General features: G+C 61.5%; 50 protein-coding genes and 1 tRNA gene (2 of these 51 cut by a window edge). 22 read left to right on the forward strand and 29 right to left on the reverse strand.

Features of this window, described 5'->3' with window-relative positions:
- On the forward strand, window positions 1-610 hold the 3' portion of the coding sequence (locus ACMGF9_RS23210; RefSeq protein ID WP_015376219.1) for a LysR family transcriptional regulator. It extends 293 nt beyond the left edge of the window; only the last 610 of its 903 coding nucleotides appear in the window; the start codon falls outside the window, past its left edge; it ends in the stop codon at window positions 608-610.
- Between the two features lie 121 nt (window positions 611-731).
- On the opposite strand, the gene ACMGF9_RS23215 is transcribed toward ACMGF9_RS23210, so the two are convergent.
- The 5 genes from ACMGF9_RS23215 to ACMGF9_RS23235 all read right to left on the reverse strand — a co-directional run bounded on the left by ACMGF9_RS23215 (window position 732) and on the right by ACMGF9_RS23235 (window position 5418).
- The gene (locus ACMGF9_RS23215; RefSeq protein WP_172575049.1) at window positions 732-1643 is read right to left on the reverse strand and encodes a sce7725 family protein; all 912 of its coding nucleotides are present in this window, start codon (window positions 1641-1643) and stop codon (window positions 732-734) included.
- Window positions 1625-2491: a sce7726 family protein gene (locus tag ACMGF9_RS23220; protein ID WP_172575181.1), complete on the reverse strand. Its 867-nt coding sequence runs from the start codon at window positions 2489-2491 to the stop codon at window positions 1625-1627. The genes ACMGF9_RS23215 and ACMGF9_RS23220 overlap by 19 nt, the downstream gene beginning before the upstream one ends.
- 115 nt (window positions 2492-2606) lie before the next feature.
- Window positions 2607-2701 (reverse strand) — tRNA-Sec (locus ACMGF9_RS23225).
- A 98-nt stretch (window positions 2702-2799) separates the two neighbouring features.
- Window positions 2800-4143: an esterase-like activity of phytase family protein gene (locus tag ACMGF9_RS23230; RefSeq protein ID WP_021504137.1), complete on the reverse strand. Its 1344-nt coding sequence runs from the start codon at window positions 4141-4143 to the stop codon at window positions 2800-2802.
- 75 nt (window positions 4144-4218) lie between these two features.
- A complete protein-coding gene (locus ACMGF9_RS23235; RefSeq protein WP_031299770.1) occupies window positions 4219-5418 on the reverse strand; it encodes a cyanate transporter in 1200 nt (399 codons plus the stop codon).
- A 126-nt stretch (window positions 5419-5544) separates the two neighbouring features.
- On the opposite strand from ACMGF9_RS23235, the gene ACMGF9_RS23240 reads away from it, so the two are divergent.
- Window positions 5545-6399 (forward strand): LysR family transcriptional regulator, encoded by an 855-nt coding sequence (locus tag ACMGF9_RS23240; RefSeq protein WP_031299771.1) that lies wholly within the window; start codon window positions 5545-5547, stop codon window positions 6397-6399.
- Between the two features lie 6 nt (window positions 6400-6405).
- Here ACMGF9_RS23240 and ACMGF9_RS23245 read toward each other — a convergent pair whose 3' ends face one another.
- Together ACMGF9_RS23245 and ACMGF9_RS23250 are read right to left on the reverse strand one after the other, a co-directional pair.
- The gene (locus tag ACMGF9_RS23245) at window positions 6406-6846 is read right to left on the reverse strand and encodes a hypothetical protein (protein ID WP_021504140.1); all 441 of its coding nucleotides are present in this window, start codon (window positions 6844-6846) and stop codon (window positions 6406-6408) included.
- A complete protein-coding gene (locus ACMGF9_RS23250) occupies window positions 6797-7417 on the reverse strand; it encodes a nucleotidyltransferase domain-containing protein (protein ID WP_021504141.1) in 621 nt (206 codons plus the stop codon). Before ACMGF9_RS23250 ends, ACMGF9_RS23245 begins: the two co-directional genes overlap by 50 nt.
- Before the next feature lie 207 nt (window positions 7418-7624).
- Between ACMGF9_RS23250 and ACMGF9_RS23255 the strand changes: the two genes are divergently transcribed.
- From ACMGF9_RS23255 to ACMGF9_RS23265, 3 genes are all read left to right on the forward strand, one after another.
- Window positions 7625-9013: an amidohydrolase family protein gene (locus ACMGF9_RS23255; protein ID WP_088381119.1), complete on the forward strand. Its 1389-nt coding sequence runs from the start codon at window positions 7625-7627 to the stop codon at window positions 9011-9013.
- Between the two features lie 100 nt (window positions 9014-9113).
- Window positions 9114-9665: an isochorismatase family protein gene (locus tag ACMGF9_RS23260; RefSeq protein WP_004934049.1), complete on the forward strand. Its 552-nt coding sequence runs from the start codon at window positions 9114-9116 to the stop codon at window positions 9663-9665.
- 2 nt (window positions 9666-9667) lie between these two features.
- On the forward strand, window positions 9668-10591 hold the full coding sequence (locus ACMGF9_RS23265; RefSeq protein ID WP_021504143.1) for a GlxA family transcriptional regulator: 924 nt from the start codon (window positions 9668-9670) through the stop codon (window positions 10589-10591).
- Here ACMGF9_RS23265 and ACMGF9_RS23270 read toward each other — a convergent pair.
- On the reverse strand, window positions 10586-11578 hold the full coding sequence (locus tag ACMGF9_RS23270; RefSeq protein WP_099981664.1) for an acyltransferase: 993 nt from the start codon (window positions 11576-11578) through the stop codon (window positions 10586-10588). The genes ACMGF9_RS23265 and ACMGF9_RS23270 overlap by 6 nt on opposite strands.
- Window positions 11579-11795: 217 nt before the next feature.
- Here ACMGF9_RS23270 and ACMGF9_RS23275 point away from each other — a divergent pair, with 217 nt between their 5' ends.
- On the forward strand, window positions 11796-13043 hold the full coding sequence (locus ACMGF9_RS23275) for an MFS transporter (RefSeq protein ID WP_004934040.1): 1248 nt from the start codon (window positions 11796-11798) through the stop codon (window positions 13041-13043).
- A 53-nt stretch (window positions 13044-13096) separates the two neighbouring features.
- Here the strand turns inward: ACMGF9_RS23275 and ACMGF9_RS23280 are convergent, their stop codons facing one another.
- Window positions 13097-13723 (reverse strand): LysE family translocator, encoded by a 627-nt coding sequence (locus ACMGF9_RS23280; RefSeq protein ID WP_015376177.1) that lies wholly within the window; start codon window positions 13721-13723, stop codon window positions 13097-13099.
- Window positions 13724-13844: 121 nt separating this feature from the next.
- Between ACMGF9_RS23280 and ACMGF9_RS23285 the strand changes: the two genes are divergently transcribed.
- Window positions 13845-14756 (forward strand): LysR family transcriptional regulator, encoded by a 912-nt coding sequence (locus tag ACMGF9_RS23285; RefSeq protein ID WP_015376176.1) that lies wholly within the window; start codon window positions 13845-13847, stop codon window positions 14754-14756.
- Here the strand turns inward: ACMGF9_RS23285 and selB are convergent.
- From selB to fdnG, 8 genes are all read right to left on the reverse strand, one after another.
- Complete coding sequence (gene selB, locus ACMGF9_RS23290) at window positions 14746-16602, reverse strand: selenocysteine-specific translation elongation factor (protein WP_118892604.1); 1857 nt, start codon at window positions 16600-16602, stop codon at window positions 14746-14748. The genes ACMGF9_RS23285 and selB overlap by 11 nt on opposite strands.
- The gene (gene selA / locus ACMGF9_RS23295) at window positions 16599-17993 is read right to left on the reverse strand and encodes an L-seryl-tRNA(Sec) selenium transferase (protein WP_118892605.1); all 1395 of its coding nucleotides are present in this window, start codon (window positions 17991-17993) and stop codon (window positions 16599-16601) included. The genes selB and selA overlap by 4 nt, the downstream gene beginning before the upstream one ends.
- A 69-nt stretch (window positions 17994-18062) precedes the next feature.
- Window positions 18063-18668 (reverse strand): glutathione S-transferase, encoded by a 606-nt coding sequence (locus tag ACMGF9_RS23300; RefSeq protein ID WP_044030191.1) that lies wholly within the window; start codon window positions 18666-18668, stop codon window positions 18063-18065.
- A 35-nt stretch (window positions 18669-18703) separates the two neighbouring features.
- Window positions 18704-19354, reverse strand: a complete 651-nt coding sequence (locus ACMGF9_RS23305) for a DcrB-related protein (RefSeq protein WP_004934023.1) — start codon at window positions 19352-19354, stop codon at window positions 18704-18706.
- A gap of 114 nt (window positions 19355-19468) precedes the next feature.
- Window positions 19469-20398 carry a formate dehydrogenase accessory protein FdhE gene (gene fdhE / locus ACMGF9_RS23310; protein WP_004934019.1) on the reverse strand — a complete coding sequence of 310 codons (930 nt, stop codon included), beginning with the start codon at window positions 20396-20398 and terminating at the stop codon, window positions 19469-19471.
- Window positions 20398-21033: a formate dehydrogenase cytochrome b556 subunit gene (gene fdoI / locus ACMGF9_RS23315; protein WP_004934017.1), complete on the reverse strand. Its 636-nt coding sequence runs from the start codon at window positions 21031-21033 to the stop codon at window positions 20398-20400. Before fdoI ends, fdhE begins: the two co-directional genes overlap by 1 nt.
- A complete protein-coding gene (fdxH, locus tag ACMGF9_RS23320; protein WP_004934014.1) occupies window positions 21030-21932 on the reverse strand; it encodes a formate dehydrogenase subunit beta in 903 nt (300 codons plus the stop codon). Before fdxH ends, fdoI begins: the two co-directional genes overlap by 4 nt.
- A gap of 12 nt (window positions 21933-21944) precedes the next feature.
- Window positions 21945-24992: a formate dehydrogenase-N subunit alpha gene (gene fdnG, locus ACMGF9_RS23325; RefSeq protein ID WP_118892606.1), complete on the reverse strand. Its 3048-nt coding sequence runs from the start codon at window positions 24990-24992 to the stop codon at window positions 21945-21947.
- Window positions 24993-25408: 416 nt separating this feature from the next.
- On the opposite strand from fdnG, the gene sodA reads away from it, so the two are divergent.
- Complete coding sequence (gene sodA, locus ACMGF9_RS23330) at window positions 25409-26029, forward strand: superoxide dismutase [Mn] (RefSeq protein WP_004934003.1); 621 nt, start codon at window positions 25409-25411, stop codon at window positions 26027-26029.
- A 125-nt stretch (window positions 26030-26154) separates the two neighbouring features.
- A complete protein-coding gene (locus tag ACMGF9_RS23335; protein WP_380692289.1) occupies window positions 26155-28083 on the forward strand; it encodes a methyl-accepting chemotaxis protein in 1929 nt (642 codons plus the stop codon).
- Between the two features lie 32 nt (window positions 28084-28115).
- Here the strand turns inward: ACMGF9_RS23335 and ACMGF9_RS23340 are convergent, their stop codons facing one another.
- Window positions 28116-28730 carry a histidine phosphatase family protein gene (locus ACMGF9_RS23340; RefSeq protein WP_031299772.1) on the reverse strand — a complete coding sequence of 205 codons (615 nt, stop codon included), beginning with the start codon at window positions 28728-28730 and terminating at the stop codon, window positions 28116-28118.
- A 131-nt stretch (window positions 28731-28861) separates the two neighbouring features.
- On the opposite strand from ACMGF9_RS23340, the gene yiiM reads away from it, so the two are divergent.
- Entirely contained in the window at window positions 28862-29533 is a 672-nt protein-coding gene (yiiM, locus tag ACMGF9_RS23345) for a 6-hydroxyaminopurine reductase (protein ID WP_088381113.1), read from the forward strand.
- Between the two features lie 100 nt (window positions 29534-29633).
- Window positions 29634-30413 (forward strand): class I SAM-dependent methyltransferase, encoded by a 780-nt coding sequence (locus tag ACMGF9_RS23350; RefSeq protein ID WP_021504151.1) that lies wholly within the window; start codon window positions 29634-29636, stop codon window positions 30411-30413.
- A gap of 10 nt (window positions 30414-30423) precedes the next feature.
- Here ACMGF9_RS23350 and ACMGF9_RS23355 read toward each other — a convergent pair whose 3' ends face one another.
- Window positions 30424-30786 carry a YibL family ribosome-associated protein gene (locus ACMGF9_RS23355; RefSeq protein WP_063918266.1) on the reverse strand — a complete coding sequence of 121 codons (363 nt, stop codon included), beginning with the start codon at window positions 30784-30786 and terminating at the stop codon, window positions 30424-30426.
- Between the two features lie 73 nt (window positions 30787-30859).
- Entirely contained in the window at window positions 30860-32326 is a 1467-nt protein-coding gene (locus ACMGF9_RS23360; protein WP_033652304.1) for a PLP-dependent aminotransferase family protein, read from the reverse strand.
- 142 nt (window positions 32327-32468) lie between these two features.
- Here ACMGF9_RS23360 and ACMGF9_RS23365 point away from each other — a divergent pair, with 142 nt between their 5' ends.
- Complete coding sequence (locus tag ACMGF9_RS23365) at window positions 32469-33077, forward strand: LysE family translocator (protein ID WP_015376165.1); 609 nt, start codon at window positions 32469-32471, stop codon at window positions 33075-33077.
- Here ACMGF9_RS23365 and ACMGF9_RS23370 read toward each other — a convergent pair.
- From ACMGF9_RS23370 to ACMGF9_RS23400, 7 genes are all read right to left on the reverse strand, one after another.
- Window positions 33074-33625, reverse strand: a complete 552-nt coding sequence (locus tag ACMGF9_RS23370; protein WP_016929575.1) for an MltR family transcriptional regulator — start codon at window positions 33623-33625, stop codon at window positions 33074-33076. The genes ACMGF9_RS23365 and ACMGF9_RS23370 overlap by 4 nt on opposite strands.
- 94 nt (window positions 33626-33719) lie before the next feature.
- Window positions 33720-34865, reverse strand: a complete 1146-nt coding sequence (locus tag ACMGF9_RS23375) for a mannitol-1-phosphate 5-dehydrogenase (RefSeq protein ID WP_021504154.1) — start codon at window positions 34863-34865, stop codon at window positions 33720-33722.
- A 58-nt stretch (window positions 34866-34923) separates the two neighbouring features.
- On the reverse strand, window positions 34924-36837 hold the full coding sequence (locus ACMGF9_RS23380; RefSeq protein WP_015376163.1) for a PTS mannitol transporter subunit IICBA: 1914 nt from the start codon (window positions 36835-36837) through the stop codon (window positions 34924-34926).
- 542 nt (window positions 36838-37379) lie between these two features.
- Window positions 37380-38099 (reverse strand): DUF3053 domain-containing protein, encoded by a 720-nt coding sequence (locus tag ACMGF9_RS23385; RefSeq protein ID WP_015376162.1) that lies wholly within the window; start codon window positions 38097-38099, stop codon window positions 37380-37382.
- Between the two features lie 331 nt (window positions 38100-38430).
- The gene (glyS, locus tag ACMGF9_RS23390; protein ID WP_004933969.1) at window positions 38431-40500 is read right to left on the reverse strand and encodes a glycine--tRNA ligase subunit beta; all 2070 of its coding nucleotides are present in this window, start codon (window positions 40498-40500) and stop codon (window positions 38431-38433) included.
- Between the two features lie 9 nt (window positions 40501-40509).
- A complete protein-coding gene (gene glyQ / locus ACMGF9_RS23395; RefSeq protein ID WP_004933966.1) occupies window positions 40510-41427 on the reverse strand; it encodes a glycine--tRNA ligase subunit alpha in 918 nt (305 codons plus the stop codon).
- A gap of 766 nt (window positions 41428-42193) precedes the next feature.
- Window positions 42194-44182, reverse strand: a complete 1989-nt coding sequence (locus tag ACMGF9_RS23400; RefSeq protein ID WP_031299773.1) for an autotransporter domain-containing esterase — start codon at window positions 44180-44182, stop codon at window positions 42194-42196.
- 196 nt (window positions 44183-44378) lie between these two features.
- Here ACMGF9_RS23400 and ACMGF9_RS23405 point away from each other — a divergent pair, with 196 nt between their 5' ends.
- The 8 genes from ACMGF9_RS23405 to ghrB all read left to right on the forward strand — a co-directional run bounded on the left by ACMGF9_RS23405 (window position 44379) and on the right by ghrB (window position 51804).
- Window positions 44379-44945, forward strand: coding sequence for a DNA-3-methyladenine glycosylase I (locus ACMGF9_RS23405; protein WP_004933960.1), 567 nt, complete (start codon window positions 44379-44381; stop codon window positions 44943-44945).
- Complete coding sequence (locus ACMGF9_RS23410) at window positions 44942-45394, forward strand: N-acetyltransferase (RefSeq protein WP_015376160.1); 453 nt, start codon at window positions 44942-44944, stop codon at window positions 45392-45394. The genes ACMGF9_RS23405 and ACMGF9_RS23410 overlap by 4 nt, the downstream gene beginning before the upstream one ends.
- Before the next feature lie 247 nt (window positions 45395-45641).
- Window positions 45642-46304 carry an OmpA family lipoprotein gene (locus ACMGF9_RS23415; RefSeq protein WP_004933954.1) on the forward strand — a complete coding sequence of 221 codons (663 nt, stop codon included), beginning with the start codon at window positions 45642-45644 and terminating at the stop codon, window positions 46302-46304.
- A 124-nt stretch (window positions 46305-46428) separates the two neighbouring features.
- Window positions 46429-47463, forward strand: a complete 1035-nt coding sequence (locus ACMGF9_RS23420; RefSeq protein ID WP_015376159.1) for a LacI family DNA-binding transcriptional regulator — start codon at window positions 46429-46431, stop codon at window positions 47461-47463.
- A gap of 165 nt (window positions 47464-47628) precedes the next feature.
- Window positions 47629-48381 (forward strand): sugar phosphate isomerase/epimerase family protein, encoded by a 753-nt coding sequence (locus tag ACMGF9_RS23425; RefSeq protein WP_021504157.1) that lies wholly within the window; start codon window positions 47629-47631, stop codon window positions 48379-48381.
- A 7-nt stretch (window positions 48382-48388) separates the two neighbouring features.
- Window positions 48389-49354: a sugar kinase gene (locus tag ACMGF9_RS23430; protein WP_033645233.1), complete on the forward strand. Its 966-nt coding sequence runs from the start codon at window positions 48389-48391 to the stop codon at window positions 49352-49354.
- A gap of 130 nt (window positions 49355-49484) precedes the next feature.
- Entirely contained in the window at window positions 49485-50753 is a 1269-nt protein-coding gene (locus ACMGF9_RS23435) for an MFS transporter (protein ID WP_004933942.1), read from the forward strand.
- 73 nt (window positions 50754-50826) lie between these two features.
- Window positions 50827-51804 (forward strand): glyoxylate/hydroxypyruvate reductase GhrB, encoded by a 978-nt coding sequence (gene ghrB, locus ACMGF9_RS23440; RefSeq protein ID WP_033631399.1) that lies wholly within the window; start codon window positions 50827-50829, stop codon window positions 51802-51804.
- 1 nt (window position 51805) lies between these two features.
- On the opposite strand, the gene ACMGF9_RS23445 is transcribed toward ghrB, so the two are convergent.
- Complete coding sequence (locus ACMGF9_RS23445; RefSeq protein ID WP_015376155.1) at window positions 51806-51958, reverse strand: hypothetical protein; 153 nt, start codon at window positions 51956-51958, stop codon at window positions 51806-51808.
- Between the two features lie 195 nt (window positions 51959-52153).
- Here ACMGF9_RS23445 and ACMGF9_RS23450 point away from each other — a divergent pair, with 195 nt between their 5' ends.
- Window positions 52154-54217 (forward strand): alpha-amylase, encoded by a 2064-nt coding sequence (locus ACMGF9_RS23450; RefSeq protein ID WP_414160457.1) that lies wholly within the window; start codon window positions 52154-52156, stop codon window positions 54215-54217.
- A gap of 135 nt (window positions 54218-54352) precedes the next feature.
- Window positions 54353-55606 (forward strand): valine--pyruvate transaminase, encoded by a 1254-nt coding sequence (locus ACMGF9_RS23455; protein ID WP_015376153.1) that lies wholly within the window; start codon window positions 54353-54355, stop codon window positions 55604-55606.
- A 39-nt stretch (window positions 55607-55645) separates the two neighbouring features.
- Here the strand turns inward: ACMGF9_RS23455 and ACMGF9_RS23460 are convergent, their stop codons facing one another.
- Window positions 55646-57059: the 3' portion of a putative transporter gene (locus ACMGF9_RS23460; RefSeq protein ID WP_380692284.1), read on the reverse strand. The gene runs 245 nt beyond the window's last position; 1414 of the gene's 1659 nt are visible here — the last part of the coding sequence; its start codon lies off the right edge, out of view; the stop codon is at window positions 55646-55648.

Below are 57059 nucleotides of genomic sequence, written 5' to 3' on the forward strand. Positions count from 1 at the left end.
CACCATTCGCGCCAACGACATTTTTATCGGCGCGCTGGCGGGCGGCTTGCTGGAGACGCTGCGGGACATGGCGCCGTTAAGCGGCCTGAAGTTTATCGCTGAAAGCGACGGCGAGGATGACGCGCTGCGCAGCGGCAAGGTGGATCTGGTGATCGGTTCCTCGCGCGACTGGCACCCGGAAATCAAGACGCAGAGCCTGTTCACCAGCACCTTTCAGGCGCTGGTGCGCCCTGGGCACCCAATCATCGGCCGGGTAACGCCCGAAACCCTGACTCATTACCCGCATATCAGCGTCTCCCGCCGTGGGCGCTCGCAGGGGCCGATCGACGACGCGCTGCGCGATCTCGGCCTGCAGCGCAACGTCGCCCTGACCCTGCCGGGCTTCCATTCGGCGATGATGCTGACCATGAAATCGGACTTTATCCTGCCGCTGCCGCGCCACGTACTGCAGGGGGTGAGCAACATCCACCTGCCGTTGGCGGAGATCGAGCTGCCGCTCGAGCTGGAGTCGGTGTTTATCGTGCAGGCCTGGCACCCGCGCCTGGATCGCGATCCGGCGCATCGCTGGCTGCGGCAGACCATCAAGCAGTTCTTTTTGCAGAGGGAGTGAGGGGGTTGTTTTGTCTGCTATGGGTAATAATAGGAATCAGAGATGGCGGTTAATTTATTATAATATAAATAGCCTAGTCAATATTAACCGCCTAATATACTTGAGCTATATGCATGAAAAATTAGACTGCTATGAAGTTACAGATAGTTTCAATGTGATGCTGCATTGAAAATTGCTTAACTTGGCCCAGTCCCGGATAATGTCTACGCACGTACAATGACTTAAACCCTTGCAACCCAGACGTGTCATCAAAGAAACCAGGGAAAGATTTATCATGCGATATTAATTTCTCCAAGGCTTGTTGAAATTTTCCAGATGGATTTGAGGGTGTCCCATCATCAATTGATGAAAAATGCTTGATAGACATTGCATCAAACTCTTCACCATCTAAATAACTTGCATGGATAGTTACTACATATGCAGGACCACCAGATTCGGCGTAATCAGAACCAGCAATATTAAAATCACCAAAACCAATTACCGACTTATCAATATTCGCATACCTGACATGTAAATCAGAAAAATATGAGTTAGACGGGTAATCTGCGTTTCTCTTCTTCTTTTTAAAAGGATCATCCATTAACACCACATTGGATAATTTTTTAAGAACAACGATGGGAGATCCCTCCGGGATGATATTAATCACAAAATCTTTTAAGCGAGAAATGAAATCTCGACTCACTCCCCCCTCAGAATATGAAGCTTTCGCCCCCTTGATTATGCCACTCAATCTATCGAACTCGTGAATATTATCTATGTACTTAATGCATGGTATAAATGAAACACCTTTCAATCCATTTAACTCATTAATAAATTTATCTGCTTTACCTTTAAGCTCACTAATCTCGGAATTCACTATTACTATTGGTTGAATATTTTTTTCATTCAGGGCCTTAATGGTTTTTTCGAGCTGTTTTATATTCTCTCGTACTGGTTCAATTATCGGTTTAAAAAGATTATTAGGAACAATATTTGATAGTTCTCTTAGCGCAGTTAGTTCGTACTGCTTACCTCTCAATAAAGGGAAGTACATATATCATCCTTTTCAATATAGCTTGATAGTATTTTGGTCAAAGATCTCTGGCGAGACTGGGTTATACTATAGCTAATTGCCGATGATTTTAGTGATCTAGGTAGCGTATCTATAAAGCTAAAGTCATTAGCTCTATGCTCTTTTAGCGTCTCTCTAAAATGCCCTCTTAACGCGCAGGAACTTGCTCTTTCAAATATATCCAAACAGAACGAATAGACATCCATATTCGGCAAATCAATAGGTTCCCCTGAGATCTTTTCCGCCATAGATTTAAACTCAGCAATTCGCATCGAGCTAATCATTAGTTTTGGATTAATTTCAGATTCAATAATCAATGCTGGCTTTACTTCTTCTAATTTATTTTTTTGCGTAAGCTCCATTACACCAACTACCTCAGGGATAATGGCCTTTACTTTCTCAACATGAGACTTTGCTGAAACAACATAAACTTTATCAAACAAACAAATATATGCCTCAAGTTGCTCAGGTAATCTTTTTAAGTTATCAAGTTCTGTTTTTATTTCATAACAGGTGGACAACCCATTCAATATCACGCAGTCAGCTTTATTTGCTCCAACACGAAACTCAGAAAGCATCACTGCTTTGTTTCTTTTATGTTTTTTCAAAAACACTTCGTTAGCTATAATGTTTTTGAAAAAATATTCAGACTTATATTCATTTGAAAGTTTTTTGAAAGCAATATCAAAAAAATCTGATATTTTTATAGGGAATAATTTAGGAGGCAAAGATGCTGCCGCTAACTGATGAAGCAAGGAAAAATCACCATCCGCAACCGCATTTATAGTTTGGCTAGTGAATAGTTGTCCAACATTCTTGTGATTAATCATATTCAAAAAATCGCACTTTCGCGCCTTAAGTCTAAAAATCAGCAATTGTAGGTACTAAGGTTAGCGTAATTTACTTGGTTATCTCAACATTAATAATGAACCAAAAATGTAAGATTGGCGGAAGATCACAGGAGTCGAACCTGCCCAGGACCGCTGGCGGCCCCAACCGGATTTGAAGTCCGGCCGCCCCACCGGGGACGAGGATCTTCCTTGGAGAAGAGAAGAAGCAAGGCGCTGATTATAGCGCAGTTTGTTCGCTGCGCTAAGCGGGAAATGGCGGCCGCCGGCGATTCGGCGGCCGGGGAGAGCTACTTCAGGAAATCCTTCACGTCCAACAGGATGAACTCGTTGTCATCCGCCATATTGGGCTGGCGGCTTGAGGAGAACGGGAAGTTGTTGTCGTTGCCGACGATGATGTGGTTGGCGTCCACCACGTCCACGTTCTCGATGGTGAAGAACGGGAAGGTCAGCACGCCGTCGTTCAGCGGCTTGCGCGCCAGCTTGTTCGGATCCTGAATGTTCATCAGGTCGATATAACCCAGTTTCTCGACCGGTTTGCCGACGTTGGCGTCCGAGAAAGCGATTTTATACACTCGCTTGAACTTGGCTACCTGGCTGAAGCAGTTGTCGGTTGGCGCACCGGCGGCGCAGGCTTTGTCCGGCGTGCCTTCGCCGTTGTCGCGCTCGATCACCAGCCCGTGGGTGGCGTCGATCATGTTGAAGTCGCCGATGGCGTTCTGGTTGTCTTCCAGCACGTACTGCCAGCTGCGGCCGGTCCAGGCCTGCCGTTTCACGTCAAACTCCAGCACCCGCAGGTAGCGTTTGCCGCCGACGTTCTCGAACTGCTCGCCGTCCCACAACGCCCCTTCCAGCAGCGGATACAGCTTGCTGCCGTCCGGCGAGGCGGCCATGCCTTCAAAGCCCTTGGAACGCGCCACCTGGAAGTTTTGCTTGCCGTCCGGCGCGCCCGGCAGGGTCAGCGTCGGGTTGTCCGGCGATTTCACTACTTTGCCATCCACCTGGGTGTCGAACACCGCCAGCACTTTGCCGTTCAGGTCGGCCTTGATCAGGTAAGGCCCAAATTCTTCGCCGATCCACAAGGCATCGTCGGCAAACTGGAAGCTTTCCGGATCGAAATCGCTGCCGGTCAGATAGCGCTGCTCGGTGCTCTCGTTGATGATGTGGAACGGCACCTTTTTATCCGGATCGTGCAGGAACACTGTCTTCAGCGGCGCAACCGTGCCGTCTTTGAAATCGATCTTGTAGTGGTTGAGGTACAGCATAGCGTCCGGGGAGTTGGCCTTGCTGCCGAAACCGTTGTCGGTCAGCACCCAGTAGGTGCCGTCGGGCATGTGTTTGATGCCGGAGTGGCCCTGCAGCGGCTGGCCGTTGATCGGCAGGCCGATCCCGGTCAGGCGGTCGGCCGATTTGCCCGCCACGCTGCCCAGCTCGGTGACGCGTTTGCCGCTGGTGTATTTGCCGCTCTGTTGCAGATCGCTCGGTGCATCTTTCGGCGTGGAAACGGCGGATTTTACCGGCAGCAGCGCATGCCCGGCCAGCGTCGCCTGCACCGGCTGCGCCTCGGCCCACAGGTTGGCGCTCAGCGCCATGCAGCCGACCAGCAGCGCCAGCCGGGTTTTGGTGTTGTGCATGTCATTGTCCCTTTTCGTTGTTATCGCCCAGAAGTAAAAGCAACGTCACTATAGGGAGCGGCAATGACAGAAATATTATTCGGCGAACGCCCGCCGGTAGCTGTGCGGGTGGAAGCGCCAGGTAATGGCGATCAGCACTACCACCAGCAGCGCGTGGATCTGCCAGTCCAGCACGAAGCCGCCGCTGTAGTCGCGCAGCAGGCCGGAGAGGTAGGGCGTCACGCCCGCCAGCAGGAAGCCGACGCCCTGCATAAAGGCCACCAGCCGCCCTGCCGCCGCCGGCTGGTGCAGGTGATCGAGCGCCAGCACCAGGCACAGCGGGAACGCGCCGCCCAGCCCCAGCCCGGAAACCAACACCCACAGCCACGGCAGCGTTTGCGGCAGGTAAATCAGGCCGATAAAGCCGATCAGTTGCATCATCAAGGCCAGCAGCAGCAGCGGCCGCCGGTCATGATTGCGCGCCAGCGCCGGCAGCAGCAGCGCGCCCATCACCTGGCCGAAGGTCATCAGCGCCAGCAGCGAACCGCTGGCCTGCGGCTGCCAGCCGAGCTGCATGTAATACGGCGGCAGCCAGGCGATCAGGCTGGTATAGCCGCCGTTGATCAGGCCGAAATAGGCGCCGAGCAGCCAGGCGCGCCGGTTGCGCAGCAGGCTTGGGCCGCGGTGTTCTCCCGCCGCGCCCAGGCGAGACAGCCCGCGGCTGACCGGCCACCAGGCCAATAGCGCCACCAGGGCCGGCAACGCCCACCAGGCCAGCGCGCTGTGCCAGTCATGCCCCGCGCTCATCAGCCATGGGGTGATCGCCGCACCCAGCCCGCCGCCGCCCATCAGCGCCGCCGACCACAGCCCGGCCACCAGCGCCATGCTTTTAAGGAAGTGATGCTTGATGATGCCGGGCATCACCGCCTGGATCACCCCGATGCCGAGCCCGCCCAGCACCGCGCTCATCAGCAGTTGCACGCTGCCGGGGGCCAGTTCGCGCCAAAGCGCGCCCAGCCCGATCGCCAGCAGGCTCAACGCCACGGCGCTGCGTTCGCTGAACAGTCGGTTGATGGCGCCGCCCGCCAGCGCCATCAGCCCCATCATCAGCACCGGCAGCGTGGTCAGCAGCGCCGCGCCGCCAAAACTCAGCCCGGTGGCCTGGCGCAACGTCGGCAGCAACGGGCCGATCGAGGTCAACAGCGGCCGCATGTTCAGGCCGATCAACACCAGCGCCAGCAACAAAGGATTGAGCCAGCGACGTGGAGAAGGTGAATTAACAGAATGATTTAACACGGTATATTCCTGGTACTGCGAAATGAAGAGTGCGGCGTCACAGCGCGATCGCCGCAGCGTTGCGTTACTGTAGGCAACGCCGCTAGTATTGGGAAATTAAATAATAAAATAGCCAACAGTGGGAAAATGAATCGCTACCCGATGTTCAATCCGCAGCTGCTGCTCAGCTTCGTCGCCGTGTGCGACAGCAACAGCTTCACCCGCGCCGCAGAGCGGGTGTTCTTGTCGCAGTCCACCGTCAGCCAGCAGGTGCGCCGGCTGGAAGAGATGCTGGGCAAGCCGCTGTTTGAACGCTCCTCGCATCAGGTGCTGCTGACCGAAGAAGGCGTCAAGTTGTTGAGCTACGCGCGCCGCATCATCGCGCTGAATGAAGAAGCCCACGACGCGCTGACCGGCATCTGGCGCGACGGCGTGCTGCGGATCGGTATGCCGGAAGATTTCGCCGTGCCCACCACCGAGCTGCTGGCGGAATTCAGCCGCGAGCACCCGCACCTGCGGCTGGACGTCGCCAGCGGCCTGAGCGCCGATCTGCACAGCGCCTACGCGCGTGAAGAGCTGGATCTGATCCTGGTGAAGCAGCGCCGCCGGCAACCGCCGCGCGCCGCGCGGCCGGAACCGCTGCTGTGGCTGGACAGCCTGGCCTTCCCGGCCATCGAGCAATCACCGGTGCCGCTGGCGGTGTTTCCACTGAACGGCCTGTACCGCGACGAGCTGTGCCAGGCGCTCGACAACCTCGGCAAACGCTGGCGCATCGGCTACAGCAGCGCCAGCCTGGCGGCGTTAACCGCCGCCTCCGCTGCCGGGCTGGGCGTCACCCTGCTGCCGGCCGGCTGCCGTCTGCCCGCGCATCGGGTGCTGGGCGAAGCCGAAGGATTGCCGCCGATAGACAGCTTCGAACTGGCGCTCTACTACCGCGACGGCGCCCCCGCCGCCACGCTGGCGCTGGCCCAGCGGCTGGCGGTGTTTTGCGGGTTGAAGTGAGATCGCTTACGCCACTATCGGCGGGTATTCACGCTGCAGCCAGTCGATAATCCGTACCCACAGCGCTTTGGTCTGCTCAAGGCAAGCCTGTACCGCCGCGTCCGTCACCAAATCGCCGGAGTAATCCGCCACATTGCGCTGTTTTCGCAATGCATCCAGGCAGATCATTGCCTCGCGCGGCAACCCTACGGTGAGCGGCAACGTTTGGATCACGGTCTGGTGATGACCGGGTTTGCTGGTCAGCGTACGGTACCCCTTGGCTTGTAAAGCGGCATTAGCCATTTGCATGATCACCTTATATGCCGTGTCGAAACGGCTCTCATTGCTGAGCTGAGTGATATCCGCATCGCGTCGGTTGCGCGCGGCGGCGGCCAGCAATTTTTTAATCGCCCCTGCGTCAGGCGTTATCACCTCCAGTCCCAGCCCGACCAGATTGTCCAGCGTCATCCTTGTCTCCCGCAATCCAAAGTTGGGGTTTCTGCATAATGTCCTGTATAAACGCGGAGTTCTCGGCCAAAGCCGCCCGCCACTCTTCCGGCGAGTACAGTTTGGGGTTAATTTCCCGACCCAGCGTTTCCTGCAGCGGGTAAACCGCCTGAATCACCTCCGCAAAAGACAGTTTGCCGACAATCAGAACATCGATATCACTGGCCGCCGTCGCTTTGCCACTGGCGACAGAACCAAAAATAAAAGCGCGTTCAATAGCTTCGCCAAACGCTGCCAATGTCTGCCTTAAGCACTCCGCCGGCCCGCAAACCTTGCGGAAAATAGCCGCCAGCTCTGGGAAAATCAGGCAATCAGCGTTGGCCTGATAGCAAATTTGGTTGCCCTGCCGCTGCCTGAGCAAAATGCCCCCCTCAGCCAGCCTGCTCAACTCTTTATGTAAAGTCCCGGCCTGAGTTGCGGTACGCCGCGCAATTTCCCGCACGTGAAACGCTCGCCCGGGCTCAATAAACAGCAGGCTTAGCACTTTTCTACGGTATTCGCTGAACAGCAGCTCGAGCATCGGTTCGTGCATCACGCTAACCTCAATGTAGCTTTAATGACTACAAATGTAGCCATTAAAGCTACGAAAGAGCAAGCCAGGAAAATCCTTGCCCCGGCGCACGCCGGTCATTACCAAATCGAATAGTCACCAGTGGCAAATGTCGCTGCCAACCGGCCGCTTCCTCTCCTAAATTGGGGGATGTTTTCACTCCCTCACCTCTGGATTAAGGAACCGAACGTGGAAAACCCTCAACAACCGGGCCGCAGAGCCTTCCTCAGCCAAACCGGCAAACTCACCACCGCCTGCGCGGTGATCGGCCTGACCGGTGGCGTGGCACAGGCCGCGTCTCCTGGCGGCGAGCAGTGTGCGCCAACGCCGATGACCCTGACCGATCGCCACTACTGCCTGAGCGAGGTGCGGCTGGAAAACGGCTTTGAATACGACGGCGACACGGTGATCGGCACCCGCACCGCGCTGTACACGCTTGAGATCAAAGACGGCAAGATCGCCGCCATTCACGCCGCCAACGCCGCGTTGCCCGCCGGCGTGCCCCGCTATCAGGCGCAGGGCCGGCTGCTGCTGCCGGCGTTTCGCGATATGCACATCCACCTGGATAAAACCTTCTACAGCGGCCCGTGGCAGGCGCCGCGCCCGCGCCAGGGCAAAACCATCATGGACATGATCGCGCTGGAGCAGACGCTGATCCCGAAACTGCTGCCCACCTCGCAGCAGCGGGCGGAAAATCTGATCGCCCTGCTGCAGTCCAAAGGCAGCACCGTGGCGCGCAGCCACTGCAATATCGATCCGGTCAGCGGCCTGAAAAGCCTGGAGCACCTGCAGCGCGCGCTGGAAAACCACCGGGCGGACTTCAGCTGTGAAATCGTCGCCTTCCCGCAGCACGGCCTGCTGCACTCCAAAGTCGATGCGCTGATGCGCGAAGCGATGCAGATGGGCGTGCAGTACGTCGGCGGGCTCGATCCGACCAACGTCGACGGCGCGATGGAGAAATCGCTGGACGCCATGTTCCAGATCGCCCTCGATACCGGCAAAGGCGTGGATATCCACCTGCATGAAACCAGCCCGGCCGGGGTCGCCGCCATCAACTACATGATCGCCACCGTGGAGAAAAACCCGGCGCTGCGCGGCAAGGTCACCATCAGCCACGCTTTCGCCCTGACCACGCTGACGCCGGGCGAACTGGCGGAAACCGCCACCCGGCTGGCGGCGCAGCAGATCACCATCGCCTCCACGGTGCCGATCGGCAGCCTGATGATGCCGCTGCCGCAGCTCAGCGAGAAAGGGGTATTCGTGATGACCGGCACCGACAGCGTGATCGACCACTGGTCGCCGTTCGGCACCGGCGACATCCTGGAAAAGGCCAACCTGTACGCCCAGCTGTACCGCGGATCCGACGAGTATCACCTGTCGCGCGCCATGGCCATCGCCACCGGCGGCGTGCTGCCGCTGGACGATAAGGGCCAGCGCGCCTGGCCGAAAGCCGGCGATGCCGCCGAGTTCGTGCTGGTCAACGCCAGCTGTTCCGCCGAGGCGGTCGCCCGCCTGCCGGCGCGCAGCGCCACCTTCCATCAGGGGCGCCTGGTGGCTGGCCAGGTGAGCAAAGCCTAAGGTCGGTCCGCTGTTGTCATCATGATGGCCGTTTTTGGCCTTCTGCCAGAGTAATGAGCGGCGCAATATGGTCGCTACACACACTGGCGGAGGGCCGAAAATGTCACAGAGCGCGTTATTGATCATCGATGTCCAGCAATCATTCCAGCACCGTCCATTCTGGCAGGAGGACGATCTGCCGGCGTTTCAACAGGCGCTGACCCGTCTGATCGCGGGCTGTCAGCAACGCGGCGCGGCGCTGGTCGACGTGCTGCACGTCTCGCCGCAGGGGCCGTTCTCGCTGGCTTCAGGCCACGTGCAGCGCCTGCCGTTCCTCACCCACCAGGCGGATATCACCGTGCATAAGCATGTACACAATGCGCTGACCGAATCCGGCCTCGACGCCTGGCTGCGCGAGCGGGATATCAACCACCTGATCATCTCCGGCATCCGCACCGAACAGTGCTGTGAAACCACCACCCGGGTGGCGTCCGATCTCGGTTATCGGGTGACCTTCGTCACCGAGGCGACGCTGACCTTCCCGATGCGCCATCCCGACGGTGAAGTCTTTACCCCCGCGCAGCTGAAGCGGCATACTGAAACCGTACTGGTCGATCGTTTCGCCCGCATCGCCAGCGTGGATGAGGCGCTGGCGCAACTCGCACAGGAGTAACCATGCCGCAGGCCGTCTATTTTCTGCTGTTGCCCAACGTGCTGTCGCTCGACGTCAGCGGCCCGGCGGAAACCCTGCGCCTCGCCGGGTCGTTCAGCCTGCGTTACCTCAGCCCGGCGCCGCAGGTCGTCTGCTCCATCGGCATGACGCTGAGCGGCCTGCAGCCGTTGCCCGAACGCCTGGAAGACGGCGCCATTCTGGTGCTGCCGGGCGTCGGCGATTCGCAGCGCTATTTCGCCGGTGAAGAGGCCGAGCAGGCCCGCCGCTGGCTGGCGACGCTGCGGCCCGATCTGCAGCAGCAGCGCATCACCCTGGTGTGCATCTGTTCCGGCGCGCTGCTGGCGGCGCAGGCCGGGCTGCTCGACGGCTATCAGTGCACCACCCACCACGACGTCATCGAACGCATCCGCCTGCAGGCGCCGGCGGCGCAGGTGAAAGAGAACCGCATCTTCGTCGAAGACCGCGGCGTCTACACCAGCGCGGGCATCACCACCGGCATCGATTTGGCGCTGCATCTGGTCCACCGCCACTGCGGCTCCGGCCGGGCGCGCGACGTCGCACGCGACATGGTGGTTTATTTCCGCCGCGCCGGCGACGATCCGCAACTGTCGCCCTGGCTGCGTTACCGCAACCACCTGCACCCGGCGGTGCACCGCGCGCAGGACGTGATGGCCGCCGAGCCGGAAGCCGACTGGTCGGTGCCGCAGGTGGCGGAGAAGGCGCACGTCAGCAGCCGCCATCTGGCGCGGCTGTTTCGCAGCCACGTCGGCATCAGCGTACGGGAATATCATGAGCAGCTGCGGTTGGCGGTGGCGCAACAGCGCCTGCAGCAAGGGTATGGGTTGGAGAAGGCCGCGCTGGCGGCCGGTTTTTCTTCCGGGCGGCAGCTGCGCCGCGCCCAGCAGCGCCAGCGCTCGCCGCTATGACACCAGCCGGCGGGTATCCAGCCGCTGCAGGCCGACAGACAGCAGCAGGCTGAGCCCCAGCGCCACGCCGAACACCCAGAAGATATCCAGCAGCGGGTGGCCGGTGAAATCCAGGTGCCGGCTGCGCATCACGTTAACGATCAGGGCGTGAAAACCGTAAATCGCCAGCGAATGGCGGGAAAATACGCTCAGCCAGCCGATCGGCTGCGGCAAACAGTGTTTCACCCACACCAACAGCGCCACCGCCGCCATAAACACCAGCGGGCCGCTGTAGATGTAGTAAGTATCGGCGAAGTTGCCGTTGATGAACAGCTGATGCTTGGTGCCGCGCGCTATCAGCGCCACGCACAGCGCAAATCCAAACGCCGCCAACCAGCCCACGGCGCGCCCGCGCGCCTCCATCATGCCAATCGCCCGCCCGGCCAACGCATACAGTAGGTAGTAGAAGGTATCGCCGTAGATATACAGGTTAACCGGCAGCAGGTGCGCGTTGCCGAAGGCCAGCTTGTCGGTATTCGGGTTGGCGATCGCCGCCAACACCACCAACGCGGCGGCCAGGTAGCGACGCGACACCGGTTTAACGCTGATCAGCGGCGACAGCAGGTAAATCACCGCGATGGCGTAGAAAAACCACAGGTGGTAAAACACCGGCTTTTGCAGGATGCCGCGCAGCGACGGCCAGAAACCGATCTTGGTGAAGGCCGCGATATAGATCAGCGCGATGGCGCTGTAGAACAGAATGCAGCAGATGATGCGGGTGAAATGCCGCCGGCCGGCGCTCTTTTCGCCGAAGAACAGGTAGCCGGAAATCATAAAGAACAGCGGCACCGACACGCGCGACAGTGAGTTCAGTACGTTGGCGATGTCCCAGTTGTGCAACCCTATCGCCGCGCCGTTGGTGACGTAATACGTGGTGGCGTGGATCATCACCACCATCATGCACGCCATCGCCCGCAGGTTGTCTATCCAGCCGATTTTCTCGCTCAAACGCTCGCCCGATCTTGTGTCATATTGATATGTTAAGAAGAGGTTATCGGGCACGGCGTTCGGCGACAACCCAAAAGCGAAATATCAGAATGCACTTAAACAACACCTTATGATTGCGAAGGTGAACAATTGGCGGCAAAATAGCCGCCACAACTCGCTCAGTTTGCGCTTCCCGCCCTGGCAGTTCCTTTTTCTCTTTTACTATCAGTACAATAATATGAAAACGACATTACCACCTGCGGCACGTTTGGGCCGGCAGGCGCTTTTATTCCCTCTTTGTCTGGTGCTGTTCGAGTTCGCCACCTATATCGGCAACGATATGATTCAGCCGGGCATGCTGGCCGTCGTGGCGGATTTCAACGCCGGCGAAGAGTGGGTGCCCACCTCAATGACCGCCTATCTGGCCGGCGGCATTTTCCTGCAGTGGCTGCTCGGGCCGCTGTCGGATCGTCGCGGCCGTCGCCCGGTGATGCTGGCCGGGGTGGCGTTCTTCATCGTCTCCTGCCTGGCGATCCTGCTGGTAACCACCATCGAGCAGTTTATCGCCATGCGTTTCCTGCAGGGCATCGGCCTGTGCTTTATCGGCGCGGTCGGCTACGCCACCATCCAGGAGTCGTTCGAGGAGGCGGTGTGCATCAAAATCACCGCCCTGATGGCTAACGTGGCGCTGATCGCCCCGCTGCTCGGGCCGCTGGCCGGTGCGGCGTTGATCCACGTCGCGCCGTGGCAGAGCATGTTTGTGCTGTTTGCGGCGCTGGCGGCCATCGCCTTCTACGGCCTGTGGAAAGCGATGCCGGAAACCGCCACGCTGCAGGGCGAGGCGTTTTCCGCCGCCAACCTGTGGCGCGACTACCGCCAGGTGCTGGGCAACCGCCGCTTCCTGTGCGGCGCCCTGGCGATCGGTTTCGCCAGCCTGCCGCTGCTGGCCTGGATCGCCCAGTCGCCGGTGATCCTGATCAGCGGCGAGTCGCTGTCGACGCTGGACTACGGCCTGCTGCAGATCCCGGTGTTCGGCGCGCTGATCCTCGGCAACCTGACGCTGGCGCGCCTGACCGGCAAGAACAGCGTGGAGCGCCTGATCAAGCTGGGCGCGGGCCCGATGCTGCTAGGGCTGCTGATCGCCGCGCTGGCGACCCAGTTCTCCAGCCACGCCTACCTGTGGATGACCGCCGGCCTGAGTCTGTACGCCTTCGGCATTGGCCTGGCCAACGCCGGGCTGTACCGCCTGACGCTGTTCTCCAGCAACGTCAGCAAGGGCACAGTGTCGGCCACTATGGGCATGCTGAGCATGATGGTATTCACCGTCGGCATCGAGCTGGCCAAGGTCGCCTACGTCTGGGGCGGCAGCGGGCTGTTCAACCTGTTCAACCTCATCAGCGGCCTGTGCTGGCTGACGCTGGTGGCGCTGTTCCTCGGCAAACGCCGCAACGGCGACCCCACGCCGCAGCCGAACGGCGCGGCGTAAACGCGACGATAAAACGCCGGTCCGGTTTCCCGACCGGCGTTTTTTATGCGGCTTCAGCCGAGCAACCCCCACAGTGCATACCCCGTTCCCACCACCGCCACCGCCAACAACAGCAACGCCGACAGGACAGAGATCGCCCGCCGCGCGCGCTGCAGCGCCGTTCCCGACAGCAGGGTGATATAGGTCAGCAAAATGGCGAAGTCCGCCAGCACCCACAGCGCGGTCAGCAGCGTCAGGCTGGCGCCGATCGAGGGGGTGACGGCGATGAACTGCGGGAAAAAGGCGACGAAGAAGATAATGTCTTTGGGGTTGGCGATGCCCACCAGAAAACCGTTCAGGATCGCCGAGCGTTTTTGCGGCGGCGCAACGGGCTGCGCATCGGGGGCTCGCGCGGATAAATCCTCATACAGCGAGACGATCGCCATACGGCCAATAAACAGGCAACCCAGCAGGCCTATCCACTGCAGCAAGCGCATATCCACGGCGAACAGCCCGGTGATAATCAGCGCGGCGACGCCGATCAGCAACAAGGAGGCTCCGTTGCTGCCCAGCGCGGTCAACAGCGCACGCCGGGCGCCAAAGCGCGCCGCGGTGTTGGCCACCATCACCACCACCGGCCCCGGCGTGGCGATCAGCAACAAAATGGCGGCGAAATACGCCGCCAGCAACGACAGGTTCATCTTTATTTCACTCACATTCAGTCAGTTGGCGTCGCGCCATTATCATGCCGCCGCCCCCGCCTTGAAAAAGGAGTAATCCTGTCGTTTACTGTGAATCAGACTCATTATTAGAGACGCCGCGATGGCCAGTTCCCTTCCGCCGCTTTACGCCCTGCGCGCCTTCGAAAGCGCCGCCCGCACCGGCTCGTTCACGCTGGCCGCCGAGGAGCTGCATCTCACCCCGAGCGCGGTCAGCAAGCACATCAAAACGCTGGAGCAGCACTTCGGCTGCCGGCTGTTCCAGCGCAACGGCCCGCGTATCGAGGTCACGCCGCAGGGGAAAATCTTCGCCGCCGAGCTGCAGCAAGGGTTTGGCCGCATCGAGCAAGCCTGCGAGCTGTTCAGAAGCCACCGCGATCTGCTGCGGCTGAAGGCGCCCTCCACCCTGACCCTGCGCTGGCTGCTGGACTGCCTGAGCCGGTTCCGGCAAACGGCGCAGGCGTTCGAGGTGCAGGCAGCCAGCGTCTGGATGGACATCGACAGCGTGGATTTTTTCAGCGAACCCTACGACTGCGCCATCCTGCTCGGCAACGGCCATTTTGGCGCCAATACCGCCGCCGCCAAGCTGTTCGACGAATGGCTGATCCCGATTTGCGCCCCCGCGCTGCTCGCCGACGGGCAGCGGGATCTCGCCGCCTGCCCGCTGATCCACCCGTCGCCCGATCGGCGCGACTGGCGGCGCTGGCTGCAGAAAAGCGGCATCGCGGCCCCGATCGATCTCATGCGCGGCCAGGTATTTGATTCGCTGGAACAGGGCAACGCGGCGGCCATTGCCGGGCACGGCGTCTCGATCGGCGATCTGGCGCTGAGCCTGCGGACGATTGAGGAGGGATTATTGGTGCTGCCTTGTGACGTCGCCGTGCGCACCGGCGACGGTTACTATCTGGTATGGCCGGAAGAATCGGCAAAACGGCCGCTGATCGAACGTTTACAGGCGTTTCTCACCGCCCAAACGCCCGACGTCAGCCGGGCCGCCGTCAGGTTTATCGGGTAGGGGACTCGCTACCGAACAACCCGCCGTCGCGCAGCAGATGCTCGTTGCCCTTGCGGCGGGTAAAGCCGCTGCGATCGAAGAACTCCAACACCTGGATCGCCAGCTTGCGCCCGACGCCGAGCCGATCGCGGAAATCGGCGGCGTTGGCGCCCCCGCGCTCCGCATCCAGCTCGCGGATCAGCGCCGCGAACTGATCGATGCGTCGGCTGAGGTAGTAGCGATCCACCACCACCGCCGTCACATGGCCCAGCTGGGCCGCCTTGCGCAGCAGCGCGCGCACCCGGCTCTCCTCTTCGCCCAGCTCGCTCGCCAGATCGCGCACCCACCACGGCTCGTCGCCGAACAGCGGTTCGATGCGCGCCCACAGCGGCGCCTCTTCGGCGCTGAACGCCAGGCCATGTTCCGGCAGGTGCAGCCAGCCGCGCGTATTGCGCAGCGCGCCGGCCCGCTGCAGCCGATCGATCATCATAAACACCAGCGTTTCCGGCTGCTGAGGCAGGGCCATGCGCCGCAGGCGGGCGCGCCCTAAGCCCAGCTGATCGGCGTGCTGTTGGTGGTACTCCGCCAGCACCTGCAGCAGGCGGCTTTCCGCCTGTTGCACCTGATCCTGCGCCAGCGCCCGGTCACCGACGATCAGCAGATCGCGGTTCGCCAACAGCTCGTCCAGGCCATCGTCCGTCAATTGACGCGCCCAGGCGAACGCTGCCAGTGACAGCGCGCCGTGCGGCAATTCAAGCGCCAGCGCCTGCGCATCGTCCTGCGCCAGCGCCAGGGCCTGCAGCCATGCCAGATAGTCCGGCTGACGCTTGCCGCGCTTGGGCGCATTCAGCCTGAGCACCCGAGCCGCGCCCAGCGTTTGCCGCGCGCCGATATCGCGCAGCACCAGCCGATCGTTCTGCGCCAACCACAGCGGACGATCGAGGATCAGTTCCGCCAGCCCGTCGTTCAGCAACGAAATGCGCCCGGTGATGTGGCTGGCGGCATGGTGCAGATGCAGCGGCTGCCAATGGCGGATCGGCCGATCCGTCTCCAGCGCCACCAGAATGCGTTCCGCCGCTTCGTGCGGACGCTGCGCCAGCAGCCAATCGCCGCGCGCGACCCGCTCTTTATCGACATCGCCGCTGATGTTAAGCGCAATGCGCTGCCCGGCCTGCGCCTGCTCCACGGTCTGATTCTGGGCATGCAGGCCGCGCACCCGCACCGGCGCGTCGGCGCCGGTCAGCCACAGCGTATCCCCCACCTTCACCCGGCCGCCGAGCGCGGTGCCGGTCACCACCAGCCCCGCACCTTTGACGCTGAACGCGCGGTCTACCGCCAGGCGAAAACGGCGCGTCAGCGCATGTTCAGCGGGCGACAACGCCAGCAAATGCGCGCGCAGCGCCTCGACGCCCTCGCCCGCCACCGCCGCGGTCACGAACAACGGCGCATCGGGCCAGCCCTGGCCCGCCAGCTCGTCGCGCACCTGACCGCGCACCTCATCGATACGCGCCGCGTCCACCCGGTCGGCCTTGGTCAGCGCCACCGTCAGCGCCGGGCGCCCGCTCAGGCGCAGGATCGCCAGATGCTCGCGGGTTTGCGCCATCACGCCGTCGTCGCAGGCCACCACCAGCAACGCATGATCGATGCCACCGACGCCCGCCAGCATGTTGGCGAGGAATTTCTCGTGGCCGGGCACGTCGATAAAGCCCAGCACCCGGCCGTCCGGCTGCGGCCAGTAGGCGTAACCCAGATCGATGGTCATGCCGCGGCGCTTTTCTTCCGGCAGGCGATCCGCGTTGATCCCGGAGATCGCCTGTAGCAGGGTGGTTTTGCCATGATCGACATGGCCGGCGGTGGCGATGATCATGATGCGCTCAGCGCTGCGATCAGCGCCCCCTCCTGTTCCAGACAGCGCAGATCCAGCCACAGCCGGCCGTCGCCGAGGCGGCCGATCACCGGCTGCGGCAGACGGCGCCAGCGTTCGGCCAGCGCTTCCAGCGTGGCACCGCGGCCGTCGCGCGGCGTGAAGGTCAGGGCATAGCTGGGCAGGCGATCCACCGGCAGCGAACCGCTGCCGATCTGCGACCAGCACGGTTCGGCGCGCAGGTCGAAATCGGCGGTGAACCGTGACGTCAGCGCCGTCAGCAGCCGCTCGGCCGCCTGTTGCATCTCCTGCTGCGGGCGAGTCAACAGCCGCAGCGTCGGCAGCTGCTCAGCCAGTTTTTCCGGCTGCAGATAGAGCCGCAGCGTGGCCTCCAGAGCCGCCAGCGTCAGCTTGCCGACGCGCAGCGCGCGCTTGAGCGGGTGCTGCTGCAGGCGCGCGATCAGCGCCTTTTTGCCGACGATGATGCCGGCCTGCGGGCCACCCAGCAGCTTATCGCCGGAGAATGTCACCAGATCGACGCCGGCGGCCAGCAGCCGCTGCGGCATCGGCTCGGCGGGCAGGCCGTACTGCGCCATATCGATCAGCGAGCCGCTGCCCAGATCGGTGGCGGTCGGCACGCCCTGTTCGGCCCCGAGCTGCGCCAGTTCGGCCTCGTCGACCGCCGCGGTAAAGCCCTGAATGCTGTAGTTGCTGGTGTGCACTTTCATTAACAAGCCAGTCTGCTCGTTGATGGCCTGGCGGTAATCCTTCAGATGGGTGCGGTTGGTGGTGCCGACCTCGACCAATTGACAGCCGGCCTGGCGCATCACGTCGGGAATGCGGAACGCGCCGCCGATTTCCACCAGCTCGCCGCGCGACACCACCACCTCTTTGCCGGGGGCGATCGCCGCCAGCATCAGCAGCACCGCCGCCGCGTTGTTATTGACGATGCAGGCGTCTTCCGCGCCGGTCAGCCGGCACAGCAGACTCGCCACCGCCCGATCGCGATGGCCACGCCCGGCGCCGTCCAGATCGTACTCCAGCGTCACCGCCTCCCCCATCACCGCGTTCACCGCATCCTTCACCGGCTGCGCCAGCAGGGCGCGCCCGAGGTTGGTGTGCAGCACGGTGCCGCTGAGGTTGAACACCGGCAACAAAGCCGGGCGTTGCTGCCGGGCCAGCTCGTCCCGTAGCGCCTGCGGCCAGTCGCCGCACCAGGCCGGCAAGCGTTGCCGTTGTTTGATCGCGTCGCGCGCCTGGGCCTGCAGCCGGCGCAGCAGTTCGCCGATCAGCGTCTGGCCATGCTGCGCCACCAGCGGTTCAATCGCGGGTTCACGCAGCAGGCGGTCGATAGCGGGCAGTTGGCTGTAAAGAAGGTGGGATTCAGTGCTCATGGTCGCTCGGTTTTCAGTTTAAACGTATCGGCATAGCAAAACCCCGCCGCGGCGGGGAGAAAGGAAAGCTCAGGGCGGCGCCGTGCGGGCGAAACTTTCGCGGGCGAACAGGCGTTCGGCCAGTTTGACCAGCGCCGGGCGCTCGACGCACCAGTTGGGCAGGATGCGGCGAAAATTGAGGTAGCCCAGCGCGCAGCCGGTGGCGATATCCGCCAGCGTCAGCCGCTCGGCATTGAGCCACGTTTTTTCCCGCGCCAGCGCCTCCAGGGCGTCCAGGCCCTGCGTCAGCTTGTCACGCTGGCGCAGCATCCAGTTTTCGTCCTGTTTTTCCGGCGCGCGCCGGCTTTCACGGAACAGCGTCGCCGCCGCTTCGGTCACGCCGTCCGCCAACGCCGCCACCTGCCGGACGCGCAACGCGGCGGCGCGTTCGGCCGGCAAAAACGCCGGCTCCACCGCCAGCAGCTCGAGGTATTCGGCCACCACCGGCGAGTCGTAAAACACCTCGCCGTCATCGGCGATCAGCACCGGCACCTTGGCGAGCGGGTTCAACTCCTTCACCCGGCTGCCGGGCTCATACGGCGGATCGTTGACGAACTCGAACGCAATCCCCTTCTCCAGCAGCATCACGGAAATCTTGCGCACAAAGGGGCTGGTGTAACTGCCGATAAGCTTCATCCGGTCTCCTCCGCTTCGTCCTGGCTGCGGCGTCCTTACTTCACCGCCAGGGTATCGATAATCCGCTGCACCAGCGCCTGATGCACTTCCGGCGTTTTGGCCGGCGACAGCATTTGCAACGTCACCACCCGCTTGTTGAACACCGTCAACACCAGGGTGGAGACCACCTTTTGCCCGTTGACGGTCTGTTCGGTATCCACCCGGCGAAACTTCTGTTTGCCGACGCTGAAGTTCTCTTCTTTGGTGGTCTGGATATTCTGATAGCGTTCGGCCAGCACCGTGATGGCGCTCTGCGTCAGCTCTTTCAGCATTTTGTCGCTGGTGTTGAGCTTCATGCCGTCCGGCGGGATCACTTCGGACGAGACCGCGCTCTGGCGCGACTTGCCGTCAAGGAAGCGCTGAATGGTGGAGGTGCTGTCGTTGATGATGCCGCTGTTCAGCGTTTGATCGCTAAAGCCCGGCGGCAGCTCGAAGGTGATCTTGCCCTTCTGCAGCGACACGTTCAGCCCCGGCGGCGCGGGCGGGGTTTCTACCGGCGCAGGCGGCGGCGGTGGCGCGGGCTGCGTCACGGTCGGCTTGGTGTCCGGCGGCGGCACCGCCGGTTTGGTGTCGTCTTTGTTGTCGCAGGCCGCCAGTCCAACCGCCAACACGGCGACCGCGGTCAGTTTTGCCAGGGTGTTTAACATCGTGGTTCCTTTCGCTTGGCGCGTTATGGCCTAAACGTAGCAACTCGCCCGGGCGATTGCCAGAAGCCCGTTCTGAAATTGCTCATCCGGCCCCGCGCGAACGGGGCCGGGCGGTTACTCCGCCGGGAACAGGAACGGATTGATGCTGCTGCGGCCGAAGCCTTCTTCTTCCATACGGGCGTCCAGCACCAGCGAAGCCAGATCGTCGGCCACCGCTTCGACCTGCGGGTCTTTTTCCTGATAGAGGATCTTCAGGTAAGTGCCGCAGTCGCCGCAGCTCTCCGCCTTCACCGCCGCCTGCTCGCTGTCCAGCGACCAGTAGTTGAGATCGCGAGTCTGCTCGCAGTTGCTGCACTTCACCCGCACCACGTGCCATTCGCTTTCGCACAGGTTGCAGTGCAGGTAGCGCAGGCCGTTGACGGTGCCGATGTGCACCATGCTGGAGACCGGGATGCTGCCGCACACCGGGCAGAACTGGCGCTGCTCGCCGTATTCGGCGCGCGCCTTGCCGGGGATCAGGCTGGCCATCTGCGCCCAATAGAGCGACAGCGCGGCCCAGAGAAACGGCGCCTTCTCGCTGCCTACCTTGCCAAACTCGCGGTTGAGCAAGGCGTCGGCCATCAGCTCCAGCTCGTGCGCCGAGGCCTTCTCCAGGTTGTCCAGCACCGCCAGAATGTGTTCCGGCGCCTGCGGGCGCAGCTCGGCGATCAGCGACGTCAACAGCTTGCGCCAGTGCTCGCTGCGCGGGAACACGCTCAGATCGAGCGGCGGTTTGCCGCTGGCGGCGCCCTGCGCCAACGCTTCGCTAAGATCGAGCGCCAGCGGGTTATCGTGCAGCGCATGCTGCTGCGCCTGCGCCAGCTCGGCGGCAAAGTTCAGGTAGTCACCCAGCGGGTTGTCGACCGCCAGCTGACGCAGACGTTCGGCGCGGCGGCTGTACAGGCTTTTCAGGTTGGCGAAAAGTAACGGCGGGATGTTCTCCGCCGTTGTGGACTTCTCACGCTGTGCCCCTAACTGCTCTTTAGGAACGATGCGGATACTCATCAGGGTTTATCTTCCTGTCGTTTCTCGCGGACCTCACGGTACCAGCGCGGATGATGTTTCTTGGCCCAGGCCGCCGGCACCCAGCCTTCCACCATCGCGGTAATGGTGCCTTTTACCCACAATGCGGCGTAAATGTGCACCATAATCACGATGATAAGGCCGACCGCGGCCAGCGAATGCACCAGCAGCGCGATGCGGATCAGCGGAATGGAGAACGACGGCGCAAAATACGGCCGCCAGATCACCACGCCGCTGGCCAGCAGCAGCACCAGGCTGATAATCGCCGCCCAGAACACGCACTTCTGGCCGAAATTATAGCGCCCGGTATCACCCACTTCCTCGTTCATGGCGATTTTGTGGATGTTCTTGGCCCAGACGATATCTTCCCGGTTGATCAGGTTGTGCTTCCAGTAGCGCAGGAACATCAGCAGGAACGCGGCGAACATGATCACCCCGACAAACGGGTGCAGAATGCGCGCCAGCTGCGGCGTCCCGAAGATGTTCATCAGCCAGTTGAAGGAGGGGAAGAAGAACCCCAGCCCGCTGATGGCGGCGAACACGAAGCAGAACGCCACGATCCAGTGGTTGATGCGCTCCGGCGCGCTGTAACGCTGAATGGGCTTTTCCTTTCTCATTTGCGCGTCTCCTCGTCGTGCGACTCGTCGTGCTCGTCCTCATCTTCGACGCGGTTAGGCCCGACGCCGACATAGTGGAACACGCTGGCCGCGAAGGTGGCGGCAAAGCCGATGGCCGCCAGGGGTTTCCACACGCCCTTCCAGAAGGTCACCGCCGGGCTGATGCTCGGGTTGTCCGGCAAACCGTGGTACAGCTGCGGTTTGTCGGCGTGGTGCAACACGTACATCACGTGCGTGCCGCCCACCCCCGCCGGATCGTACAGACCGGCGTTCTGGTAGCCGCGGGTATTCAGCTCGCTGACGCGATCCGCCGCCACCTGCTTCATCGCTTCCTTGGTGCCGAAGTGAATCGCGCCGGTCGGGCAGGTTTTCACGCAGGCCGGTTCCTGGCCGACGTCCACGCGGTCGACGCACAGGGTGCACTTGTACACCCGGTTGTCGTCCTTGTTCATGCGCGGCACGTCGAACGGGCAGCCGGCGATGCAGTAGCCGCAGCCGATGCAGTGCTCGGACTGGAAGTCGACGATGCCGTTGGCGTACTGAATGATCGCGCCTTCCGACGGGCAGGCCTTCAGGCAGCCCGGATCGGCGCAGTGCATGCAGCCGTCCTTGCGGATCAGCCATTCCAGCTTGCCGTTTTCCTCCACCTCGGAGAAGCGCATCACCGTCCACGACTTGGCGGTCAGATCGGCGGGGTTATCGTACACCCCGACGTTGTGTCCCACTTCGTCGCGGATGTCGTTCCATTCGGAACAGGCCACCTGACAGGCCTTGCAGCCGATACAGGTGGTGACATCGATCAGTTTGGCCACTTCTTCCTGGTGGTCACGGGCGCGCGGCGCCGGCGTGAAACCATTGGTGGCGGATTTACGAATGATGTCTTGAGATTGCATGGCCATAATTCGTCTCCGTTACACCTTTTCCACGTTGACCAGGAACGCCTTGAACTCCGGCGTTTGCGTATTGGCGTCGCCGACGAACGGCGTCAGCGTGTTGGCGATAAAGCCTTTCTTCGCCACCCCTTCGTAACCCCAGTGGATCGGGATGCCGATGGTGTCGACTTCCTGGCCGTGCACCTGCAGCGTGCGAATACGCTTGGTCACCACCGCCTTGGCCTTGATGTAGCCACGGTTGGAGCTGACTTTCACGGTATCGCCCTGCTTGATGCCCTTCTTCTCCGCCAGCTTTTCGCCGATTTCCACGAACTGTTCCGGCTGGGCGATGGCGTTCAGCCGCGCGTGCTTGGTCCAGTAGTGGAAGTGCTCGGTCAGACGATAGGTGGTGCCGACGTAAGGGAACTTGTCGGATTTGCCCATCGCCGCCAGATCGTCCTTGAACACGCGCGCCGCCGGGTTGGACACCACGTTCGGGTGCAGCGGGTTGGTGCCGAGCGGCGTTTCGAACGGCTCGTAGTGTTCAGGGAACGGCCCTTCCGCCATCTTGTCGGTGGCGAACAGGCGGCCCATGCCTTCCGGCTGCATGATGAACGGCCCGACGTCGCTGCCCGGCGCGGCGGTGCTGTAGTCCGGGATATCGGCCCCGACCCACTTGGCGCCGTCCCACTCCAACAGCTGGCGTTTCGGATCCCACGGTTTGCCCTGCGGATCCGCCGAGGCGCGGTTGTACAGAATGCGGCGGTTGAGCGGCCATGCCCAGGCCCAGCCCAGCGTATTGCCGAGGCCGGACGGATCGGCGTTGTCGCGCCGCGCCATCTGGTTGCCGGCCGGCGTCCAGCTGCCGGCGAAGATCCAGCAGCCGCTGGCGGTAGTGCCGTCGTCGCGCAGCTGCGCGAACGAGCTGAGCAGTTCGCCTTTTTTCACCAGCACTTTGCCGTCGGCATCCAGCAGATCCGCCAGCGCCTTGCCGTTGTTCTCCTGCGCCACCTCTTCCGGCGCCGGGTTGTCCGGCGTCAGGTAGTCCCAGGTCATGTTCAGCACCTGCTCAGGCACCGCGCCACCGTCGCGCGCATACATCTCGCGCAGGCGGCTGAAGATGCCCGCCAGGATCTCGCCGTCGTTCAGCGCTTCACCCGGGGCGTCCGCGCCTTTCCAGTGCCACTGCAGCCAGCGGCCGGAGTTGACGATCGAGCCGTTCTCTTCGGCGAAGCAGGTGGACGGCAGGCGGAACACTTCGGTCTGGATCTGCGACGGATCCACTTCGTTGAACTCGCCGTGGTTCTGCCAGAAGTTGGAGGTCTCGGTGTTCAACGGATCGATGGTCACCAGGAACTTCAGCTTGGACAGTGAAGCCACCACCTTGTTTTTGTTCGGGAACGACGCCACCGGGTTAAAGCCCTGGCAGAAGTAGCCGTTGACCTTGCCCTGCGCCATCATCTCGAAGTACTGCAGCACGTCGTAGCCTTTGTCCCACTTCGGCAACCAGTCAAAGCCCCAGCTGTTGTCCTTCTGCGCCTTGTCGCCGTAGAAGGTCTTCATCATGCTGACGAAGAATTTCGGGTAGTTGCCCCAGTAGTTCACCTGGCCCGGCAGCAGCGCCTTCGGCGTGTTAGCCTTCAGGTAGGTCTCGAGATCGGTCTGTTTCTCCGACGGCAGCGTCAGGTAGCCCGGCAGGCTCTGCGACAGCAGGCCGAGATCGGTCAGCCCCTGGATGTTGGAGTGGCCGCGCAGCGCGTTGACGCCGCCGCCCGCCATGCCCATGTTGCCGAGCAGCAGCTGGATCATCGCCATGGTGCGGATGTTCTGTGCGCCGACCGAGTGCTGAGTCCAGCCCAGGGCGTACAGGAACGAAGCGGTCTTATCCGCCACGCAGGTTTCGGCGATGTATTCGCACACCTTGAGGAAATCGTCCTTCGGCGTGCCGCAGATGTTGCTCACCACGTCAGGCGTGTAGCGGCTCACGTGCTGCTTCAGCAGGTTCCACACGCAGCGCGGATCCTGCAGCGTGACGTCGCGCTTGGCGAAGCCGTTCTCGTCGAACTGGTAGTTCCAGGTGGTTTTGTCGTACTTGCGGTTTTCCACGTCGTAGCCGCTGAACAAGCCGTCTTCGAAGGCAAAGTCTTCCCGCACCAGCAGGCTGGCGTTGGTGTAGGCCTCGACGTATTCGCGGTTAAATTTGTTGTTAGTCATCAGATACAGCAACACGCCCGACAGGAAAGCGATGTCGGTCCCGGAGCGGATCGGCGTGTAGAAGTCCGCCACCGATGCGGTTCGGGTAAAGCGCGGATCGATCACGATCAGCTTGGCATTGTTGTGTATTTTGGCTTCCATCGCCCAGCGGAACCCCACCGGATGCGCTTCCGCCGCATTACCGCCCATGACGATAATCAAATTCGCGTTCTTGATATCAACCCAGTGGTTGGTCATCGCACCGCGACCAAATGTTGGAGCAAGACTTGCTACCGTTGGTCCGTGTCAGACACGCGCCTGGTTGTCTACGGCAAGCATGCCGAGAGCGCGACTAAATTTTTGCGACAGAAAACCGGTTTCGTTGCTGGCGGCCGAGGCGCACAGCATGCCGGTGGTCAGCCAACGGTTGACGGTAACGCCCTGGTCGTTGGTTTTGATGAAGTTGGCGTCACGATCTTCCTTCACCAGCTTGGCGATGCGGGTAAAGGCGTCGTCCCAGCTGATGCGCTGCCATTTGTCCGACCCTGGCGCCCGGTATTCCGGGTACTTGAGGCGGCTTTCGCTGTGGATGAAGTCAACCAGGCCGGCGCCTTTCGGGCAAAGCGCGCCGCGGTTTACCGGGTGATCCGGATCCCCTTCGATATGGAAAATGCTTTCTTTGGCGTTTTTGGCGCCATCACCAAGGCTGTACATCAACAGCCCACAGCCGACGGAACAATACGTACAGGTATTACGGGTCTCGCGGGCGCGCAGCAGTTTGTACTGCCGGGTTTCCGCCAACGCCACTTCGGGGGCAAAGCCCAGCGCGGCCACCGTCGTTCCTGCCATACCGCCAGCGCAGATCTTAAAGAACTGCCTTCTGCTGACCTGCATGGGGGTCTCCTTTACTCTCGATTGTCACATTGTTCAAATGCGCCTGCCCGCTAGCGCGGCAAACGCGAATGTCACTGTTGTTATGCTTGCTACGAACGCCGGCCATATTACCACAGCGTGCTTGTGGTTGTTACACACTCGTGCTCATTCAGTGAACGCATTGGCACATTTCGATACATTTCGGCGTTGGCGCTCCCTACAGTATAGAGAGTAACCAACGCGCCGGGGCGGCGGTTCGACGCGGCACCCCAGCGCCCTCTTCTATCAGCATGTTAACGCAACGATTTGTTCATTAACCACACAGTTCACAGGGCATTGATAATCATTTTCAATATCATTTAATTAACTATAATGATCCGACTGCTTACGCGGTGCTCGCCCTTTGCGCCGCCCATACACCACTGGAGATGATGATTATGAGTTATTCACTGCCATCCCTGCCGTACGCTTACGACGCACTGGAACCGCATTTCGACAAGCAGACGATGGAAATCCATCACACCAAACACCACCAGACCTACGTCAACAACGCCAACACCGTGCTGGAAGCCTACCCTGAGCTGGCCAAATACAGCGTTGAAGAGCTGATCCAGGATCTGGATAAAGTGCCTGCCGACAAACGCACCTTCATGCGTAACAACGCCGGCGGCCACGCCAACCACAGCTTCTTCTGGAAAAACCTGAAAACCGGCACCACGCTGGGCGGCGATCTGAAAGCGGCCATCGAGCGCGATTTCGGCAGCGTTGAGAAATTCCAGGAAGAGTTCGAGAAAGCCGCAGCCACCCGCTTCGGTTCCGGTTGGGCCTGGCTGGTGCTGAAAGACGGCAAGCTGGCCGTAGTGTCTACCGCCAACCAGGACAGCCCGCTGATGGGCGAAGCCGTCGCCGGCGCATCCGGTTTCCCAATCATCGGCCTGGACGTGTGGGAACACGCTTACTACCTGAAATATCAGAACAAACGCCCTGACTACATCAAGGCGTTCTGGAACGTGGTCAACTGGGATGAAGCCGCCGCGCGCTTCGCCGCGAAGAAGTAATTCGCCCCCGTTGATGAAGATGCCCGCCGCCGGCGGGTATTTTTTTGCCTGAAATCCGCTAAAGTTTGACCACTTCCTGCCGATGGTTTGTTCAATTGACGTTCGCCCGGAGAAGGAAAAACGCTATGGCGGCATTGCAAGCATTGGCAGGAAAGTTCACCCATCTCACCGTAGGTAAAAAGCTCGGCCTCGGCTTCGCGCTGTTGCTGCTGTTGGCGGTCGTCATCGCCGGCACCGGAGCGCAATATCTGCACATCATCGAATCCCGCGCCGATCGCATCGACTTCAGCAACCGGCTGAACGAGGAGATCAACCAGGCCAAATACAACCGCGCCATGTACGGCCAGACCTACCAGCCGGAGTATCTGCAGAACAACCGCGCCAATATCGATAACGCCGTCAAACTGATAGACCAGGGCCAGGCGTTGGATTGGGACGCCCAAAGCCGCAAGGATCTGCAGCGTCTGGTGACGCTGATTGGGGAATATCAGCAACAGCAAAAAATCTTTGAGCAGGCGGTCTCGGCGAAAGACGCGGTGCGCCAGAGCTGGAACATGTCGGAAGTGCAGGCCAGCCTGAGCCAGGTGGAGCGCCAGCTCACCAACGGCGATCTGCAGTTGGCCTTCATCCAGCTGAACCAGAAGCTGACCCAGGTGCGCTACGGCGCGCGCGGTCTGCTGCTGAGCCTGAACAAGGAAACCGAAGCGCCGCTGATGGCGGCCATCGACGACGCGCGCGACGCGGCCAACGCCTTGAGCCGCCGGGTCAGCGACGCGCAGCGCCCGCAGCTGCAGCCGCTGCTGGCCGCCCTGGACGATTACAAAAACCGTATCGCGGCCTACCTGCCGGCCTATGAGCACGAGCAGCAGATCAGCCGACAGCTCGGTGAACGCGCACAAGCGATCGGCACGCTGGTGAACGCCTTTATGCAGGACGAATTGGCGCAGACGCGCAGCAACATCAACCTGGCGCAGCTGCAGATGGGCATCACCACCCTGATCGCGATTATCGCCGGAGTGCTTATCGCCTGGCGCATCACGCTGCAGATCACCCGTCCGCTGCAAAGTACGCTGGCGATGGCGGAACGCATCGCCAGCGGCGATCTGCGCCAGGCGCAGACCAGCACCCGCCGCGATGAGTTGGGGCAGTTGCTGAACGCGGTGGCGGCGATGAGCCAAAATCTGCGCACCATGATTGAGAAGATCCAGATGGGGGTCAGCCAGGTCTCCACCGCCTCCGCGGAAATCGCCGCCGGCAACACCGATCTCTCTTCCCGCACCGAGCAGCAGGCGGCGGCGGTCGAGGAAACCGCCGCCAGCATGGAACAGCTGACCGCCACGGTGAAACAGAACGCCGACAACGCCCATCATGCCAATCAGCTGGCCACCGACGCCTCGCAGACCGCGCAACAGGGCGGCAAGCTGGTGGAGAACGTGGTCAGCACCATGCGCGATATTTCCAGCAGTTCGCAGCGTATCGCCGAAATTACTACCCTGATCAACGGCATTGCCTTCCAGACCAACATCCTGGCGCTCAACGCCGCGGTGGAAGCAGCGCGCGCCGGCGAACAGGGACGCGGCTTCTCGGTGGTCGCCAGCGAAGTGCGCAGCCTGGCGAGCCGCAGCGCCCAAGCGGCGAAGGAGATCGAAGGGCTGATCGCCGAATCGGTCAGCCGGGTGAAAACCGGCACCGAACTGGTGGAAAGCACCGGCAATACCATGGAGCAGATCGTCCGCTCGGTTACCCACGTGCGCGACATCATGGCCGAGATCGCCGCCGCCTCCGATGAACAGACGCGCGGCATCGCCCAGATTGGCCAGGCGATCGTCGAAATGGACCATACCACCCAGCAGAACGCCGCGCTGGTGGAAGAGTCCGCCGCCGCCGCCGATTCGCTGGAAGAGCAGGCCGACATGCTGTTGCAGAGCGTTTCGGTGTTCCGTTTGGCGGAGCAGACCGAACCCGCCGCCGTGAAAGCCGCCGCGCCGAAAGCGCCGGCCGTAAAACCCGCGGCCGCCAACGCCGCAGCGGAAGAGAACTGGACCACCTTCTGACGCCCGCAGGCGAGGAATATCCGTTCCTCGCCCTATCTTTGTGGCAACAGGTGGGTCGCGACTCCCCAATTCAACAAATTAAAACCAGAGGCGGTCGCATCAAGCATTGCGTAGCCGCAATTGCGATGACCGTATCTGCGGAGGTCCTCCTGCGGGTCAGCCCCTTTAAGCCACCAAATCAGTGCCTGCAGAGCATGGCCGTGCGTAACAACACCAAGCGTTTGATTTTGTCCATCGACAGCCAGATCGGACAGACAAGCCATCAGGCGCCAGGCAACCTCATAAGCATTCTCCCCTCCCGGAGCCGACGCCTCTGCCTTACCGGCAAAGAGGCACTGCGTCGCTTCTGGATAATCGCGCATGGCCTGCGCATAAGATAATCCTTCCAGTCGGCCAAAATCTTGCTCCTGCAAACGCTCATCCATTTGCACAGTGCAGCCACATCTCTCAGCCAACGTCTCCGCTGTCGTAAAAGCCCGACCAGCCGGTGAACTGATCAACAAAGTGACCGATAACATTTGCAAGCGAGCGCCAAGCCCAGCGATTTGACGTCGCCCCTCTTCTGTCAGCGGACTGTCACTTCGCCCCTGAATAATCCCCGAGCGGTTCCATTCTGACTCCGCATGCCTCAATACAATGAAACGCATGGTTTTTTCTCGACGATAAAAGCCTAAATATAGACAGGAAAAACACATCCTTCCGTACAGGTAAACGCCGGGTAGTGTACGGGCACAACTCAGGCTATGCTGAGCCCTCGACGCGAGACACGGAGGCGCACATGCATCACCCAGACGTTTACATCGGCAGCATCCAACCCTATGAAGGCGGGCGCCCCAGCGCCATCGCCAAACGCCAGGTGGATGGCGCCATCCGGCTCACGCAGCTCGGGCTGGAAGGCGACGAACAGGCCGAAAAAAGCTACCACGGCGGGCCGGACCGCGCGCTGTGTCACTACCCGCGCGAGCATTATGCCCACTGGCGCGAGCAGTTTCCGGCGCAGGCCGAGCAGTTTTGCGCCCCGGCCTTCGGCGAGAACATCTCCACCGAAGGGCTGACCGAACACAATGTGTTTATGGGCGACATCTTCCGCTGGGGCGAGACGCTGATCCAGGTCACCCAGCCGCGCTCGCCGTGCTTCAAGCTCAATTATCACTTCGCCATCGAGGACATTTCGGTGCTGATGCAGCAAAGCGGCCGCTGCGGCTGGCTGTATCGGGTGGTGTCGCCGGGCGCGGTCAGCGGCGATCGCCCGCTGGCGCTGGCGGCGCGCAACAGCGATGTGTCGGTGGCCGAAGCCATCGCCATCGCCTGGCATATGCCGTTCGATGCGGAACAGTATCGCCGTCTGTTGGCGGTGGCCGGCCTCTCCGCCAGCTGGAGCAAGACCATGCTCACGCGGCTCGCCGAAGGGCGCCTTGAGGATTTCAACCGCCGCCTGCTCGGCCGTTGAACGCGCGAGCGGAAAATGAAAAACGTGCGCCGAATGCCGCGTTAACCCTTTTCTTCCGCCTATACTGTAGCCGCACGTTTTTTCAGCCAGGAGCCAGGATATGACCACCCCGACCCATTCGATTCATCACGCCGCCGCCGAGGGCTATCAGGCCAATGCCGATCGCTATGTGAAAGGCCGGCCGGATTACCCGCCGGAAATCGCCGTCTGGCTGCGTGACGTCATCGGCCTGCACGCCGGCATGACGGTCATCGATCTCGGCGCCGGTACCGGCAAGTTCACCCCGCGCCTGCTGGAAACCGGCGCGCAGGTGATCGCCGTCGAACCGGTGCCGCAAATGCTGGAAAAACTGTCGGCGGCGCTGCCGCAGGTGAAAACGCTGGCGGGCACCGCCGACGCGATCCCGCTACCGGACGAGTCGGTGGATGCCGTGGTGTGCGCCCAGTCCTTCCATTGGTTCGCCACGCCGCAGGCGCTGGCGGAAATCCAGCGCATTCTCAAGCCCGGCGGCAAACTCGGCCTGGTGTGGAACATGCGCGATGCGCGCGTCGGTTGGGTGCGTAAACTGAATCAGATCGTCGATAGCCACGAAGGCGATGCGCCGCGTTTCTATACCGGCGAATGGCGCAAATTCTTCCCGTTCAAAGGCTTTGAACCGCTGCAGGAGCAGGTGTTTATGCTCGGCCACCGGGGGGCGGTGGAGGACGTGATCTACAACCGGGTACGTTCAACCAGCTTTATCGCCGCGCTGCCGCAGGCGCAACAGGAGCAGGTTATCGATCGGTTGCGCCAACTGGTGGCGGAAGAAGAGGAACTGCGGGGCCAGGACACGGTCACCGTGCCCTATCAGACCAAGGCGTATTTCACCACCAAGGTCTGACGCCCGGGATTCAGAACGCTTTCTTGGCGTAGCCGGTGACCGCTTTCAGGCCCATCTCGCGGCCCAGCGCGGTCATCGGGTGCACCACGATCAGCCCGCGTGCGCTTTTCTTCAGCGCGCCCATATCGGCCTGCTCTTTCTTGGTGATTTCACGGCTGAACGGCAGCTTGCTCAGCTTCTGCGCTTCGGCGCTCAGCTTCTCGCCGCGCACGTTTTTCAGGCGCTCGATCTCCGCCGCCAGCTTCTCTTTTTCTTTGGTGTGCTGCGCGATCAACTCAGGGTTGCCCTGTTGGATCACGGTGGCGTCTTTGTGGTTCAAGGCGTCCAGCAGGTCGCTCAGGCGCTTGATCTCTGCCTTTTCTTTCTCTTTCATGGTCTCTGGCCCGTTGTGCCCAAAATGGCACGCTAATCAATGATACCGGCATTGTAGCAAAAGGCGCGCGCCGTTACCCGTCCTGCGCAATGCCGGGCGGCAGGCCGCTCATCTCGCAGGCCCTGGCGCCGAGCCGGGCCAGCGCCTGGGTGTAGCGCGCGTTGAACGGGTAGCAGCAAGAGAGCCGCAGCGCGTTGCGGTAGCGCCCGCTCGGGGAATACAGGGTGCCCGGCGTCAAACAGATCTGCTCCTCAAGCAGCTGATGGAACAGCGCCACGCTGTCCACGCCGGGGGGGAATTCGACCCAGAACACGAAGCCGCCCGCCGGCTGCGTGGCCAGCGTGCCGCGCGGGAAATGCCGGGCGATCAGCGCCCTCGCCTCGTCGACCTGCGCCGCATAGCGCTTGCGCAGGTTGCGCAAATGGTGATCGTAGCCGCCGCTCTCCAGGAAGGTCGCCAGCGTTTCCGACAGCAGCTGCGACTCGGACATCGACGACACCGCCTTCAGCTTGCGCAACGCCTCGTGAAAACGGCCGCCGCAGATCCAGCCGACGCGAAAATCCGGCGCCAGCGTTTTGGTGAAGCTGGAGCAAAACAGCACCCAGCCGTCGCGATCGAACGCCTTCACCGCCGGCGACAGCGCCCCGCCGAACTGGATCTCGGCATACAGCCCGTCTTCAATCAACGGCACCTGATGATCGTTCATCAGCCGCGCCAGCCGCTTTTTCGCGGCCAGCGGCATAGTGCAACCCAGCGGGTTTTGCACCGTCGGCATGGCGATCACCGCATTCAGCCGCTTCTCGTTCAGCAGCAGCTCCAGCGCGTCCAACGACAGCCCCAGCTGCGGATCGGTAGGGATTTCCAGCGCTTTCAGCCCCAGGCTGGCCAGCAGCGGCAGCAGATAAAAGTAGGTCGGCGACTCCAGCCCGACGCAGTCGCCCGGTTTGGTGGTAACGCGCAGCGCCAGCTGCAGCGCCTCCATGCAGCCGTGGGTCAACACCACGTCGCCCGGCTCCAACAGCATGCCGAGCGTCATTGAGCGGCGGGCGATCTGCTGACGCAGCCGCAGGCTGCCGGGCGGCAACGGATATTGTCCGATCAGACCCGGCTGGCGGCGCAGTTGGGAAGACAGCATGCGCCCCAGTTTGCCGCCGGGATAGAAATCGCTGGTCTGCGGGCAGGCCAGCGCAATGTTGGTGAAGGCCGGGTTCTGCTGGGCGGCGAACACCGTATCGATCAACGCCAGCACGTCGTCCGCCGGCGGTTCGATGCGGCCGCTGGGCGCCGAGGCCATCTTCAGCGCCGGCAGCGTGCTGCGGACATAAAACCCCGACTGCGGCCGCGCTTCGATCAGCCCGCGATCCTCCAGCGTGCGGTAAGCCGACACCACGGTATTGATGCTGACGCGATGGGTTTGCGCACAGCGCCGCACCGAAGGCAAGCGGTCGCCGGGCTGCAGCGTGCCGCGGCGAATGGCTTCGGCCAGCGTATCCGCCAGCTGCAGGTAACGGGTATCCGGGGTTTCATCGAGCAAGGTCACAGTTTCTCTCCAGGCAATGGGTACAGTTTACATTTCACACAACTGTAACCATGACAATATCCGATTTGTGGTTCTGTCACCATCCCATCGCAGCGATTATGCTGATCCTCTCGTTATCACCGTCATTTTCAAGGAACCTGCCATGCTGGACTCCGCCTTTGTCAGCTACGTCACCGTCATGTCGATCACCCCCGGCCCCAACAACCTGCTGCTGGCCTCGTCGGGCGTCAACTTCGGCCTGCGCCGCACCCTGCCGATGCTGTTCGGCATCTGCGTCGGTTGTGCAGTACAGCTGGCGATCATTATCCCGCTGCTGGCGCTGGCGCTGAGCTGGGCCGGCGTCATCCGCTTCCCGCTGGCGGTGATCGGCTGCGCCTACCTGCTGTGGCTGTCGTGGAAACTGTTTCAGGCGGCCTCGCCGGACGCCAAAGAGCAGGCGCAGCCGATGAGCCTGCTCAACGGCGCGCTGTTTCAGGCGGTCAACCCCAAGGCCTGGCTGATGGTGATCAACGTGGCGATCCTGTTCACCCCGCGCGAAGGCGCCACCTTTGTCCATACGCTGTCTATCATCGCCGGTTTCGCGTTGCTGAACTTGCCGTGCGTGCTGCTGTGGGCGGTGTTGGGTGACCGGTTGCGCAACGCGCTGCGGGTCACCTGGAAACTGCGCGCCTTCAACGGCGTGATGTCCGGGCTGATGGCCGCCACCGCGCTGTGGTTGCTGTTCGACGAATGGCGCGCGGCCTTCGCTTAGCCGCGGCCGAGAGGAGAGAGTCGGGAAGGTTGTTTGGCACCGATGCCGGCGATCAGGTCGGTAATGGACAGCACCATGGTGGAGCGCACCATCTGCTGATAGCGCTGACGCTGCATGGCGATCAGCGCTTCATCCGCCTCGCCCGGCTGCAGGAAGGTCGGCACCGGCGGCAACGCGGCCACACAGTGCAGCTCGCCGAACGGCCCGAGGATTTCGTCGTCGACGAAGCGGTATTCCGAACCGTCGTGGTTCAGCTCTTCGCGCATCGCCATCAGCAGCTCGGCGTCTTCATATTCGTGGCGGGAAATCACCCCCAGCCCGTACATCAGCTTCAGGCGCACCGACAGCTCCCCCAGCGGGCCGCTGCCGGACAATAGCGGTTCGACGGCATATTTCACCGCATAGTCGTCCTTGCGGAATACCTGCACCACCAGCACGTTGAGCGCTTCCGCCAGCAGCTCTACCGCCGCGATCAGGAAGCTGCGCACCGTTTTGCCCGCGTTCAGCTTTTCCAGAACCTGGTTTTCAAATGCCTGTGCTTCTTCCATCGTCGCTTTTCGAAAGGCGTGGGGAGGGCCGTCGATGCCGAACTCGGGTTCCAGGAGCGCAGCAAGCTGCGCTCGGGTGTTCATCATCACGATTCTACTTGTGCATGGCGTTATACACAGCAACGGCCTCTTCTACAACCTCGCTTTCCGCCGGCAGGCCGGAAATTTGCGCCAGCGCGGCTTTCGGCCCGAGCGTGTTCAGCAATTCCGCCAACTCCAGCGCCTGCGGATCCTGTTCGCTGCGGTAACTCATGGCGGCGGCGATGCCCTGGATCAGGTTGGCATGCGGCAGGCCGTATTCCAGCGTGCCCAGCAGCGGTTTGATCAGGCGATCGCCGGCGCTCAGCTTGCGCAGCGGCTGGCGCCCTACGCGCTCGACGTCATCGTGCAGATACGGGTTTTCGAAGCGGCCGAGAATTTTGTTGATGTAGGCGGCGTGCTTGTCGGCGTCGAAGCCGTAACGCTTGATCAGCACCGCGCCGCTCTCTTCCATCGCCCCTTTCACCACGCGGCGGATCGCCGGGTCGAGAATGGCGTCGCGAATGGTTTGCAGCCCGGCCCGTTGGCCGAGGTAGGCGGTGATCGCGTGGCCGGTGTTGAGGGTGAACAGCTTGCGCTCGACGAAGGCCATCAGGTTATCGGTCAGCTCCATGCCGGCGATCGCCGGAGGCTGGCCTTTAAACTGCGTCTGATCGACGATCCATTCGCTGAAGGTTTCCACCGTCACTTCCAGCGGATCGCTGCTGTCCGCCGGCGGCACGATGCGATCGACCGCCGAATCGACGAAGCCGACGTGCTGCTCAACCCATGCCTGCTCGTCCTGCGGCAGCGCGGCAAACACGTGCTGCTTCAGCTGGCTGGTGCCGCGCACCATGTTCTCACAGGCGATGATGTTCAGCGGCTGCACATTGCCCTGCTGATGGCGCAGCACCAGCCCTTTGGCGATCGTGCCGGCGATTTTGGCGAGAATTTGCGGGCCAACGGCGGTGGTCACCAGATCCGCCTCGGCGATCAGCGCCACCGCGGCTTCGCTGCCGCTGTTGACGGCGCTGACGTTGTTGACGCTCTCTACGCGCTCTTGCTCGCCCACCACGTGCACCTGGTAGCTTTTACGGCTGTTCAGCAGATCCAGCACCGTTTGATTGACGTCGGCGAAGGTCAGCTCAACCCCGGCGTCCGCCAGCAGCTTGCCGATAAAACCGCGGCCGATGTTCCCTGCGCCAAAATGTAATGCTTTCATAACTCTACCTTCTTAATGTCGAAGGGTGCAGCACGCTGCACCCTTGAAAATGATTCTGTTATCCGGCTTTTTTGCCGCCGAGCAGGTCCAGCACTTCCTGAACGCTGGTGGTATTCGCCAGCCGCTCGATCACGCTCTCGTCATCCAGCGCGTTGGTCAGGCTGGTGATCACCTGGATATGCTCGTTGTTGCGCGCGGCGATGCCGATCACCAGACGGGCCACTTCATCCTCTTCATCGCCGAAGCGCACGCCCTGCGGGTATTGGCAGAACACCACGCCGGTACGCAGCACCCGGTCTTTGGCCTCGATGGTGCCGTGCGGCACGGCGATCGATTCGCCCAGGTAGGTGGAGGTGAGCTTTTCGCGCTCCAGCATCGCCGGCACGTATTCCGGCTCAACGTAGCCGCCCTTCACCAGTTGCTCGCCGGCGAAGCGGATCGCCTGCTCTTTGTCGCTGGCCTGCAGGTTGAGGAACACGTTGCTCTCGCTTAGCTTGAACAGCCCCGGTTCGCCGGCCTCTGCAGCCGCGTACGCGCCGCTCTGCGGGGCCGCTGCGGCAGCGGTGTTCACCGCCAGCAAACGCTCGACCAGATCGCCATACAGCTTGCTGTCGAGGAAGTTAGTCAGCGAAATGTGCTGGGCCTGCGGCGCATGGCGCATCGCGCGCTCGGTCAGATCGCGGTGGGTGATCACCAGATCCACATCGTCCGGCAGGCTGTTGATAGCGCTGTTGGTCACCGAGATGTTCTTCAGCCCGGCGTCGGCCACTTTCTTGCGCAGTACCCCGGCGCCCATGGCGCTGGAGCCCATGCCCGCATCGCAGGCGACGATGATTTTGCGCACGGTGCTCAGATCGCCATCGACCGCCGCCGGCGCGGCCGCGCCGCCCTTGGACTGCGATTTCATCTCTTGCACGCGGCGGGTCGCGGCTTCCAGATCGTCATCCTCTTTCACCTTGGAGGTTTTCAACAGGAAAGCGGACACCACGAAGGAGACGGCAAAGGCTGCGCACACCGCCGCAATGTTGGCGAAGTAGGCGCCTTTCGGAGTCATCGCCAGCACCGCCAAAATCGACCCCGGGGAAGCCGGAGACACCAGGCCGCCGTTCAGCATCGTCAGGGTGAATACGCCGGTCATGCCGCCCAGGATCACCGCCAGCAGCAGACGCGGGTTCATCAGCACGTACGGGAAGTAGATTTCGTGGATGCCGCCCAGGAAGTGAATGATCGCCGCACCGCCGGCGGATTGCTTGGCGCTGCCGCGGCCGAAGAACATGTAGGCCATCAGCACGCCCATGCCCGGGCCTGGGTTGGCTTCGATCAGGAAGAACACCGATTTGCCGGCTTCCGTCGCCTGCTGGATGCCCAGCGGCGAGAAGATGCCGTGGTTGATGGCGTTGTTCAGGAACAGGATTTTCGCCGGTTCAACGAAGATGGACGCCAATGGCAGCAGGTTGTTCGTCACCATCACGTGCACGCCCGCCGCCAGCAGCTTGGAAAGCACCTCCACCAGCGGCCCGATGCCCAGGAAGGCCAGGATCGCCAACAGCATGCCGATGATGCCGGCGGAGAAGTTGTTCACCAGCATTTCAAAGCCGCTTTTGATCTTGCCGTCCACCCAGCGGTCGAAGTGCTTGATGGCCCAGCCGCCCAGCGGACCGGCGATCATCGCGCCGAGGAACATCGGCATGTCGGCGCCGACGATGACGCCCATGGTGGTGATGGCGCCGACCACGCCGCCGCGATCGCCGCCCACCAGCCGCCCGCCGGTATAACCGATCAGCAGCGGCAGCAGGTAGGTGATCATCGGGCCGACCAGCTTGGCTAAGGTCTCATTCGGCAGCCAGCCGGTTGGAATGAATAGCGCGGTGATAATCCCCCAGGCGATAAAGGCGCCGATGTTGGGCATCACCATGTTGCTCAGGAAGCGGCCAAAGTTTTGCACTTTAACCTTGATGTCTGGTGAAAACATAAAACACACCCCTATTGTTACGCGCTGACAATAGAGCGCGTGATTATTGTTGTGACGATCCAGCCGTGTTGCCGCTGTATGCGAAACGGACTCTATCACGCTGTTTTTGTCACGCGAACTTCACGAATTTTTTGTGACGCAAGTCACACACAACACCCCAACAACCCCTCATTTATGGTGATAAAGATCACATTTATGGCGTGTAAAAAAAGCACAGTGAGAAAAAAACCGCCCAAAAACCGACAATAAAGTGATTAATGTCACATTTTTAACTTGGTTGTTTGTTTTTAAATTGTGATAAACATCACAATTTATTTTTAGCTGCAGCGCCCGAACGCGACGCTCTGTTTGATCTTCCCTGTGAGCACTCATCCCGCCGGGAACTAGCGAAGTGATGAATGAAAGAAAACTACAATGCCGAATGAATGGATTAATTGAAGTGTAGTACAGAAGCCTGCGTAATAAACCAGCAAGCTATTGGAAACGCTGAGGGGAAATAAAACAGGCCGGCCAATGCCGGCCTGTAGATCGTCGTAGGCGCGTTATTGCGTCACGCTTTGAATGGCTTTCTGCGCATTCACCAGGTTCTGCTGTTTGGCCACCAGATTCGACATCATGGTGTTGTACTGCGCCACCTGCTGCGCGGTGCGGAACTGCACGCCGTTGTTGTTGAAGCTGACCTGATTGCCCTGGCTCTGCAGGAAATCGCCAACCTGCACCAGATCCTGCACAAAGCTGGCGGTGGTCGGGATTGCCGGCATCAGGGCGTTGGCCGGCGCGGTGACGATTTTGTCATAGGCCTGGTTATACACCGCCTTCAGATCGTCGGGCTGTTTCAGCGCCGTGCGGGCGGTATCCGCCTGCGACTTGGCGGACTGGATCTGCTGGCCCAGCAGGTTCAACGCCCCGACCGATTGCTGCAGCGCATCGCGTTTGTTCAGATAGTCCTGTGCGGTGCGGATCTGGTTAATCTGATCCAGCGCTGGCGTCAGGCTGGCGCCGACCGACTTGGACAGCTGCTGTGAAAAGCCGACCAAAATCGCGTAATCGCCGGCATAGTTGCCGAACTTCTGCTTCTGGTCTTCGCTCAGCGTGGGGATGTTCGCCCCGCTGCGCATCACGGTATTCTGTAAGTAATCAATGAATGCTTTGCGCTGTTCCGGCTCTTTATCGCCGCAGGCGGTCAATTGCATGACCACCAACAATGCCAATACCGGTGCCAACCAACGCGCGAAACCTCTGCTCTGGATCCCTACCGCCATGTGACATAACTCCTGTTATAAACCTGCTTTTTCATTGGACTCCGCCCCTTTTTCCGCACTCCGTGCGCCTATAAGAATAGATCAACTGGCGGCGTTCCGATACGCGATTCCGTTTGCGGTGAACATTGTCTCGGCCGGAGGCGGTTGAACATCGTGCGCAAAACGCACTGAGGTTCATTGCCGTCGGCGACCGGATGCTTCAATTTCCCCAAGTCGCCCCCCAAGTCGCCCCCCAAGTCGCCCCCCAAGTCGCCAGGCGACCTTGCCTTCGCACCCAGGAAACGGAAATAAAAAAGGCGCCCGCAGGCGCCTTTTCACAGCACAGAGCCGTTTACTGCAGTACGGAGATATCCGCCACCTGCAGGAACAATTCACGCAGTTTGCTCAGCAGCGTCAGACGATTCACGCGCACTTCCGCATCGTCCGCCATTACCATCACGTTGTCGAAGAACGCATCCACCGGTTCACGCAGCGCAGCCAGTTCCACCAGCGCTTCCTGGTAATTGCCCGCCGCGAAGTACGGCTGCAGCTTGTCGCGCAGCACCACCAGGTGGGTCGCCAACTGGATCTCCGCCGCGTCCTTCAGCACCGAGGCGCGCACGCTGTCGTTCAGCGTTTCGGTAGATTTGGCCAGGATATTGGAGACGCGTTTGTTGGCCGCAGCCAACGCCGCCGCTTCGTCCAGCGTGCGGAAGTGGGATACCGCCTTGACGCGCGCGTCAAAGTCGGCCGGCTTGGTCGGACGGCGCGCCAGCACCGCCTGAATGGTATCGACCGCGTGGCCTTCTTCCTGATACCAGGCGCGGAAGCGGCCCAGCATGAATTCCACCACCTCATCGACCACTTTGGCGTTGGTCAGCTTGCTGCCGTACAGGCGCACCGCCTCTTCGGTCAGGGTCTGCAGATCCAGCGGCAGGTTTTTCTCGACGATGATGCGCAGCACGCCCAGCGCGGCGCGGCGCAGCGCGAACGGGTCTTTATCGCCTTTCGGATGCTGCCCGATGCCGAAAATGCCGGCCAGGGTGTCCATCTTGTCGGCGATCGCCAGGGAACAGGCCACCAGCGACTGCGGCAGCGCATCGCCGGCGTAGCGCGGCTGATACTGCTCGTTCAGCGCAACGGCGACGTCTTCCGCCTCACCGTCGTGGCGCGCATAGTGCATGCCCATCACGCCCTGGGTGTCGGTGAATTCGAACACCATGTTGGTCATCAGGTCGCACTTCGACAGCAGGCCCGCGCGGGTGGCGTGGTTGACGTCGGCGCCGATCTGGCCGGCAACCCAGCCCGCCAGCGCCTGAATGCGATCGGTCTTGTCACGCAGGGTGCCCAGCTGCTGTTGGAACAGCACGGTTTCCAGGCGCGGCAGGTTGTCTTCCAGACGTTTCTTGCGATCGGTGTTGAAGAAGAACTCGGCATCGGCCAGGCGCGGACGCACCACCTTCTCGTTACCGGAAATGATCTGCTGCGGGTCTTTCGACTCGATATTGGCCACAAAGATAAAGTTCGGCAGCAGTTTGCCCGCGGCGTCGTACACCGGGAAATACTTCTGGTCGCCCTTCATGGTGTACACCAGCGCTTCCGCCGGCACCGCCAGGAATTTCTCTTCGAATTTGGCGGTCAGCACCACCGGCCATTCCACCAGCGAGGCCACTTCTTCCAGCAGGCTGTCGCTCAGATCGGCTTTGCCGCCAATCTTCTGCGCCGCCAGTTCGGCGTCGCGTTTGATGAGGGCTTTACGCGCTTCGTAGTCGGCGACCACTTTGCCGCGCTCCAGCAGGATCTGCGGGTATTGGTCGGCGTTATCGAGGGTGAACTCGGCTTCGCCCATGAAGCGGTGGCCACGCACGGTGCGCGCGGATTCGATGCCCAGCACGGTGCCCGGGATCAGATCGGCGCCCAGCAGCATCGTAACGGTGTGCACCGGACGCACGAACTGCACGTCGGAGTCGCCCCAACGCATCAGTTTCGGGATCGGCAGTTTAGCCAGCGCGGTGCTGACCATGCCGGCCAGCAGTTGCTGCGCCGACTGGCCTTTGACGTGGGCGCGGTACATCAACCACTCGCCCTTGTCAGTCACCAGGCGTTCAGCCTGATCGACGGTGATGCCGCAGCCGCGCGCCCAGCCTTCGGCCGCTTTGCTCGGTTTGCCTTCGGCGTCGAACGCCTGGGCGATCGCCGGGCCGCGTTTTTCAATTTCGCGATCGGCCTGCGCCGCGCTCAGGTTAGCCACTTTCAGCGCCAGGCGGCGCGGTGCGGCGAACCAGCTCACTTCACCGTGTTCCAGGCCGGCGTTGTCCAGCTCGGCGGTGAAGTTGGCGGCGAAAGATTCCGCCAGGGAACGAAGAGCCTTCGGCGGCAGCTCTTCCGTGCCGATTTCCACCAGGAAAGTCTGTTGAGTCATGGCTGCCTCTTAGTTCTCGTTCTTCTTGTTGCACATCGGGAAGCCCAGCGCTTCGCGGGAAGCGTAGTAGGCTTCGGCAACGGCTTTGGTCAGCGTGCGGATGCGCAGAATGTAGCGTTGGCGCTCGGTCACCGAAATCGCTTTGCGCGCGTCCAGCAGGTTGAAGGTATGGCCCGCCTTCAGGATGCGTTCGTAGGCCGGCAGCGGCAGCGGTTTTTCCAGCGCCAGCAGCGATTGGGCTTCTTTCTCGTACTGCTCGAAGCAGGAGAACAGGAAGTCGACGTCGGCGTATTCGAAGTTGTAGGTGGACTGCTCCACTTCATTCTGATGGAACACGTCGCCGTAGGTGGTGACGCCCAGCGGGCCGTTGCTCCACACCAGATCGTACACGCTGTCCACGCCCTGGATGTACATCGCCAGACGCTCCAGACCGTAGGTGATCTCGCCGGTCACCGGCTTGCACTCCAGGCCGCCGACCTGCTGGAAGTAAGTGAACTGCGTCACTTCCATGCCGTTCAGCCACACTTCCCAACCCAGGCCCCAGGCGCCGAGCGTCGGGTTTTCCCAGTTGTCTTCCACGAAGCGAATGTCGTGGATGGTCGGATCCAGACCCAGCTCTTTCAACGAGCCCAGGTAGAGTTCCTGAATGTTGTCCGGCGATGGCTTAATCACCACCTGGAACTGGTAGTAGTGCTGCAGACGGTTCGGGTTTTCGCCGTAGCGGCCGTCGGTCGGGCGGCGAGATGGCTGCACATAGGCGGCGGCCATCGGCTCCGGCCCCAGTGCGCGCAGGCACGTCATCGGGTGTGAGGTTCCCGCGCCGACTTCCATGTCCAATGGTTGAACGATGGTGCAGCCCTGGCGCGCCCAATAATCCTGCAGTGTCAGGATCAGGCCCTGGAAGGTCTTGGTATCAAACTTTTGCATGTTGAATTCGCACGCGATACAAGTGGATTTAGATGGAATGAGCCAGTATACCCGTTGACCGTAAGATATACAGCCAGAATCCGGCAACAAGTGCGAATCGGGGCGAGAAACGCTGGATTTTCGCGCGCGGCGCGCGCAGGACAGGGCGCCGGTTAGCCGGCTAATTTCACCGGCGACGAACGGGGCGAAAATACGACCCGCCAAAAACATTAGAATAACTTAACAAAAAACGAGACTAATCGTTGCTTAAATCGTCACTTATTCGCCCGCAGCTCCTGTTCTCACCAACCCTATTTACGCAGATTGAAATGCACACATGCTTATATTTGCCACAGGGCAAAGTTACGCCAATGTTATTTTTGTTAATTTTATCAACTAAAAAACTCGCCTCACCGGCAGATAATGTGACTAACCGCCAAATTATTTCTTATATCGTGAAAAATAAGGAGAGATCACGCGATGGGCCGCGGCAGCGACTCGAGGAGAAACAAGCGGATATGTAATACGCCAACAATGAGCCACATAAACCCATTGACAGTTAATCTTTGGTTATACAATAATAATTAAAATTTTCCCTGGTGTTGGCCAAGTGGCTACCTGATCCTTTCATAGGATCAGTTTTTTTTTGTATTTCCGTCAGCATCATGACGGTCCGCATAATTAATTCCCGTCCGCTTCCTCTTAATTAGCTTCCCTTATAAGAACGTATCGCTTACGCAATGCCATTTAGCGCGCCTTTGGCAAACGCGCTCTGCAGGCACCCCATTCAAAAACGCGCGCTGACGCCGACGTTATACATAAACTGCTCGCCGCTGCTCAGGCCGCCGGTTTGCGAGACGGTGGCGAAGGCCGACACCCTGTCCGTCAACGGCATGTTGGCCCCGAGCGTGACATCCACCCAGTTTTTGTCCTGGCCCGCACTGTCGCGAGTAAATGAGGTTTGCGTCGATTTCAGGCCGCCGCCGGCGCGGTAGACGTCATCGCCGAACTGATGCTGATAACTCACTTCCGCATAAGGGTTAAACACGCCGAATTGCGTATCCAGCCGCCAACCCAACGCACCGATCTGCGAGTGGTAGGTTTGATCGTTGAAGCGCATGGCGGTGCTGTCATCGCCGTCTTCGCTGTAACCGGAAACGCGGCTGTAATCCCAGGCGAACTGCGCCACCGGCCCGGTGGTCAGGTAAGAAGCGATCGGGAAGTCATAGCCGGCGGTCACGCGCGCCCCCCACTGCTTGCCGGAGGTCGAACCGGTTTCGGTGCGCGTCAGCGGCCCCAACCGCATGCTGCGGCGGATGTCGTCATAATCCATCGTCGCATAGTGCAGATCGGCATTGACCCATCCCTGCTCGAATATGGCCAGCGAACTGAAAGCCGAGAGCAGCAGCCCGCGCGCCTTGTAATCAAAGCGGCTGGAAGGATGCTGATCGTCGTTGGAACCGGCGATCAACGCACCGATCAACCAGCTGTCGGTCAGCTGATAGTCCACGCCGACGGTCAGGTTGTGGGTGGTAGCGTTGCCGTCCCCCGCGGCCCGGTTATCGGCATAGTCGTAATGCTGGCCGGCGTAACCGCCGAACACGCCCAGCGAACCCTGCGGGTTGTCGCCGTTGCGCAGCTGCTGGAAGCGGCTGTCGAGCGTGGCGCGGCTGTCACGCGCCATCGCCGCCGTCGCCTGATTCAGCGCCACCACCTGCGCCGGGCCATCCAACACCGCCTGGATATAATCCGCAATCAGCAGGTGCGCCTGTGGGCTGGGGTGGAAATGGTCGGAGAACAGATAGGACTGGCCGGCGTCGAAGCCGGGCATGTCGGAACGGCATACCGCCGAGGAAACGCCCGGCGGGCAAGCCATGCCGGCGGTGTTGGCGAAGCCGAACTGCGCCGGATTGGCGATCGCTTCGGCGAACAGCTTGTTGACGTCCACCCGCACGATATTGCCGCTCCCCTGCGCCAGCAAACGGTCTTCGCTTTGATTATAGAAATCGGTCAGCTGAGCGGCCTGCGCGCTCAGGCCGTCATACGCCGCGATAAGCTGCGCGGCGATCGCCTGCTGCACCTGAGGAATGGCGCTGCCCTGTTTCGCCGCAGCGGCCAACGCTGCGTGGATCGCCTGCGTGCGTGAAGCGTTGTCCGGCGTCGCCACCGAATTAAGCGTGGCATAGGCCGCCTGGATCGCCGCCCCCTGCACCGGAGACAGCGCCTGTTGAATGATCAATTCCATCAGCTGCGGCGTGGAGCCGATGTTCGGCACCGTCGGCACGATCACCGTGCCGGCACCGGCGTTCAGCAGCGAATGCACCTGCGCGGCCGCCGCGGCGGCGCTGTTATAGGCCACGCCGGGCGCGGTAGCGGCATTCAGCGCCGCCGCCGCCAGATCGTTGCCGCCGATCCAATGAATATACAAACCGTCGCCGTCGGCCTGGCCATTGACCCGGTTCAGATAGCGCTGCACCTGCTCCTGGGTGTTGTCGGCCGGGTTCAGGCCCGGCACCGCCACGGCGCCGCCGGCGGCGTAGTTCTCACCGCCGTTGTCCGAAGCCACCAGCGCCGCCCCGATGCGTTGCGCCAACGCTTCGTCGTACAGCAGGTGCTGGCTGCCGTCATAGGTGAACCGGCCGTTGTTGCCGGTATCGCTCAGGCTGTCGCCAAAGACGTAGAGTTGATCGTACGCCTGAGCCGGAAGGGTCACACTGCAAAGTAACGCCACTGCAAGCGCCGCCGGGCGGGGCATGCACGTTATTTTTAGAGGCATGAATCGACTCCTGAGAGCCTGCAAATGAAGGCCATGTCGTTTTTATCGTTGGTCAGTTTTCCACCGGCCATGTAGTAACTATTGTCGGCTTTTTCGTCACGTCAAGCGGGCTGATGACAAAACAATCAGAGACTTGCCAAGTTCGGCGCTTCGAGCGATGATTACTGTTCATAAACACAGCATAAGGACATTCAGGATGGCAGACGAACGTTGCGGTTGGGTGACGGCCGATCCGTTGTATCTCGAGTATCACGACAAGGAATGGGGCGCGCCCACCACCGACGCGCGCGAGCTGTTTGAAATGTTGTGCCTCGAGGGGCAGCAAGCCGGCCTTTCCTGGATCACCGTCCTGAAAAAGCGCGAGAACTACCGCCGCGCTTTCCACGGTTTCGATCCGCAGCGGGTCGCCGCCATGACCGAACAAGACGTGGAAAACCTGCTGCAGGACAGCGGCATCATCCGCCATCGCGGCAAGATAGAAGCCATCATCACCAACGCCAAGGCCTATCTGGCGATGGAGGCGGCCGGGGAGAATTTCGTTACCTTCATTTGGGACTTCGTCGGCGGCCGGCCGCAGCTCAACCGCTGGCAAGCGCTGAACCAGGTGCCGGCCAAAACCGAGCAGTCCGACGCCATGTCCAAGGCGCTGAAAAAGCGCGGCTTCAAGTTTATCGGCTCCACCATCTGTTACGCCTTCATGCAGGCCAGCGGGCTGGTGAACGATCATCTCACGGGGTGCATGTGTTACCCAAAGCCACGGTGATCCGCCCCTGTGGCCCGGAGGATATCGAACGGCTGATGGCGCTGTGGCTGCCCAGCACCATCGCCGCCCATCCGTTCGTGGCGGAAAAATACTGGCGTGAGAGCGCCGCGCTGGTGCGGGAAAACTACCTGCCGCGCGCGCAAAGCTGGGCCTGCTGGCACGAAGGCGAGATCGTCGGCTTTATCAGCGTGCTGGACGAGCAGTTCATCGGCGCGCTGTTTGTCGATCGGGCGTTTCACGGCCGCGGCGTCGCCCAGGCGCTGATGACGCACGTGCAACAGCGCTACCGCCGACTCAGTCTGGAGGTGTACCAACAGAACCTGCGCGCCTGCGCGTTCTACCACAAGCACGGCTTTCAGATAACGCAGCGCCTGTTCAATGATGAAACCCAGGCCTATACGCTGATCATGAACTGGCCGGCAGTCGAAAACTCAACCGGTTACGCTTAAAAAAGGCGCATCCGCACCCCGGATGCGCACAATTAGGAATCCGCTGCATGGCGCCGCCCGGCGTTTTGCCGCATAACTCCCCCAGCACTTACCCGCGCTCATCATTTGTCACGTTTTTCTCCGGAACTGCCGGCGAAAGCGCGCGTCATAGGTAGCGCGGCGATGCGGGCTCCCTGCGTCACCCACTTTTTTGCGTCCCCGCTTTGGGCCGGCGCGTACAGATTCTGATGCCATTAAGGACAAGAACATGAAAAAACGCATTGCAATTATTGCCGGCGCCGTGAGCCTTACGCTCGCGCTGTCGGCCTGTACCACCAACCCTTACACCGGTGAATCCGAAGCCGGCAAATCCGGCATCGGCGCAGGCCTCGGCGCCGCACTGGGCGCCGGCGTCGGCGTGCTGTCCTCTTCCAAGAAAGATCGCGGCAAGGGTGCGCTGATCGGCGCAGCGGCCGGTGCAGCCCTCGGCGGCGGCGTAGGCTATTACATGGACGTGCAGGAAGCCAAACTGCGCGACAAGATGAAAGGCACCGGCGTCAGCGTCACCCGTCAGGGCGACAACATCGTGCTGAACATGCCGAACAACGTGACCTTCGACAGCAGCAGCGCCACGCTGAAACCGGCGGGCGCCAACACCCTGACCGGCGTCGCCATGGTGCTGAAAGAGTATCCGAAAACCGCGGTCAACGTGGTCGGCTACACCGACAGCACCGGTTCCCGTTCGCTCAACATGAACCTGTCGCAGCAGCGCGCCGACGGCGTAGCCAGCGCGCTGATCACCCAGGGCGTGGCGGCGAACCGTATCCGCACCACCGGCGCCGGCCCGGACAACCCGATCGCCTCCAACAGCACCGCGGAAGGCAAGGCGCAAAACCGCCGCGTCGAGATCACGCTCAGCCCGCTGCAGTAATCCCGTGCGGGGCGCCACCTGCGCCCCGCCGCCTCCCTGCGATTTTCTCCTTACCCTTCAACATTCCCGCCCGCACATCGGGTATGGTAGTCTCCTTGGCAATTAACCGCAGGAGGGATCGGCTGTGAGCACTGTCAAGGCAACGCGCGCATCGGGACGCGCCACCATCAGCGATGTGGCCAGCATCGCCAAAACCGGCAAGACCAGCGTGTCGCGCTATCTGAATGGTGAACAACACCTGCTTTCCGACGATCTCAAACAGCGCATCGAACAGGCGATCCAGCAGCTCGACTACCGGCCAAGCCAGATGGCGCGCAGCCTGAAGGGCGGCCAGACCCGCCTGATCGGCCTGATCCTCGCCGATATCACCAATCCCTACTCGGTGGACGTGATGCGCGGCATCGAGGCCGCCTGCCGCCAGCACGGCTTTACCCTGCTGGTGTGTAATACCAACAACGAAGTCAATCAGGAACAGCACTACCTGCAGTTGCTCAGCAGTTACCGGGTGGAAGGTATCGTGGTCAACGCGGTCGGCATGCGCGAGGAAGCGTTATCCACGCTGCAACAGTCGATGCTGCCGATGGTGTTGATCGACCGCAAAATCCCCGACTTCGCCTGCGACGTGGTGGGCCTGAACAACCGCGAAGCGGCCACCGTCGCCACCGAACACCTGTTGCAACAAGGTTTCGAAGCGATCCTGTTCCTCAGCGAGCCGCTCGGTACGGTCAATACCCGCCTGGAACGCCTGCACGCCTTCAGGCATACCATGGCGCAGCACCCCGCGCTGTTGGCGGAGCAGGCCGAAACGCCGCTCAACGATCGGCAGAAACTGGAGCAGGTGCTGAGCGATTTCAGCGGCCGCCACCGCGGCATGCGCAAGGCGGTGATCTCCGCCAACGGCGCCCTGACGCTGCAGGTGGCGCGCGCCATGCGTCGGCTCGGCATCCAGTGGGGCAACGACATCGGCCTGCTGGGCTTTGACGAACTGGAGTGGGCGGAACTGGCGGGCGTCGGCATCACCACGCTGAAACAGCCCACCTACCAAATGGGGCACGCTGCGCTGGAACGGCTGGTGCATCGCATTCAGGGCCTGGCCGCCCCCAGCGGCGAGCAGATGTTCTCCGGCGAGCTGATCGTCCGCGGCTCCACCACCCGCTAACCCGCCTTTTCCGGGGCGTTAACCGTCCCGCCCTCACCGGCTGTTTTTTGCTCAGCTTCGTGATTGCGATCATATTTTTACACTCTGCCGCTTTTCGCTGGAACCGGTTCCATTTAACGTACCGGTAACAGCAGCGGCGGCGACAATGCCGCCTCAGGAGTCAAAATGAAAACAGAAATCATCGTGGTCACCGGCGCCTACGGCACCGATACCGTCAAACAACACGGCGGCCAGCGCGCGCTGTTGCCCCTCATCGCCGGCGCTGGCGCCGACGGGGTGGAGATCCGCCGCGAACTGTTCGCCGCCGGCGAGCTGGACAGCCTGCCGGCGCTGGCGCAAGAGATCGATCGCCAGCAGCTGTTCGCCGTCTACTCCGCCCCTGAGGCGCTGTTCACCCCGCAACATACGCTGAACCCCAACCTGCCGGCGCTGCTGGCGGAAGCGCAGGCGCTGAACGCGCGCCAGCTGAAGCTGTCCCTCGGTCATTTCCGCCCCGGCTTCGATTTTACCGAGCTGAAAGTGGCGCTGGAGCAACACCCGGTCAAGCTGGTGGTCGAAAACGACCAAACGCCGGACTGCGGCATTTTGTCGATGCTGAACGCCTTTTTCCACGCCGCGGAAGATAGCCATCTGCCGGTCAGCATGACCTTCGATATGGCCAACTGGCTGTGGGTGGGGCAAGACGCCTTCGCCGCCGCCGAGCGCCTGGCCCGCCACGTCGGTTACGTGCACGTCAAAGCCGCCACCCAAGGCCCGCGCGGCTGGCGCGCCGTCGCGCTGGACGATACCGACGGCAGCTGGCGCGATCTGCTGGCCCGCCTGCCGCACGATGCGCCGCGCGGTATCGAATTCCCGTTGCAGGGCGATGACCTGGAGGCCGTCACCCGTCATTACGTCAATATTTTGCGTGCGGAGTAACCCCATGATGACAACGTTAACGGCAACGACGGCGCAGCAGACGCCCCTGGATGTGGTCACGCTGGGCGAAGCCATGGCGATGTTCGTGGCGGCGCAAACCGGCGACCTGGCGGAGGTGGAAACCTTCACCAAACGCATCGCCGGCGCCGAACTGAACGTGGCGATCGGCCTGGCGCGTCTGGGCATGAACGTCGGCTGGGTCAGCCGCGTCGGCAATGACTCGTTCGGCCGCTTCGCCCTGCAGCAGCTGAAAAAAGAAGGCATCAACTACCGGCAGGTGACGGTCGATGGCCACTATCCGACCGGTTTTCAGGTGAAATCCAAAACCACCGATGGTACCGATCCCAGCGTGGAGTACTTCCGCAAGGGCTCGGCGGCCAGCCACCTGTCGATTGCCGATTTTAACCGCGAGTATTTCGGTTCCGCGCGCCACCTGCACCTGAGCGGCGTGGCGGCGGCGCTGTCCGGCGAATCGCTGGCGCTGTGCCACCATGCGGCGCGCGAGATGCGCGCCATGGGCAAAACCATTTCGTTCGACCCCAATCTGCGCCCGGTGCTGTGGCCCAGCCGCGAGGTGATGATCGAGCAGCTGAACCAGCTGGCGTTCGCCGCCGACTGGGTGCTGCCGGGGCTGAAAGAGGGGCAGATCCTCACCGGCCAATCGACGCCGGAAGGCATCGCCGATTTCTATCTGGAACGCGGCGTGCAGGCGGTGATCATCAAAACCGGCCCGGACGGCGCCTGGTTTAAAACCGCCGCCGGCGATAAGGCGGCGGTGGCCGCAGTCAAGGTCGACAACGTGGTGGATACCGTGGGGGCGGGTGATGGCTTTGCCGTCGGCACCCTCAGCGCCCTGCTGGAAGGCAAAACGCTGGTACAGGCGGTGCAGCGCGGCAACAAAATCGGTTCGCTGGCGATCCAGGCCATCGGCGACAGCGAAGGCCTGCCGACCCGCGCGGCGCTGGCCGAATAACAATAAAAAAACGACTTCTCCGCATGACGTCAGCCTCTGGCCCTACAACCGGGACGCGTCGGGAGAGCATCTGCCCCTTCTTCTGGCATGCCGGGCGAAGGGGATGCAACACCACTGAAGGATACTGAACATGAACAAAGCGACTGTCGCGGCCAAACGCTGGTGGTACATCATGCCCATCGTGTTTATCACCTACAGCCTGGCCTATCTCGATCGCGCCAACTTCAGCTTCGCCTCCGCCGCCGGCATCAATGAGGATCTCGGCATCACCAAGGGCATGGCCTCGCTGCTGGGCGCGCTGTTTTTCCTCGGTTATTTCTTCTTCCAAATTCCCGGCGCCATCTACGCCGAACGCCGCAGCGTCAAAAAATTGATCTTCTGGTGCCTGATCCTGTGGGGCGGTTGCGCCTCGCTGACCGGCGTGGTGAGCAATATCCCGATGTTGGCCGCCATCCGCTTTATCCTCGGCGTGGTGGAAGCGGCGGTGATGCCGGCGATGCTGATCTACATCAGCAACTGGTTCACCAAATCGGAGCGGTCACGCGCCAATACCTTCCTGATCCTCGGCAACCCGGTGACGGTGCTGTGGATGTCTGTGGTGTCAGGCTACCTGATCCACGCCTTCGGCTGGCGCGAAATGTTCATCATCGAGGGCATTCCGGCGGTTATCTGGGCGTTCTGCTGGTGGGTGCTGGCGAAAGACAAACCGGCGCAGGCCGGCTGGTTGAGCGCCGATGAGAAACAGGCGCTGCAACAGCAGTTGGACGAAGAACAGAAAGGCATCAAGGCCGTGCGCAACTACGGCGAAGCCTTCCGCTCACGCAACGTGATCCTGTTGTGCGTGCAGTACTTCGCCTGGAGCATCGGCGTGTACGGCTTCGTGCTGTGGCTGCCTTCCATCCTGCGCAGCGGCATGCAGATGGGCATGGTGGAAGCCGGCTGGCTGTCGGCGGTGCCTTACCTGGCGGCAACCATCGCCATGATCGTCGTCTCCTGGGCGTCGGACAAAATGCAAAACCGCAAGCTGTTCGTCTGGCCGCTGCTGCTGATCGGCGCGCTGGCGTTCTTCGGCTCTTACGCCGTCGGCACCAACCACTTCTGGATCTCCTACGGCCTGCTGGTGGTCGCCGGCGCCGCGATGTACGCCCCTTATGGGCCGTTCTTCGCCATCATTCCGGAAATGCTGCCGAAAAACGTCGCCGGGGGCGCCATGGCGCTGATCAACAGCATGGGCGCGCTGGGTTCGTTCTTCGGTTCGTGGTTCGTCGGCTATCTGAATGGCGCCACCGGCAGCCCGGCGGCCTCTTACATGTTTATGGCCATCGCACTGGTGGTGGCGGTGGTGCTGACGCTGATCGTCAAGCCCGCCCGCAACGAGATCCAGCCACAATTGGCTTGATCCGGTTATACTTTTTCTCTGTTAACCCAACCGGGGGGGCGCCATGCCCCCTTTGGCCCAGCTGGAGTTCGTGATGAAGCCTTCTATCGTATTGTACAAAAGCCTGCCCGCCGATCTGCGTGAACGTCTGGAACAGCACTTCACCGTGCACGCCTTCAACGGCCTGCAGCCGGAGAACCGCGACGAACTGCGCCAGGCGCTGCAGCAGGCCGAAGGGATCATCGGTTCCGGCGGTAAAATTGACGAAGCTTTCCTGCAGCAGGCGCCCAAACTGCGCGCGGCCTCGACCGTTTCCGTCGGCTACGACAACTTCGACGTCGAGGCGCTCAACGCCCATAACGTGCTGCTGATGCATACCCCGACGGTGCTGACCGAAACCGTCGCCGACACCATCATGAGCCTGGTGCTGGCGACCGCGCGCCGGGTGGTGGAAGTGGCGGAGCGGGTGAAGGCCGGCGAATGGCGCGGCAGCATCGGGCCGGACTGGTTCGGCGTCGACGTGCACCACAAAACCATCGGCATCCTCGGCATGGGGCGCATCGGCCTGGCGCTGGCGCAGCGCGCGCACTTCGGCTTCGGCATGCCGGTGCTGTACAACGCCCGCCGCACGCACGAAGAGGCGGAGCAACGCTTCAACGCCCGTCGCTGCGATCTGGATACCCTGCTGGCCGAATCGGATTTCGTTTGCATCACGTTGCCGCTGACCGAACAAACTTTCCATCTGATCGGCCGCGATCAGCTGGCGAAAATGAAGAAAAGCGGCATTCTGATCAACGCCGGCCGCGGGCCGGTGGTGGATGAGCAGGCGTTGATCGAAGCGCTGCAAAACGGCGTGATCCACGCCGCCGGGTTGGACGTGTTCGAGAAAGAGCCGCTGCCGGCCAATTCGCCGCTGCTCAGCATGCCGAACGTGGTGGCGTTGCCGCACATCGGCTCCGCCACCCATGAAACCCGCTACGGCATGGCCGCCTGCGCGGTGGATAACTTGATCGCGGCATTGACCGGCACGGTGAAAGAAAACTGCGTCAATCCGCAGCTGTTGCGGAAATAACTCAGCGCGGCCGGTGGTCTGCGGATAACCGGCCGTGTTGCTCTTCCTGCTGCGGCGCGAACAGCGCCTGCAGCTGATGTTCTTCGGCGAAGTGCTGCAATTCGGCATCCTGAATTGCCCGAACGATCTCTTCTCGCCAGTTTTTGTCCGTCATCGCTAACCTCCTTTGATGTTCATCGTTTAATCTGCCGCAGCGCGCGCGCAAAGCCAAGCCGAATCAATCCGAAAACGCTCCGCCCTTCTCCTCCTCCCCGAAAAACCCTCGCAGGGAGGAGGCCATTTTTCCGCCGTTTGCCACACTGGCGCTACCCAGCGGAAAAAACGCTTCCTGCCACGCGTAAGGAGAGCCATGAAACTGTTACCCCTGCCCTTGTTGATACTGCTGTCGCCTTCGGCACTGGCCGGCTGGACGTTGGCGGGTTTCCCGGCCTTCGACGAAACTGCCGCCGGGCTGTTCGCCAGCCAGGCCGCGCTGCCCAAAGGCCAACTGCCGCTGCGGCTGTATCAGGATAACCACTGCTGGCAGCCCGCCGAGGCGGTGAAGCTTAACCAAACGCTGTCGCTGCAGCCCTGCGGCGCCCATCCGCCGGCCAGCTGGCGGCAGTTCCGCGCCGGCGATTATCAGGTGCGCATCGACACCCGCAGCGGCACGCCGACGCTGCAGCTCAGCCTGAGCAGCGCGCCGGAAAGCGCCGCCGTTGCCGTGCGCAGCTGCCCGCGCTGGGACGGCAAGCCGGTCACGGTCGACGTCGCCTCCACCTTCGCCGAAGGCGAAACGCTGCGCGATTTCTATTCCGGCCAAACGGCGCAGGTGAGCCAGGGGAAAATCACGCTGCAGCCCGCCGCCGCCAGCGGCGGCCTGTTGCTGCTGGAATCCGCCGCCACGGCGAAACCGGCGGCGTTCAGTTGGCATAACGCCACGGTCTACTTCGTGCTGACCGATCGCTTTGAGAACGGCAATCCGGCCAATGACCACAGCTACGGGCGCCGCAGCGACGGCCTGCAGGAAATAGGCACCTTTCACGGCGGCGATCTGGCCGGCCTGACGCAGAAGCTGGATTATCTGCAGCAGCTCGGCGTCAACGCCTTGTGGATCAGCTCACCGCTGGAGCAGATCCACGGCTGGGTCGGCGGCGGCACCCAAGGCGATTTCCCGCATTACGCCTATCACGGCTATTACGCGCTGGACTGGACGCGCCTCGACGCCAACATGGGCACCGAACAGGAGCTGCGCACGCTGGTCGAGCAGGCCCATCAGCGCGGCATTCGCATTCTGTTCGACGTGGTGGTGAACCATGTCGGCTACGCCACGCTGGCGGATATGCAAACGTTCCACTTCGGCTCGCTGTATCTGCAGGGTGCAGAGGTGGAGAAAACCCTGGGGAAAAACTGGAGCGACTGGCGCCCCGGGCCAGGGCAAAACTGGCACAGCTTCAACGACTACATCAATTTCAGCGACAAGGCGGGCTGGCGCCCATGGTGGGGGAAAAACTGGATCCGCACCGACATCGGCGACTATGACGCGCCGGGCTATGACGACCTGACGATGTCGCTGGCCTTCCTGCCGGACATCAAAACCGAAGCGCCCGGCGCCAGCGGCCTGCCGCTGTTCTATCGCCACAAACCCGACACCGCCGCTCGCGACATGCCCGGTGCCACCACCCGCGATTACCTGACCGTCTGGCTCAGCCAGTGGGTGCGTGATTACGGCATCGACGGTTTTCGCGTCGACACCGCCAAGCACGTGGAAAAACCGACGCTGGCGCTGTTGAAGCGGCGCGCCACGGCGGCATTGGCGGCGTGGAAAGCGGAGCATCCGCAGCAGGCGCTGGATGACGCGCCGTTTTGGATGACCGGCGAGGCCTGGGGCCACGGGGTGATGAAAAGCGACTATTACCAAAACGGCTTCGACGCGATGATCAACTTCGATTTCCAGGACCAGGCGTCGCAGGCGCTGGGCTGCTTTGCCGACATCGATGCCACCTACCGACAGATGGCCGAGCGGCTGCAGGATTTCAACGTGTTGAGCTACCTCTCTTCACATGACACCCGGCTGTTCTTCGCCAGCGACGCCAAAGGCTCGCAGGTGCGCCAACAGCGGGCGGCGAACCTGCTGTTGCTGGCGCCAGGGGCGGTGCAGATTTACTACGGCGATGAAAGCGGCCGCCCGCTCGGCCCAACCGGTTCCGATCCGCTGCAGGGCACCCGCTCCGACATGAACTGGCCTGAGTTGCAGGGGGAAAAAGCCTCGCTGCTGGCCCACTGGCAACGGTTGGGGCAGTTCCGCGCTCGCCACCCGGCGATCGGTGGCGGCGTGCAAACCCCGCAGCCGCATGCCGCCTACTATGCCTTCAGCCGTCGACTCGGCGACGATAAGGTGATGGTGGTATGGGCCGGCGAACGGTCACAATAATACAGCGTAATATGCTGACAATCGGCTAATGAGCAAAGCTTTTGCCCATTGGTCGATTTGTCGGCCGCATTGCAGAGGAATTTGTCTGGCGGTATGGTGGGGGATTACCTGCTAAAAAACAGTACTGCTGCACCTATGACTTTCTCACTTTTCGGCGAAAAATTTACCCGTTATGCGGGCATTACCCGTTTGATGGACGACCTGAACGAAGGCCTGCGCACCCCCGGTGCCATCATGCTCGGCGGCGGCAACCCGGCGCAGATCCCAGAGATGGAAGCCTACTTCAAACAGCTGTGCCAGGAGATGCTCGACCAGGGCAAACTGACCGAGGCGCTGTGCAACTACGACGGCCCGCAAGGCAAGGACGCGCTGCTGAAAGCGCTGGCCAATCTGCTGCGCGACGAGCTCGGCTGGGAGATTTCGCCACAGAATATTGCACTGACGAACGGCAGCCAAAGCGCATTTTTCTACTTGTTCAACCTGTTCGCCGGCCGCTACGCCGACGGTTCGCGCCGCCGCGTGCTGTTCCCATTGGCGCCGGAATATATCGGCTATGCCGATGCCGGGCTGGACGAAGGGCTGTTCGTCTCCGCCAAACCGAACATCGAGCTGTTGCCGGACGGCCAGTTCAAATATCACGTTGATTTCGAACACCTCACCATCGGCGACGACATCGGCATGATCTGCGTTTCACGGCCGACCAACCCAACCGGCAACGTGATCACCGACGAAGAGCTGATGAAGCTCGACCTGCTGGCGCAGCAGCGCGATATTCCGCTGGTGATCGACAACGCCTACGGCGTGCCGTTCCCCGGCATTATCTTCAGCGACGCCACGCCGCTGTGGAACCCGAACACCATCCTGTGCATGAGCCTGTCCAAACTCGGCCTGCCGGGCTCGCGCTGCGGCATCGTGATCGCCGACGAGAAGGTGATCACCGCGCTGACCAACATGAACGGCATCATCAGCCTGTCGCCGGGCAGCATGGGGCCGGCGATGGCGACGGAAATGATCGCGCGCGGCGATCTGCTGCGCCTGTCGAACGAGGTGATTCGCCCGTTTTACAAACAGCGCGTCGAACACACCATCGAGATTATCCGCCGCTACCTGTCGCCGGAGCGCTGCCTGATCCACAAACCGGAAGGGGCCATCTTCCTCTGGCTGTGGTTCAAGGATCTGCCGATCACCACCGAGGTGCTGTATCAGCGCCTGAAAAAGCGCGGCGTGCTGATGGTGCCGGGCCACTACTTCTTCCCGGGGCTGGAGCACGACTGGCCGCACACCCACCAGTGCATGCGCATGAACTACGTGCCCGACCCGGAGAAAATCGAGCGCGGCGTGGCGATCCTGGCAGAAGAGATCGAGCGTGCGCATCAGGAAGCGAACTAAGCGCAATCCATCAGGGCGCCGCTACGGCGCCCTGATGGATTACAGCGTCCAGAACAGCACCGCCAGCAGCTGCGGCGACATGATGCGCAGGAACATCGCCAGCGGATAAACGGTGGCGTAAGACAGCGCCGCGGCGCCGCTGGTGGGATGCAGACCGTTGGCAAACGCCAGCGCCGGCGGATCGGTCATCGATCCCGCCAGCATGCCGGACAGCGTCAGGTAGTTCATCTTGCCCACCGTGCGCGCCAGAATACCGACGCTCAGCAGCGGAATCGCGGTGATCAAGGCGCCGTACCCGACCCACGTCAGCCCCTCGCCGTGCAGCAACGTATCGATGAAGTTACCGCCCGATTTCAAACCAACCACCGCCAGAAACAGCACGATGCCCAGTTCGCGCAGCGCCAGGTTGGCGCTCGGCGGCATAAACCAGTACAGCTTGCCGATGCTGCCGATGCGCCCCAGGATCAGCGCCGCCACCAGCGGCCCGCCGGCCAGCCCCAGCCGCAATGCCGCCGGGAAGCCGGGCACGAACAGCGGAATGGAACCGAGCAATACCCCGAGGCCGATACCGATAAAGACCGGCAGCATCTGCACCTGCTGCAGTTTTTGTTGGGCGTTGCCGACAATCGCCGTCACCGCCTCGATGGCCTCCGGCCGGCCGACCAGGTTGAGAATGTCGCCAAACTGCAGCGTCACGTTGCTGCCGGCCACCAGCTCCACGCCGGCGCGGTTGAGGCGTGAAATCACCACGTCATACTTTTGCTTCAGATTCAGATCGCGGATTTTCTTGCCCAGCACCTGCTCGTTGGTCACCACCGCCCTCACCACCTGCAGCGCAGTGCCGCGCGTCGACAGCGAGGCATCCACCTCTTCGCCGATCACCAACCGGGCGTTCTCCAGATCTTCGCGTTTGCCCACCAGATGCAGGTAGTCGCCAAGCTCCAGCCGCTCGTGCGGCGCCGGCACCATCAACAGCTCCCCGCGCTTGAGGCGCGAACAGACGATCGCTTCACCGTTGAGCAGCGGCACGCTTTTGATCGCCATGCCCTGCAGATTGGGATTGCGCACCGCCACGTTGATGGCGTGCAGCAACTCGCGCTGATTGCCCAGGCTGCTTTCAAACGCCTGAGCCTCACGCTCGATGTTGATGCGGAAAATCAGCCGGATCAGCCACATCACCAGCAGGATGCCGCATATGCCAAACGGATAGGCCATGGCGTAACCCATCCCCATGCCGTCCACCAGCGCCGGATCGGAACCGAGATCGGTCAGGATTTGCTGACCGGCGCCCAGCGCCGGGGTGTTGGTGACCGCGCCGGAGAACACACCGAGGATGATCGGCAGCGGCACGTCGAACAGCTTGTGTACCGCCGCCGCCACGATGCCGCCGGTCAGCACCAGCAGCACCGCGAAGGCGTTGAGCCGCAGACCGGAGACGCGCAGCGAAGAGAAG

The organism is Serratia sp. BNK-23, assembly GCF_047456145.1.
GTDB classification, from domain to species: Bacteria; Pseudomonadota; Gammaproteobacteria; order Enterobacterales; family Enterobacteriaceae; genus Serratia; species Serratia nematodiphila.

Excerpts from the sequence above, each read along its gene's own strand:
- ACMGF9_RS23405 (WP_004933960.1), top strand. The coding sequence starts at position 44,379 with ATGGCAGACGAACGTTGCGGTTGGGTGACGGCCGATCCGTTGTATCTC.
- ACMGF9_RS23245 (WP_021504140.1), bottom strand. The coding sequence starts at position 6,846 with ATGACGCTGGACAATCTGGTCGGGCTGGGACTGGAGGTGATAACGCCT.
- ACMGF9_RS23275 (WP_004934040.1), top strand. The coding sequence starts at position 11,796 with ATGAAAACGACATTACCACCTGCGGCACGTTTGGGCCGGCAGGCGCTT.
- ACMGF9_RS23415 (WP_004933954.1), top strand. The coding sequence starts at position 45,642 with ATGAAAAAACGCATTGCAATTATTGCCGGCGCCGTGAGCCTTACGCTC.
- ACMGF9_RS23335 (WP_380692289.1), top strand. The coding sequence starts at position 26,155 with ATGGCGGCATTGCAAGCATTGGCAGGAAAGTTCACCCATCTCACCGTA.
- ACMGF9_RS23350 (WP_021504151.1), top strand. The coding sequence starts at position 29,634 with ATGACCACCCCGACCCATTCGATTCATCACGCCGCCGCCGAGGGCTAT.
- yiiM (WP_088381113.1), top strand. The coding sequence starts at position 28,862 with ATGCATCACCCAGACGTTTACATCGGCAGCATCCAACCCTATGAAGGC.
- fdxH (WP_004934014.1), bottom strand. The coding sequence starts at position 21,932 with ATGGCCATGCAATCTCAAGACATCATTCGTAAATCCGCCACCAATGGT.
- ACMGF9_RS23450 (WP_414160457.1), top strand. The coding sequence starts at position 52,154 with ATGAAACTGTTACCCCTGCCCTTGTTGATACTGCTGTCGCCTTCGGCA.
- selA (WP_118892605.1), bottom strand. The coding sequence starts at position 17,993 with ATGAGCACTGAATCCCACCTTCTTTACAGCCAACTGCCCGCTATCGAC.
- ACMGF9_RS23300 (WP_044030191.1), bottom strand. The coding sequence starts at position 18,668 with ATGAAGCTTATCGGCAGTTACACCAGCCCCTTTGTGCGCAAGATTTCC.
- ACMGF9_RS23375 (WP_021504154.1), bottom strand. The coding sequence starts at position 34,865 with ATGAAAGCATTACATTTTGGCGCAGGGAACATCGGCCGCGGTTTTATC.
- ACMGF9_RS23455 (WP_015376153.1), top strand. The coding sequence starts at position 54,353 with ATGACTTTCTCACTTTTCGGCGAAAAATTTACCCGTTATGCGGGCATT.
- glyQ (WP_004933966.1), bottom strand. The coding sequence starts at position 41,427 with ATGCAAAAGTTTGATACCAAGACCTTCCAGGGCCTGATCCTGACACTG.
- ACMGF9_RS23265 (WP_021504143.1), top strand. The coding sequence starts at position 9,668 with ATGCCGCAGGCCGTCTATTTTCTGCTGTTGCCCAACGTGCTGTCGCTC.
- ACMGF9_RS23365 (WP_015376165.1), top strand. The coding sequence starts at position 32,469 with ATGCTGGACTCCGCCTTTGTCAGCTACGTCACCGTCATGTCGATCACC.
- ACMGF9_RS23250 (WP_021504141.1), bottom strand. The coding sequence starts at position 7,417 with ATGCACGAACCGATGCTCGAGCTGCTGTTCAGCGAATACCGTAGAAAA.
- ACMGF9_RS23305 (WP_004934023.1), bottom strand. The coding sequence starts at position 19,354 with ATGTTAAACACCCTGGCAAAACTGACCGCGGTCGCCGTGTTGGCGGTT.
- ACMGF9_RS23355 (WP_063918266.1), bottom strand. The coding sequence starts at position 30,786 with ATGAAAGAGAAAGAAAAGGCAGAGATCAAGCGCCTGAGCGACCTGCTG.
- ACMGF9_RS23240 (WP_031299771.1), top strand. The coding sequence starts at position 5,545 with ATGAATCGCTACCCGATGTTCAATCCGCAGCTGCTGCTCAGCTTCGTC.
- glyS (WP_004933969.1), bottom strand. The coding sequence starts at position 40,500 with ATGACTCAACAGACTTTCCTGGTGGAAATCGGCACGGAAGAGCTGCCG.
- ACMGF9_RS23445 (WP_015376155.1), bottom strand. The coding sequence starts at position 51,958 with ATGACGGACAAAAACTGGCGAGAAGAGATCGTTCGGGCAATTCAGGAT.
- ACMGF9_RS23370 (WP_016929575.1), bottom strand. The coding sequence starts at position 33,625 with ATGGAAGAAGCACAGGCATTTGAAAACCAGGTTCTGGAAAAGCTGAAC.
- sodA (WP_004934003.1), top strand. The coding sequence starts at position 25,409 with ATGAGTTATTCACTGCCATCCCTGCCGTACGCTTACGACGCACTGGAA.
- ghrB (WP_033631399.1), top strand. The coding sequence starts at position 50,827 with ATGAAGCCTTCTATCGTATTGTACAAAAGCCTGCCCGCCGATCTGCGT.
- ACMGF9_RS23260 (WP_004934049.1), top strand. The coding sequence starts at position 9,114 with ATGTCACAGAGCGCGTTATTGATCATCGATGTCCAGCAATCATTCCAG.
- ACMGF9_RS23435 (WP_004933942.1), top strand. The coding sequence starts at position 49,485 with ATGAACAAAGCGACTGTCGCGGCCAAACGCTGGTGGTACATCATGCCC.
- ACMGF9_RS23215 (WP_172575049.1), bottom strand. The coding sequence starts at position 1,643 with ATGTACTTCCCTTTATTGAGAGGTAAGCAGTACGAACTAACTGCGCTA.
- fdhE (WP_004934019.1), bottom strand. The coding sequence starts at position 20,398 with ATGAGTATCCGCATCGTTCCTAAAGAGCAGTTAGGGGCACAGCGTGAG.
- ACMGF9_RS23430 (WP_033645233.1), top strand. The coding sequence starts at position 48,389 with ATGACAACGTTAACGGCAACGACGGCGCAGCAGACGCCCCTGGATGTG.
- ACMGF9_RS23280 (WP_015376177.1), bottom strand. The coding sequence starts at position 13,723 with ATGAACCTGTCGTTGCTGGCGGCGTATTTCGCCGCCATTTTGTTGCTG.
- selB (WP_118892604.1), bottom strand. The coding sequence starts at position 16,602 with ATGATCATCGCCACCGCCGGCCATGTCGATCATGGCAAAACCACCCTG.
- fdoI (WP_004934017.1), bottom strand. The coding sequence starts at position 21,033 with ATGAGAAAGGAAAAGCCCATTCAGCGTTACAGCGCGCCGGAGCGCATC.
- ACMGF9_RS23425 (WP_021504157.1), top strand. The coding sequence starts at position 47,629 with ATGAAAACAGAAATCATCGTGGTCACCGGCGCCTACGGCACCGATACC.
- ACMGF9_RS23385 (WP_015376162.1), bottom strand. The coding sequence starts at position 38,099 with ATGGCGGTAGGGATCCAGAGCAGAGGTTTCGCGCGTTGGTTGGCACCG.
- ACMGF9_RS23340 (WP_031299772.1), bottom strand. The coding sequence starts at position 28,730 with ATGCGTTTCATTGTATTGAGGCATGCGGAGTCAGAATGGAACCGCTCG.
- ACMGF9_RS23285 (WP_015376176.1), top strand. The coding sequence starts at position 13,845 with ATGGCCAGTTCCCTTCCGCCGCTTTACGCCCTGCGCGCCTTCGAAAGC.
- ACMGF9_RS23380 (WP_015376163.1), bottom strand. The coding sequence starts at position 36,837 with ATGTTTTCACCAGACATCAAGGTTAAAGTGCAAAACTTTGGCCGCTTC.
- ACMGF9_RS23230 (WP_021504137.1), bottom strand. The coding sequence starts at position 4,143 with ATGCACAACACCAAAACCCGGCTGGCGCTGCTGGTCGGCTGCATGGCG.
- ACMGF9_RS23220 (WP_172575181.1), bottom strand. The coding sequence starts at position 2,491 with ATGATTAATCACAAGAATGTTGGACAACTATTCACTAGCCAAACTATA.
- ACMGF9_RS23400 (WP_031299773.1), bottom strand. The coding sequence starts at position 44,182 with ATGCCTCTAAAAATAACGTGCATGCCCCGCCCGGCGGCGCTTGCAGTG.